Annotated in this window: 50 protein-coding genes and 2 pseudogenes (1 of these 52 only partly in view); 21 read left to right on the top strand and 31 right to left on the bottom strand. The window is 71.4% G+C overall.

Annotated features, from left to right (window positions below; translation table 11 throughout):
- Together D581_RS0130775 and D581_RS0130770 are read right to left on the bottom strand one after the other, a co-directional pair.
- Nucleotides 1-429, bottom strand: partial view of a sigma-70 family RNA polymerase sigma factor gene (locus D581_RS0130775; RefSeq protein ID WP_018960963.1) — the start only. The gene continues 510 nt to the left of window position 1, outside the view; only the first 429 of its 939 coding nucleotides appear in the window; it begins with the start codon at nucleotides 427-429; its stop codon lies beyond the left edge, outside the window.
- A gap of 10 nt (nucleotides 430-439) precedes the next feature.
- On the bottom strand, nucleotides 440-1,633 hold the full coding sequence (locus tag D581_RS0130770) for an FAD-dependent oxidoreductase (protein WP_018960962.1): 1,194 nt from the start codon (nucleotides 1,631-1,633) through the stop codon (nucleotides 440-442).
- A gap of 527 nt (nucleotides 1,634-2,160) precedes the next feature.
- Here D581_RS0130770 and D581_RS0130765 point away from each other — a divergent pair.
- Genes D581_RS0130765 through D581_RS0130745 form a run of 6 tightly spaced genes read left to right on the top strand, consistent with a single transcriptional unit; the run spans nucleotide 2,161 to nucleotide 6,696 of the window.
- The gene (locus tag D581_RS0130765) at nucleotides 2,161-2,463 is read left to right on the top strand and encodes an urease subunit gamma (RefSeq protein ID WP_026291061.1); all 303 of its coding nucleotides are present in this window, start codon (nucleotides 2,161-2,163) and stop codon (nucleotides 2,461-2,463) included.
- Nucleotides 2,460-2,831: an urease subunit beta gene (gene ureB, locus D581_RS1000000140235; RefSeq protein ID WP_078625968.1), complete on the top strand. Its 372-nt coding sequence runs from the start codon at nucleotides 2,460-2,462 to the stop codon at nucleotides 2,829-2,831. The genes D581_RS0130765 and ureB overlap by 4 nt, the downstream gene beginning before the upstream one ends.
- Nucleotides 2,819-4,522 (top strand): urease subunit alpha, encoded by a 1,704-nt coding sequence (locus D581_RS0130760; RefSeq protein WP_018960960.1) that lies wholly within the window; start codon nucleotides 2,819-2,821, stop codon nucleotides 4,520-4,522. The genes ureB and D581_RS0130760 overlap by 13 nt, the downstream gene beginning before the upstream one ends.
- Nucleotides 4,522-5,187, top strand: coding sequence for an urease accessory UreF family protein (locus D581_RS0130755; RefSeq protein WP_018960959.1), 666 nt, complete (start codon nucleotides 4,522-4,524; stop codon nucleotides 5,185-5,187). Before D581_RS0130760 ends, D581_RS0130755 begins: the two co-directional genes overlap by 1 nt.
- Nucleotides 5,180-5,932 (top strand): urease accessory protein UreG, encoded by a 753-nt coding sequence (ureG, locus tag D581_RS0130750; RefSeq protein WP_018960958.1) that lies wholly within the window; start codon nucleotides 5,180-5,182, stop codon nucleotides 5,930-5,932. Before D581_RS0130755 ends, ureG begins: the two co-directional genes overlap by 8 nt.
- Nucleotides 5,929-6,696 (top strand): urease accessory protein UreD, encoded by a 768-nt coding sequence (locus D581_RS0130745; RefSeq protein WP_018960957.1) that lies wholly within the window; start codon nucleotides 5,929-5,931, stop codon nucleotides 6,694-6,696. Before ureG ends, D581_RS0130745 begins: the two co-directional genes overlap by 4 nt.
- Before the next feature lie 59 nt (nucleotides 6,697-6,755).
- Here the strand turns inward: D581_RS0130745 and D581_RS0130740 are convergent, their stop codons facing one another.
- The 5 genes from D581_RS0130740 to D581_RS0130720 all read right to left on the bottom strand — a co-directional run bounded on the left by D581_RS0130740 (nucleotide 6,756) and on the right by D581_RS0130720 (nucleotide 12,815).
- Nucleotides 6,756-8,012 (bottom strand): ABC transporter permease subunit, encoded by a 1,257-nt coding sequence (locus D581_RS0130740; RefSeq protein WP_018960956.1) that lies wholly within the window; start codon nucleotides 8,010-8,012, stop codon nucleotides 6,756-6,758.
- Nucleotides 8,009-8,869, bottom strand: coding sequence for an ATP-binding cassette domain-containing protein (locus tag D581_RS0130735; protein WP_026291060.1), 861 nt, complete (start codon nucleotides 8,867-8,869; stop codon nucleotides 8,009-8,011). The genes D581_RS0130740 and D581_RS0130735 overlap by 4 nt, the downstream gene beginning before the upstream one ends.
- 104 nt (nucleotides 8,870-8,973) lie before the next feature.
- A complete protein-coding gene (locus D581_RS0130730; protein WP_018960954.1) occupies nucleotides 8,974-10,062 on the bottom strand; it encodes a substrate-binding domain-containing protein in 1,089 nt (362 codons plus the stop codon).
- A gap of 107 nt (nucleotides 10,063-10,169) precedes the next feature.
- A complete protein-coding gene (locus D581_RS0130725; RefSeq protein ID WP_018960953.1) occupies nucleotides 10,170-11,642 on the bottom strand; it encodes an FGGY-family carbohydrate kinase in 1,473 nt (490 codons plus the stop codon).
- 117 nt (nucleotides 11,643-11,759) lie between these two features.
- On the bottom strand, nucleotides 11,760-12,815 hold the full coding sequence (locus D581_RS0130720) for a 2-hydroxyacid dehydrogenase (RefSeq protein ID WP_026291059.1): 1,056 nt from the start codon (nucleotides 12,813-12,815) through the stop codon (nucleotides 11,760-11,762).
- 201 nt (nucleotides 12,816-13,016) lie between these two features.
- Here D581_RS0130720 and D581_RS0130715 point away from each other — a divergent pair, with 201 nt between their 5' ends.
- From D581_RS0130715 to D581_RS0130705, 3 genes are all read left to right on the top strand, one after another.
- Nucleotides 13,017-13,667: a histidine phosphatase family protein gene (locus D581_RS0130715; protein WP_018960951.1), complete on the top strand. Its 651-nt coding sequence runs from the start codon at nucleotides 13,017-13,019 to the stop codon at nucleotides 13,665-13,667.
- Between the two features lie 5 nt (nucleotides 13,668-13,672).
- Nucleotides 13,673-14,449, top strand: coding sequence for a DeoR/GlpR family DNA-binding transcription regulator (locus tag D581_RS0130710; RefSeq protein ID WP_018960950.1), 777 nt, complete (start codon nucleotides 13,673-13,675; stop codon nucleotides 14,447-14,449).
- A gap of 122 nt (nucleotides 14,450-14,571) precedes the next feature.
- On the top strand, nucleotides 14,572-16,044 hold the full coding sequence (locus D581_RS0130705; protein WP_018960949.1) for an FGGY family carbohydrate kinase: 1,473 nt from the start codon (nucleotides 14,572-14,574) through the stop codon (nucleotides 16,042-16,044).
- Nucleotides 16,045-16,173: 129 nt separating this feature from the next.
- Here D581_RS0130705 and D581_RS0130700 read toward each other — a convergent pair whose 3' ends face one another.
- The gene (locus D581_RS0130700; RefSeq protein WP_051114663.1) at nucleotides 16,174-17,079 is read right to left on the bottom strand and encodes an SDR family oxidoreductase; all 906 of its coding nucleotides are present in this window, start codon (nucleotides 17,077-17,079) and stop codon (nucleotides 16,174-16,176) included.
- 35 nt (nucleotides 17,080-17,114) lie between these two features.
- Here D581_RS0130700 and D581_RS0130695 point away from each other — a divergent pair, with 35 nt between their 5' ends.
- Entirely contained in the window at nucleotides 17,115-17,675 is a 561-nt protein-coding gene (locus tag D581_RS0130695; protein ID WP_018960947.1) for a TetR/AcrR family transcriptional regulator, read from the top strand.
- Between the two features lie 326 nt (nucleotides 17,676-18,001).
- On the top strand, nucleotides 18,002-19,600 hold the full coding sequence (locus tag D581_RS0130690; RefSeq protein ID WP_018960946.1) for a polysaccharide lyase family 1 protein: 1,599 nt from the start codon (nucleotides 18,002-18,004) through the stop codon (nucleotides 19,598-19,600).
- Here D581_RS0130690 and D581_RS0130685 read toward each other — a convergent pair.
- From D581_RS0130685 to D581_RS0130630, 12 genes are all read right to left on the bottom strand, one after another.
- On the bottom strand, nucleotides 19,588-20,808 hold the full coding sequence (locus D581_RS0130685; RefSeq protein WP_018960945.1) for a pectinesterase family protein: 1,221 nt from the start codon (nucleotides 20,806-20,808) through the stop codon (nucleotides 19,588-19,590). The genes D581_RS0130690 and D581_RS0130685 overlap by 13 nt on opposite strands.
- 220 nt (nucleotides 20,809-21,028) lie before the next feature.
- On the bottom strand, nucleotides 21,029-22,372 hold the full coding sequence (locus D581_RS0130680) for a pectate lyase family protein (protein WP_018960944.1): 1,344 nt from the start codon (nucleotides 22,370-22,372) through the stop codon (nucleotides 21,029-21,031).
- Nucleotides 22,373-22,448: 76 nt separating this feature from the next.
- Nucleotides 22,449-23,303: a rhamnogalacturonan acetylesterase gene (locus tag D581_RS0130675; RefSeq protein WP_018960943.1), complete on the bottom strand. Its 855-nt coding sequence runs from the start codon at nucleotides 23,301-23,303 to the stop codon at nucleotides 22,449-22,451.
- Nucleotides 23,304-23,416: 113 nt separating this feature from the next.
- Nucleotides 23,417-24,751, bottom strand: coding sequence for an ABC transporter substrate-binding protein (locus D581_RS0130670; protein ID WP_018960942.1), 1,335 nt, complete (start codon nucleotides 24,749-24,751; stop codon nucleotides 23,417-23,419).
- A complete protein-coding gene (locus D581_RS0130665) occupies nucleotides 24,748-26,352 on the bottom strand; it encodes a glycoside hydrolase family 43 protein (protein WP_018960941.1) in 1,605 nt (534 codons plus the stop codon). The genes D581_RS0130670 and D581_RS0130665 overlap by 4 nt, the downstream gene beginning before the upstream one ends.
- Nucleotides 26,349-27,203: a DUF6807 domain-containing protein gene (locus D581_RS0130660; protein WP_018960940.1), complete on the bottom strand. Its 855-nt coding sequence runs from the start codon at nucleotides 27,201-27,203 to the stop codon at nucleotides 26,349-26,351. The genes D581_RS0130665 and D581_RS0130660 overlap by 4 nt, the downstream gene beginning before the upstream one ends.
- Nucleotides 27,200-28,441 (bottom strand): Gfo/Idh/MocA family protein, encoded by a 1,242-nt coding sequence (locus tag D581_RS0130655; protein ID WP_026291057.1) that lies wholly within the window; start codon nucleotides 28,439-28,441, stop codon nucleotides 27,200-27,202. Before D581_RS0130655 ends, D581_RS0130660 begins: the two co-directional genes overlap by 4 nt.
- Nucleotides 28,438-29,349 carry a carbohydrate ABC transporter permease gene (locus D581_RS0130650; protein WP_018960938.1) on the bottom strand — a complete coding sequence of 304 codons (912 nt, stop codon included), beginning with the start codon at nucleotides 29,347-29,349 and terminating at the stop codon, nucleotides 28,438-28,440. The genes D581_RS0130655 and D581_RS0130650 overlap by 4 nt, the downstream gene beginning before the upstream one ends.
- Nucleotides 29,346-30,278 carry a carbohydrate ABC transporter permease gene (locus D581_RS0130645; protein ID WP_026291056.1) on the bottom strand — a complete coding sequence of 311 codons (933 nt, stop codon included), beginning with the start codon at nucleotides 30,276-30,278 and terminating at the stop codon, nucleotides 29,346-29,348. The genes D581_RS0130650 and D581_RS0130645 overlap by 4 nt, the downstream gene beginning before the upstream one ends.
- A 158-nt stretch (nucleotides 30,279-30,436) precedes the next feature.
- Nucleotides 30,437-32,191: an L-arabinonate dehydratase gene (gene araD, locus D581_RS0130640; RefSeq protein WP_018960936.1), complete on the bottom strand. Its 1,755-nt coding sequence runs from the start codon at nucleotides 32,189-32,191 to the stop codon at nucleotides 30,437-30,439.
- Nucleotides 32,188-33,090 carry a dihydrodipicolinate synthase family protein gene (locus tag D581_RS0130635; RefSeq protein WP_018960935.1) on the bottom strand — a complete coding sequence of 301 codons (903 nt, stop codon included), beginning with the start codon at nucleotides 33,088-33,090 and terminating at the stop codon, nucleotides 32,188-32,190. The genes araD and D581_RS0130635 overlap by 4 nt, the downstream gene beginning before the upstream one ends.
- A gap of 50 nt (nucleotides 33,091-33,140) precedes the next feature.
- Nucleotides 33,141-33,797 (bottom strand): GntR family transcriptional regulator, encoded by a 657-nt coding sequence (locus tag D581_RS0130630; protein WP_018960934.1) that lies wholly within the window; start codon nucleotides 33,795-33,797, stop codon nucleotides 33,141-33,143.
- Nucleotides 33,798-34,327: 530 nt separating this feature from the next.
- Here D581_RS0130630 and D581_RS0130625 point away from each other — a divergent pair.
- From D581_RS0130625 to D581_RS0130610, 4 genes are all read left to right on the top strand, one after another.
- Entirely contained in the window at nucleotides 34,328-34,516 is a 189-nt protein-coding gene (locus tag D581_RS0130625; protein ID WP_018960933.1) for a hypothetical protein, read from the top strand.
- A 334-nt stretch (nucleotides 34,517-34,850) separates the two neighbouring features.
- Complete coding sequence (locus tag D581_RS0130620; RefSeq protein ID WP_026291055.1) at nucleotides 34,851-37,103, top strand: MMPL family transporter; 2,253 nt, start codon at nucleotides 34,851-34,853, stop codon at nucleotides 37,101-37,103.
- 4 nt (nucleotides 37,104-37,107) lie between these two features.
- Nucleotides 37,108-38,292 carry a sensor histidine kinase gene (locus D581_RS0130615; protein WP_018960931.1) on the top strand — a complete coding sequence of 395 codons (1,185 nt, stop codon included), beginning with the start codon at nucleotides 37,108-37,110 and terminating at the stop codon, nucleotides 38,290-38,292.
- A 1-nt stretch (nucleotide 38,293) separates the two neighbouring features.
- On the top strand, nucleotides 38,294-38,968 hold the full coding sequence (locus tag D581_RS0130610; protein ID WP_018960930.1) for a response regulator: 675 nt from the start codon (nucleotides 38,294-38,296) through the stop codon (nucleotides 38,966-38,968).
- Between the two features lie 39 nt (nucleotides 38,969-39,007).
- On the opposite strand, the gene D581_RS0130605 is transcribed toward D581_RS0130610, so the two are convergent.
- Nucleotides 39,008-39,910 (bottom strand): LysR family transcriptional regulator, encoded by a 903-nt coding sequence (locus D581_RS0130605; RefSeq protein ID WP_018960929.1) that lies wholly within the window; start codon nucleotides 39,908-39,910, stop codon nucleotides 39,008-39,010.
- A 68-nt stretch (nucleotides 39,911-39,978) separates the two neighbouring features.
- On the opposite strand from D581_RS0130605, the gene D581_RS0130600 reads away from it, so the two are divergent.
- A complete protein-coding gene (locus tag D581_RS0130600; RefSeq protein ID WP_078625967.1) occupies nucleotides 39,979-40,893 on the top strand; it encodes an EamA family transporter in 915 nt (304 codons plus the stop codon).
- A gap of 37 nt (nucleotides 40,894-40,930) precedes the next feature.
- On the opposite strand, the gene D581_RS0130595 is transcribed toward D581_RS0130600, so the two are convergent.
- From D581_RS0130595 to D581_RS0130580, 4 genes are all read right to left on the bottom strand, one after another.
- A complete protein-coding gene (locus D581_RS0130595; RefSeq protein WP_018960927.1) occupies nucleotides 40,931-41,722 on the bottom strand; it encodes an alpha/beta fold hydrolase in 792 nt (263 codons plus the stop codon).
- A gap of 15 nt (nucleotides 41,723-41,737) precedes the next feature.
- Entirely contained in the window at nucleotides 41,738-42,154 is a 417-nt protein-coding gene (locus D581_RS0130590) for an ester cyclase (protein WP_018960926.1), read from the bottom strand.
- 216 nt (nucleotides 42,155-42,370) lie between these two features.
- Entirely contained in the window at nucleotides 42,371-43,408 is a 1,038-nt protein-coding gene (locus D581_RS0130585; RefSeq protein WP_018960925.1) for an endonuclease/exonuclease/phosphatase family protein, read from the bottom strand.
- 255 nt (nucleotides 43,409-43,663) lie between these two features.
- On the bottom strand, nucleotides 43,664-44,263 hold the full coding sequence (locus D581_RS0130580; protein ID WP_026291054.1) for a hypothetical protein: 600 nt from the start codon (nucleotides 44,261-44,263) through the stop codon (nucleotides 43,664-43,666).
- A 389-nt stretch (nucleotides 44,264-44,652) separates the two neighbouring features.
- Here D581_RS0130580 and D581_RS1000000141425 point away from each other — a divergent pair, with 389 nt between their 5' ends.
- Nucleotides 44,653-44,985 (top strand): alkaline phosphatase PhoX, encoded by a 333-nt coding sequence (locus tag D581_RS1000000141425; RefSeq protein ID WP_469226728.1) that lies wholly within the window; start codon nucleotides 44,653-44,655, stop codon nucleotides 44,983-44,985.
- Between the two features lie 186 nt (nucleotides 44,986-45,171).
- Here D581_RS1000000141425 and D581_RS1000000142335 read toward each other — a convergent pair whose 3' ends face one another.
- The gene (locus tag D581_RS1000000142335) at nucleotides 45,172-45,417 is read right to left on the bottom strand and encodes a hypothetical protein (protein WP_469226771.1); all 246 of its coding nucleotides are present in this window, start codon (nucleotides 45,415-45,417) and stop codon (nucleotides 45,172-45,174) included.
- A gap of 669 nt (nucleotides 45,418-46,086) precedes the next feature.
- Between D581_RS1000000142335 and D581_RS0130560 the strand changes: the two genes are divergently transcribed.
- Nucleotides 46,087-47,112 carry a hypothetical protein gene (locus D581_RS0130560; RefSeq protein WP_026290261.1) on the top strand — a complete coding sequence of 342 codons (1,026 nt, stop codon included), beginning with the start codon at nucleotides 46,087-46,089 and terminating at the stop codon, nucleotides 47,110-47,112.
- Nucleotides 47,113-47,272: 160 nt separating this feature from the next.
- Here the strand turns inward: D581_RS0130560 and D581_RS0130555 are convergent, their stop codons facing one another.
- From D581_RS0130555 to D581_RS0130540, 3 genes are all read right to left on the bottom strand, one after another.
- Nucleotides 47,273-47,929: a DUF5701 family protein gene (locus D581_RS0130555; protein ID WP_026290260.1), complete on the bottom strand. Its 657-nt coding sequence runs from the start codon at nucleotides 47,927-47,929 to the stop codon at nucleotides 47,273-47,275.
- Nucleotides 47,930-49,396: 1,467 nt separating this feature from the next.
- Nucleotides 49,397-49,522 (bottom strand): hypothetical protein, encoded by a 126-nt coding sequence (locus D581_RS1000000142330; protein ID WP_018956347.1) that lies wholly within the window; start codon nucleotides 49,520-49,522, stop codon nucleotides 49,397-49,399.
- 83 nt (nucleotides 49,523-49,605) lie between these two features.
- Complete coding sequence (locus D581_RS0130540; protein ID WP_018956346.1) at nucleotides 49,606-50,199, bottom strand: DinB family protein; 594 nt, start codon at nucleotides 50,197-50,199, stop codon at nucleotides 49,606-49,608.
- Between the two features lie 587 nt (nucleotides 50,200-50,786).
- Between D581_RS0130540 and rph the strand changes: the two genes are divergently transcribed.
- Nucleotides 50,787-53,438 (top strand): rifamycin-inactivating phosphotransferase, encoded by a 2,652-nt coding sequence (gene rph / locus D581_RS0130535; protein WP_018956345.1) that lies wholly within the window; start codon nucleotides 50,787-50,789, stop codon nucleotides 53,436-53,438.
- Between the two features lie 73 nt (nucleotides 53,439-53,511).
- Here the strand turns inward: rph and D581_RS0130530 are convergent, their stop codons facing one another.
- Entirely contained in the window at nucleotides 53,512-54,222 is a 711-nt protein-coding gene (locus tag D581_RS0130530) for an SDR family oxidoreductase (protein ID WP_063738195.1), read from the bottom strand.
- Nucleotides 54,222-54,527 (bottom strand): annotated as a pseudogene (locus D581_RS01000000137965) (restriction endonuclease); the annotation flags it as partial. The pseudogene D581_RS01000000137965 and the gene D581_RS0130530, both read right to left, overlap by 1 nt.
- A gap of 727 nt (nucleotides 54,528-55,254) precedes the next feature.
- On the opposite strand from D581_RS01000000137965, the gene D581_RS0130520 reads away from it, so the two are divergent.
- On the top strand, nucleotides 55,255-55,857 hold the full coding sequence (locus D581_RS0130520) for a helix-turn-helix domain-containing protein (protein ID WP_026290259.1): 603 nt from the start codon (nucleotides 55,255-55,257) through the stop codon (nucleotides 55,855-55,857).
- Nucleotides 55,858-55,879: 22 nt separating this feature from the next.
- Nucleotides 55,880-57,141: pseudogene (locus tag D581_RS1000000138730) on the top strand (hypothetical protein); the annotation flags it as partial.

Raw genomic sequence — 57,141 nt, 5'->3', positions numbered from 1 at the left:
GTCGAGGATCGCGGCGATCTCGGCGTGGCTGTACGAGAAGGCCTCACGCAGGACGTAGACGGCCCGCTCGGCCGGCGAGAGGCGCTCCAGGAGGGTCAGTACCGCCAGGGTCACCGATTCACGCTGCTCGAAGGTGTCGGCAGGGCCGAGCATCGGGTCACCGTCCAGGAGCGGCTCGGGCAGCCACGCGCCGGCCGTTCGCTCGTGACGTGCCTGTGCCGAGCGGAGCCGGTCGAGGCAGAGGTTGGTGGCGACCTTGGTCAGCCACGCCTCGGGTACCTCGATCCGCTCGCGGTCCGCGGCCTGCCAGCGCAGGAACGTGTCCTGCACGGCGTCCTCGGCGTCGTCCGCCGAGCCGAGCAGACGGTATGCGAGCGAGGCCAGCCTGCTCCGGCCGGCCTCGAACTGATCGACGGCTGCGCTGTCCATGCGCGACAGCCTAGGCGGCGACCCGCGTACCGGCCCGGCCGGGCGCGGGGGCAAGCCGGTGCCTGCGCTTCGGCAGGCCGAAGGTCGGATGGGCGATGCCCCACCAGGCGCCCTTGAGCACACCCGACTTGAGCCGTGCGGCGGTCCGGCCGCCCAGGTACCAGGCCTTCGACCGGACGTCTCCGTCCACCATCTGGAAGATGGCGTCCCGCCGTCCGAGGCTGATGTGGTTGCCGAAGTACTTCAGCCCGGTCGTCGGCGGGACCTCACGCCCCGTCAGGCGCGCGATGATCGCGGCGGTCGCCCGCATGTTGGTGAGACCGGCCGAGGCGCAGGACATCGGCAGCGGCCGGCCGTTCTCGCCGATCGCGTAGGCGCAGTCGCCCGCGGCGTAGACGTCCGGGTGGGAGACCGAACGCATGGTGCGGTCGACGACGATCTGGCCCGTCCCGGCGACCTCCAGGCCGGCGGCGGCGGCCATGGGGTGTACGGCGAACCCGGCCGACCACACGGTCACATCGGCCGGGATGGACCTGCCGTCGGCGGTGAGCACCCGGGTCGGCTCGACGGCGTCGACGGCGGTGTGTTCGTGCACGGTGACGCCGAGCCGGTCGAAGGCGCCGCGCAGATGACGACGCGCCTTCGGGGAGAGCCAGGCGCCCAGCTCGCCGCGGGCCGCGAGCGCGACCGAGAGCCCGGGTCGCGACTCGGCGAGCTCGGTCGCGGTCTCGATGCCGGTCAGCCCCTCGCCGACGACCACGACGGTGCCGCCCCCGCCCAGGCCGGCCAGGCGCTCGCGCAGACGCAGCGCCGAGGACCGGCCGGCCACATCGAAGGCGTACTCGGCCGCGCCGGGGACGTCATGGTGGGCGACGGAGCTGCCGAGCGCGTAGAGAAGGGTATCGTAGGCGAGTTCACCGGCGCCGTCCTCGCCGGCCACGGCGACGGTCCTGTGCCCGGGGTCGATACCGGTGACACGCGCCAGACGCAACCGCACCCCGGTGTCCGCGAACACGTCGGCGAGCCTGCGGGACGCGAGCTCCTGGCCACTGGCGAGCTGGTGCAGGCGCATCCGCTCGACGAAGTCGGGTACGGCGTTGACGACGGTGATCTCGGTGTCGGCGGGGGAGAGTCTGCGGGCCAGGCTGCCGGCGGCGAAAGCCCCGGCGTAGCCGGCGCCGAGTACGACGATGCGGTGCTGCATGATATGGCTCCTGTCTCGTTCGCGTACCCCTTGAACGGGACAGCGCTCCGATTGCTGACAGGGGTCGGATGTGAGGCGGGTCACCCGGCGGACCCATCCCTTCGGCGCCCGGCTCCGAATCACTGGTGAGGGCGGGCCCGGACTTCTTCCGAAGGAGCAGGTGGGATCGATGACCCGGACACGATCACTCCTCACCCCTGATCTTCCGCCCCGTTTCGAGACGCCGGACCTTCCGGGGGCGCGGACCGGCGACGCCGTTCGGTCACCACTGCCTCCCGCGCGGGACCAGGGCGGACGGGGCGAGGCACCACCACCGGAACCCTCCGGTCGGCCCGCTGCGACCCGCTGAACCCGGTAGTCACCCGACCGAATTTTGTACGTTTTGCCCGTATGTAGTGGGTCGTAACCGCAAAAAGGGACTTTTTGCCGTGCGCAGGAATTTGCCACGCCGCGAAGAGAAGAGCTATAAGAGGCATGTGGTTCAGGCGCCGCCGGGAATTCCGGGGAGGCCGCCATGGAGGTTTCCCATGTTTCTGACTCCGTCCGACACGGAGAAATTGCTACTGAGTGTTGCCGGAATGGTCGCCCGTGACCGGCGTGCCCGCGGCGTCCGCCTCAACTACCCGGAGACCGTCGCCCTGCTCGCGTGCTGGGCGATGGAGCGGGCCCGTGAGGGAGCCCCGGTCAGCGAGCTGATGACAGCGGGGAGGGCCGTGCTCACCCGTGCTGAAGTGCTGGAAGGCGTCCCCGAGATGCTGCACGACGTCCAGGTCGAGGCGACCTTCCCGGACGGGCGCAAGCTCGTCACGATCACCTCGCCGATCCCGTGATCCCGGGCGAGATCCGGACCGGTTCCGGAGTCGTGCACATCAATGCCGAAAGCACGGTATTGCCTCTCACCGTGGTGAACGACGGAGACCGGCCCATTCAGGTCGGATCCCATCTGCATTTCTCCGACGCGAATCCGGCACTTTCTTTTGACCGGGCCGCCGCCCGGGGATTTCGGCTCGATATTCCCTCGGGCACGTCGCTGCGCTTCGAGCCGGGGGTCGGCGTCGACGTCAGCCTCGTCGAACTCCGCGGCCGCCGCCGCGTTCCCGGCATCGTGCTGCCCGAGGCCCGGACACCCGCCCCCGCCCCCGCTCCCGCTCCCGCTCCCGCACCTCGAACGGAGGACCTTGTGACATGGCCCAGCTGACCCGTGCCGCCTACGCCTCGCTCTACGGCCCCACCACCGGGGACCGGATCCGCCTCGCCGACACCGATCTCTGGATCGAGGTCGAGGAGGACCGGTGCTTCGGCGGCGACGAGGCCGTCTTCGGGGGCGGCAAGTCCATCCGCGAGTCGATGGCCCAGGCCACCGCGTCCCGGGCCGAGGGCGCACCCGACCTGGTCATCACCAACGCGGTCGTCCTGGACCACTGGGGCGTCGTCAAGACCGACATCGGCGTCCGCGACGGGCGGATCGTCGCCCTCGGCCGCTCCGGCAACCCCGACATCAGCGACGGCGTCCATCCGGATCTGGTGATCGGCCCGGGCACCGACGTGATCTCCGGCGAGGGCCGCATCCTCACGGCCGGAGCCGTCGACACCCATGTCCACTTCCTGATGCCGGAGACCCTCCACGAGGCGCTCGCCACCGGCACCACCACCGTCATCGGGGGCGGCACCGGCGCCACCGAGGGCTCCAAGGCCACCACCGTCACCCCCGGCGCCTGGAACCTCGCCATGATGCACCGGTCCCTGGACCGCGTCCCGCTCAACGTCATGCTGTTCGGCAAGGGCTCCACCGTCGGCGAGGAGGCCCTGCGCGAGGCGGCCCTCAGCGGCGCCGGCGGCTACAAGGTCCACGAGGACTGGGGAGCCACCCCCGCCGCGATCGACGCCGCGCTGCGGGCGGCCGACGCGTACGGCCTCCAGGTGGCGCTGCACGCGGACAGCCTCAACGAGGTCGGCTACGTCGAAGGCACCCTCGACGCCATCGCCGGACGCGGTATCCACGTCTTCCACGCGGAGGGCGCGGGCGGCGGCCACGCTCCCGACATCATCACCGTGGCCTCCCACCCCAACATCCTCCCGGCGTCCACCAACCCGACGCTCCCGCACACCGTCAACACCGTCGCCGAGCACCTCGACATGCTGATGGTGTGTCACCACCTCAACCCCCGGGTCCCCGAGGACCTCGCCTTCGCCGAGTCCCGGATCCGGGCCACCACCATCGCCGCCGAGGACGTGCTGCACGACATCGGCGCACTGTCCATCACCTCCTCCGACGCCCAGGCGATGGGCCGCATCGGCGAGGTCGTCTGCCGCACCTGGCAGGTCGCCCACGTCATGAAGCAGCGCTTCGGCGACCGCGGCAGCGAACTGCCCGCCGACAACGAGCGGGCGCGCCGGTACGTCGCCAAGTACACGATCTGCCCGGCCGTCGCCCACGGCATCGACCACGTCGTCGGCTCCGTGGAGCCCGGAAAGCTCGCCGACCTGGTGCTCTGGGACCCCGCCTTCTTCGGGATCCGGCCCGCCGCCGTCATCAAGGGCGGCATGGCCGTGTACGCGCCGCTCGGCGACGCGGGCGCGGCGATCCCCACCACACAGCCCGTCCTCATGCGCGCCACCGCCGCCGCCGAGGCCGCGCCGCACCTGTCCGTCAGTTTCGTCTCCCCGTTGGCGCTGGCCGACGGACTGGCCGAACGGCTCGGCCTGGCCCGGGAGTTGGTCGCCGTACGGCCCACCCGCCACCTCACCAAGGCGGACCTGCCGAACAACACGGCGCTCCCGGCCATCGATGTCGACCCGGAGACCTTCGCCATCCGCATCGACGGGGAGCTCGTCGAGCCCGCCCCCGCCGCCGAACTGCCGCTGGCCCAGCGGTACAGCATGTTCTGATGGCGCTTCTCGCCCCCTACCTCCTCGCCGACGGGCGGCTCCCGGTCGGCGCCCACACCTACAGCGCGGGCCTCGAACCGGCCGTCGCGGCGGGCCTCACCCGCGCGCAGATCCCCGCCCTGCTCAGGGCCCGCCTGCACACCACCGTCGTCACGGAAGCCGCCGCCGCCGTACTCGCCCTGCGCGCTGCCCTGCGCGATCCGGTGGAGTACGCGCCCGTGCAGGAGACGCTCGCCGCCCGGACGCCGACGGCCCCGCTGCGCGAGGCCTCCGCCGCACTGGGCCGAGGCGTGCACCGCCTCGCCCGCCGGCTGGCCCCGGACCATCCCGCGGTCACCGCCCTGACCCGGCTCCACCCGCGCCCCCTGCGGCCGGTGACCCTCGGGGCGCTCGGGGCCGTCCTGGGGGTGGGGGAGGAGGCGTTGGCCCACGGCGTCGTGTACGACGAACTGCAGACCATCGCCTCCGCCGCGCTCAAGCTGCTGCCCGGCGACCCCCTCGACTCGGTCGTGTGGATCGTCGCCGCCGAGGCGGAAGCCGCGAGAGCCGTCACCGAAGCACTGGCCGTGCGCACCCCCGCCGAACTCCCCGCCCGTACACCACCGCTCACCGAGCAGTGGGCACTCGAACACGACCGACGCGAACGGAGACTCTTCCTTGCCTGACAACGCTTCCGCCCAGCAGCCCGGACAGCCCGCCCAGGGCCCCAACGAGCACTACCATCAGCCGCTCAACCAGCCGCGCGCCCTGCGCATCGGCGTCGCCGGCCCCGTCGGCACCGGCAAGAGCTCCATCCTCGCCACCCTCTGCCGCGAACTGGCCGGCGAGCTCTCCATGGCCGTCGTCACCAACGACATCTACACCGACGAGGACGCCCGCTTCCTCCGCTCGGCCGGCGTCCTGCCCACCGAGCGCATCCGCGCCGTCGAGACCGGAGCCTGCCCCCACACCGCGATCCGCGACGACGTCAGCGCCAACCTCGACGCGGTCGAGGACCTGGAGGAGGCCTACGGACCGTTGGACCTGGTGCTCATCGAGAGCGGGGGCGACAACCTCACCGCCACGTTCAGCCCCGCCCTCGCCGACGCCCAGCTCTTCAGCATCGACGTGGCGGGCGGCGGGGACGTCGCCCGCAAGGGCGGCCCGGGCATCACCGGCGCGGACCTCCTGGTCATCAACAAGACCGACCTGGCCCCGCATGTGGAGGTCGACGTGGCCGCGATGGTCGCCGACGCCGAACGGGCCCGCGACGGTCTGCCCGTCCTCGCGCTGTCCAAGCACGACCCCGAGTCGATCGCCCAACTGGCCGACTGGGTGCGGGCCGTGCTGGTACGCCACCGCTCCGGCACCCATGTGCCGACCGACCCCGGCCCGATGGCGCCCCACAGCCACAGCCACGACGGCTCGTGACCGGCCCGCCCGCGCCCGCAGCACGCCCGGCAGAGCCCGACGACCCCACGGTCGTCGCCGTCGAGCGTGACGCCTCCGGCCGGCACCTCGCCCGCGAGCTGTCTCCCGGGGCGTTCCTCGCCCCCCGCCCCCTGCTGCCCTGCGCGGACCGCCTGCGGATCGCCCTCGTCGGCACCCGGGCGGGACTGCTGGCCGGCGACGATCTCCGGCTGCACGTCTCGGTCGGCCCGGGGGCCCGCCTGGAACTGGTCGAACCCTCCGGCCTGGTGGCGTACGACCACCGGGGAGGCAGATCGGCGTGGCGGGCCAGGATCGACATCGCGGCGGGAGGCCGACTGGACTGGGACGGGAAGCCGTTCGTCGTCGCGCACGGGGCGTGGGTCGACCGCACCATGGAGGTGACGCTCGCGCCCGGCGCCCGGATGCTGTGGCGCGACACCCTCGTCCTGGGCCGCTCCGGGGAACGCGGCGGCCGCGTCCGGGCCAGGACCCGCGCCGTGCACGAGGACCGGGAACTGCTGGTCGAGGACCTCGACCTGACCGACCCAGACATTCGCGAACTGCCCGGCGTCCTCGGCCCGAACCGGATCATCGGCTCCGTCACCGCCCTCGGCGCCCGCCCGCCGGGACCGCCCCACCCCTACCGGACGGACCTCGCGGGCCCAGGGGCCCAGGTCCGGCTGCTGGACACCGAGGCCCCGGCGCTGGAAGCGGAGCTGTCGGCACTGTGGGACCACTGGCGGGCCGAGAACGAAAGCGAATGACGCTCGTCAGGGGCCTCCCAGCACCGTGAAGGGGGTGGGTACCGCATACGGGCGGTGCCTCAGGCCCTGCCGTGGGAGACCCGCGAACGCCGGGCCACGGCATCCAACGACACCGCCAGCAGCAGTACCCCGCCGGTCACCATGAAGCGGTACGCGGAGTCGAGATTCAGCAGCGTGAGCCCGCTGGAGATGGACTGGATCACGAGAACCCCGAGCAGCGCGGCGAACGCGGTGCCCCGGCCGCCGAACAGACTGGTGCCGCCGATGACGGCCGCCGCGATGGCGTTGAGGTTGACGTCACCGCCGCCGCTGCTCTGGTTGGCCGCCGCGAGCCGTGCGGCGGAGAGGACGCCGCCGACGCACGCGAGCGTCGCGCACAGCACGAACGCGGTGGTGAGGACGGCCCTCACGTTCACGCCCGCACGCCGGGCGGCCTCCATGTTGCCGCCGACCGCGTACATCGACTTGCCGAACGAGGTGCGGGACAGGACGTAGTGCAGCGCCAGCACCAGGGCGAGGAAGAACACGAACATCCACCCCACCCCCCGGTCCCGGTTGAGATACCAGACCGCCGCGCCGAGGCCGGCCAGCAGCGCCAGACTCCGTCCGGCGAGCAGGCGCCGGGAGGCGGCGGTGAGCCCCGCCCGGCGGCGCTCCGACGCGCGGGCGGCACCGGTCGCGTACAGCACCGCCGCGCCCGCGACGACCAGCGCGTACGCCAACCAGGGTGGCAGGAACTGGAGTTGGGCGAAGGCCACCAGGCCCGAGTCGTAGGGCAGGTTGATCGATCCCTTGGGCCCGAGTATCCACAGCTGCACGCCGAGGAAGCCGAGGAGACCGCCGAGGGTGATGACGAAGCTGGGTACCCCGATCCGGTTGTGGACCTGGGCGTACAACCAGCCGATCAGACCTGCGAGGGCCAGCGCGACGGCGACGGCGAGCCAGGCCGGCAGCCCCCGGTCCACGAAGAGGACCGCCAGTACGGCAGCGCCGAGGCCGCTGACCGAGCCGACCGACAGATCGATCTGGCCGACGAGGAGGACACAGACGACTCCCAGGGCGATGATGCCGACCGGCACGCTTTCGAGGGCGAGGTTCGTGAGATTCGCGCTCGACAGGAAGATGGGGTTGAGGATCTGCATCACGCCCCAGATCACGACCAGCCCGGCGAGGACGGGCAGGAGGCCGAGGTCGCCGCCGCGCAGCCGGACGAGAACCGCTCGCAGGCGGTCGCGCGCACCGGCGGACCGGGGCGCCTGCTCGACGCGCTCGCCGGGGGAGAGCTCCGGGCTCGTGACAGCGGCCGGTTCCGTCATGATGCTTCCCCCTGGTGCACCGCGCCGGGCCGGTACGCCGGCTCCGTGCTGTCGCCCGTGGCCCGGTCGCGGCCGGCGCGGCGGCTGACCACGTTGTCGGTGGCTCCGGTGATGGCCGCCACCAGTTCCGACGCCGTCGTCCCGGCCGCTTCGAAGACTCCGTTGTTGCGGCCGAGCCGCAGGACGGCCACGGTGTCGGCGACGGCCCGCACATCGGCCATGTTGTGGCTGACCATGATGACGCCCAGCCCACGCTCCCTCAGACGCTCGATCAGATTGAGGACTTCCGCCGTCTGCGCCACGCCCAGGGCGGCCGTCGGCTCGTCCAGGATGATCACCTTGGGGTCGCCCAGGAGCGTCCGCGCGATGGCCACCGTCTGCCGTTGGCCGCCGGACAGGGCCGCGACCGGGACGCGCACCGAGGGGATCTTCGCCGACAGCTCCCCGAGCAGAGCACGGGAGCGGACCTCCATGCCCACCTCGTCCAGGCGCAGCCCACGCGACTCGCGCCCGAGGAAGAGGTTCTCCACCACGTTCAGGTTCTCGCACAGGGCGAGGTCCTGGAACACGGTCGCGATGCCGAGCCGTTGTGCGGTGGCCGGGGAGGTGATCGCCACGGTCGCGGCACCGAAGCCGACGGTTCCGGCGTCCGGCTGGTGCACCCCGGAGAGGACCTTGACCAGGGTGGACTTCCCCGCGCCGTTGTCGCCCACCAGAGCCACGACCTGCCCCGCGGCGACGTCGAGGTCGACATCGGTGAGTGCGGCGACGGCGCCGAAGGATTTGCTGATTCCGCGCAGGGAGAGCAATGAGCCGCCCGGCGCCTCGTGAGGGGAGGGCAAGGAGTCAGCGGACATGGACCGGCCTTCCGGAGGCGGGCGGGCGGGGGCAGTGGTGGTCCGGGCGGGCGTCCCACCCCGCCGCGGACGGTCGTGGACGCCGCGCGGTCGGGCCGGTGGGACTACGTGAGGCCCGCCTCGGCACAGGCGGCGGCGTACGTCGTCGTGCACACCTCGGCGGTCTTCAGCGGCTTCCCGTCGCCCACCAGAACCTCCGCGATGTTCTCCCGGGTGACCACGGTGGGGGTGAAGAGTTCCGAGGGGGTGCCGAAGAGCGTGGTGTCGCCCCGGGGCCTCTCTCCCCGGGCGAAGGCGAACGCCGCGGTGGCGGCGGCTTCCGCGACGGTCTTGATGGGCTTGGAGATGGTGTTGTACTGGTCGCCCTTGACGATCCGCTGGGCGGCGGCGAGTTCGGCGTCGTTCCCGGTCACCGGCGGCACGGTCGCTCCGGCCGCTTTGAACGCGGCGATGGATCCGCCGCCCGTGCCGTCGTTGGCGGCGACCACTCCGGCGATCCTTCCCGGGAACTTGGCTATCTGGCCGCTGACCCAGCTCTGCGCCTTCCCCGGTTCCCAGGCAGGGGTGTCGTACTCGGCGAGGAGCTCGAATCCGCTGGAGTCGACCGCGCTGTGCATGCCCTTCTTGATCAGGCCCGCCGCCGCGTCGGTCGGTGATCCGTTGACCTGGAGGAGGCCGCCCTCGGCCGAGGTGGCCTTGAGGTGCTCCACCAGGGACGCGCCGATCATGGAGCCGATCTTCTCGTTGTCGAAGGAGACGTAGTAGTCGGCCTTGACCGCCGGGATCGGCCGGTCGTACGCGATGACCGGGACCCCTCGGCCCTGTGCCGTACGGACGGTGCTGGCCGCCGCGGCGGAGTCGACCGGATCGATCACGATGACGTCGGCGCCCTGCGCGAGCGCGGAGTCGGCCTGCTGTTGTTGCTTCGCGGCGTCGCCGCCCGCGTTCTGGTACAGGACCTCGCAACCACCGCAGAGATCCTTCACCTTGGCCCTGAAGAGGGGAGCGTCGTACAACTCGTACCGGGTGGAGGCGATATCGGGCATCAGGAACGCGATCTTCGCGTCCTCCGGTGACGTGCCGTCCGTGCCGTCCGTGCCGTCCGGCGCCTTCGTCGTACACGCGGCGGCGGAGACGATCACCGCCGTCGCGGACAGTGCAGCGGCGAACGATCTGACAGAGCGTTGCTTCACTGGAATCTCCTGGTCTTCAGGCGGAGAGCCCTCCTTCGCGTCAAATTAACAGCGCACGTGTTAGTAGTGTCAATGGGCATGTCATAAATAACAGGGCGGCCGGCCGTTCAGGGGTGTCCGGGCAACCGTGCGCGAGCCCCCCACTCCGCCCGGGCCGTCGCCAACTCCGCCCGGTACCGCTCGTATCCGTCCTCGTACAGCGCCCGTACGTCCTCGCGCGGATCGACGACCCGGTGGCGTCCCGGAGGGGCCTCGTACCCGGGGGACAGGGAGGCGCGGGCGACGGACACCACACCGAGCGCCCCGACCTGCTCCTCCAGCGGAACGCGGACGGGCCGGCCGAGGACGTCGGCGATCAGCCGGGCCCACATCACCGACCGGGTGCCACCGCCGCACAGGGCGAGGGTGCCGCGCAGCCCCGCCGTGTCCAGGCAGTGCCTGGCGGCGTAGCCGATGGCCTCGCAGACGGCCCGCACGGCGTCCTCCCGGCCCGACGCCAGGCTGAGCCCGTCGAGTCTGCCCTGGGCCGACGGCTCGACGAACGGGGCCCGTTCGCCCGCTTCGGACAGGAAGGGGAAGGCGTGGACGCCCCGGGCTCCGGGCGGGCTGTCGGTGAGGAGGGCGTCCACGTCGGCCGTGGTCGCGCCGACGAGGGCGAGCACCCACTCCAGCGCCGCAGTCCCGACCATGGCGGGCATGGCGCGCAGCCAGCGGCCGGGGGTGGGCGTGCACAGCCACATGCCGGCGGGCTCGGCGAGCGGATCGAGATCGACGCGGTCGGTCAGCACCTGGCTCGCGAGGGTCGTGCCGAGGATGAGAACGCCGTCCCCCACCTCGCGCACCCCGCTCCCGATGGCGCAGGCCGGCAGGTCGTACGGCCCCGCCACGACCGGCAGCCCCTCGGGCAGCCCCAGGAGTCCGGCGCCGCGACCGTCCAGCCCGAGCACCGTGCCCGGAGCGGCGGGAGGAGGCAGCAGCCCCGCCCGGTCCTCGACACCGCAGGCGGCCAGGGCCCGGGGCGCGTAGCGGCGGGTCCGCGGGTCGAGGAACGGCAGCGTGGCGTCGGACGCGTCGAGGCACACCCGGCCGGTGAGGCGCTGGGCGACCGCGTCGACGCAGTACCCCGCGACGGCGGCCCGGTCCAGCGAGTCCGGTTCGTGCTCCTGGAGCCAGTTCAGCAGCGGGCCTTGGCACCCGGGGAATATGCCGGACCCGGTGTGCGCGAAAGCGGTGCTGATCGTGCCGTCCACCAGCCAGCGCGTCACCAGTTCCGAGGCCCGCGCGTCCATCCAGGAGATGGCGGGCCGCACCGGGCGGCCCTCGGAGTCCCGCAGCCACAGACCGTCCCCCTGCCCGGTGAGCGCCACGGCGTCCGGCGGCCGGCCGACCGCGGCGGCGACCTCGCGCACGACGCTGCCGACACCGGCCACGACGTCGTCGAGATCCTGCTCGACCCGTCCGCCCGGCAGCATGGCCAGATGCGAGCGCCGGCTCGCGGAGGCCAGGGCGCCGCCCGTCCCGTCGAACGCCACGGCCTTGGTGACCGACGTCCCGATGTCCACACCGATGATGGTGCTCACGCGTGGTGCCTCCTGTACGAGCCGGTAGCAGCCGATACGAGCCGAGGGGTTGGCGGGCGACGGGTTACGGCGACGGCGGCCGTCAGCGCCGACCGGCCGTCGGCGTCAGACCGGCCGTCAGGGCCGACTGGCCGACAGGACATCGGGGTTCGCGAGGTGGGACAGCTTCTCCCCGCGCAGGAAACGGCCGACCTCGGCGGCGGTGATGGCCGCCGCCCGGTGCGCCGTCTGCCGTGTCGCGCCCGCGAGATGGGGCGTGGTGATCACGTTCGGCACGTCGCGCAGGGCCCAGTCTGCGGGGATCGGCTCGATGTCGTACACGTCGAGGGCGAGCGCCCCGAGAGCGCCGCCGCGCAGCAGCCCCGGCAGCGGAGCGTGGTCGAGCAGTCCGCCGCGGGCGGAGTTCACCAGGACCGCACCGCGCGGCAGCAGCCCGAGGCGGCGGGCGTCGATCAGGTGATGGGTCTCCTCCGTCAGGCGGGCGTGCAGGCTCACCACCTGACTACGGATCAGAAGAGTGTCCAGATTGACGAGTTCGACGCCCTCCGCCTCGGCCGTCGCGCGGTCGGCGTACGGGTCGGCCGCCAGCACCCGGGCCCCGAAGGCACGCAGCACCCGTGCCACGATGCGGCCGATGGCGCCGTAGCCCACGAGTCCGACCGTGGCACCGCCGAGCTCACCGCCGCTCTCCTCGTACGCGTACAGATCGCCCCGCCAGACGCCCCGCTTGAGCTCCGCGTCGGCGGCGGTGATCCGGCGCATCGCGGCGAGCATCAGCCCCACGGCGAACTCCGCGGCGGCCTGGGCGTTGCGGCCGGGGGCGAAGCTGACCCGCACTCCGTGACGGGTGGCCGCGGCCAGGTCCACATTGACCGGCCCGCCCCGGGAGACGGCGACGAGACGCAGTGCGGACGACGCGGCGAACACCTGCTCGGTGAACGGGGCCATCTGCGTCACACAAACCGAGGCCCCGGCCAGCGCCTCGACGAGCTCGCCCTCCGTACCGCTCGCCTCGCGGACCTCCGCGACCGGACCGAAGGGCTCGTGGGGCCAGGGGAGGATCAGCTCTGCGAACTCCGGCAGCTCCCGGCCCGTGCGGGACAACTCCTGGCTCACTGCCGCGCGGATCAACGAGGGGCGGACGAAGTGGTCGCCTGCGGCGAGGATGCGCATGACGTCGGATTCCTTCTGCGAGGAGAGCCGGTGGGGTTGCGGGGCGAGCAGGCCGGAGTGTGAACCGGCCGCCACAGGCCGCCCCTGGGCTGTGGAATTTCTGTTAAATTTAACAGCGCTCACGTGAACCGGCAATGCGCACGGCGCGCACGGCCTGTCGCTGATCCTTCGGACGCGCCTCGACCTCGAAAGGGCCTCTCCATGACCTCTCGTCTCCTGCTGGTACGCCACGGCGAGACCGAGTGGCACGCGGAGAACCGGTATGCCGGTGTCACCGACGTCGCCCTGACGCCCAAGGGTGTGGCCCAGGGAGCCGACCTCGGATCCTGGGCCGTCCGCAGCGGCGTGGACGCGGTCGCCTGCTCCCCCCTCGGCCGCGCCCGCCTGACCGCGGCGCCCGCGGCGGCGGCGCTGGGGCTGACGGCGGAGGTGCAGGAGAGGCTGCGGGAAGTGGACTTCGGATGGGGCGAGGGCAGGACCATCGAGGAGATGGCCTCGGAGGACCCCGAAGCCGTACGGCGGTTCCGCGAGGACGCCGGCTCCGGAGCCTTCCCCGGCTCCGAGCCGGTCGCCCTGGCCGCGGCGCGGGCGACCGGCTCCCTGCGCGACCTCGCACACCGTCACCAGGGGGGAAAGGTGCTCGTCGTCGCTCACAACACCCTGCTGCGCATCGCCCTGTGCGAACTCCTCGGACTTCCCCTCGGGCGCTACCGACGGATCTTTCCGCGACTGGACAACGGGGCCGTCACGGAGATCGAGATCCGCGGCACGGAGACGGCGCTGCGCTCGCTCAACGTGCCCACCGTCGTGCCCCCCGCCTCGGCGCCCGGCCCGGGCCCTGCGGGAGACTGATCCCCATGACCAAGAGATCCGCCGAAGAGCGGCGACGGCTCATCGCCGACCATGTCGTGGAGCAGGGCACCGCCACGGGCGCCGCCCTCGCCCAGCTCGCGGGCGTGAGCCTGATGACCGTCCACCGCGACCTCGACGACCTCGCGCGGCAGGGGGTGCTGCGCCGCTTCCGCGGCGGCGCGTCCGCCCTGCCGTCCACCGTGTTCGAGTCGAGCCTCGACTACCGGCTCGGCGTCAACACGGCGGAGAAGAACGCCGTCGCGCGCGCCGCCGCCGCGCTGGTGGAGCCCGGAATGTCGGTGATGCTCGACGACTCCACCACGGTCCTGGTCATGGCCGGCCTGCTGGTCGACCTCGCCCCCCTCACCGTCGTCACCAACGCCCGCCGGGTGCTCGACGTCTTCACCGGGTGCGAGGGCATCCGCCTGATCGCCCTGGGCGGCGAGTACTCGCGCACCCATGACTCCTTCCTCGGGATGCCCTGCGTCGAGGCGGTGGAGGCGCTCTCCGTCGACCTGGTCGCGGTCTCCACCTCGGCCCTCGACGCCAGGACGGCCTACCACCAGGAACAGGACGTGGTGCTGGTGAAACGGGCGATGCTCACGTCGGCGGCCACGAAGGTGATGCTCATGGACCACACCAAGCTCGCCCGGACCGCGCTGCACCGGGTGGGGCCCGTCGGCGACCTGGACCATCTCGTCGTGGACGACGGGGCGGACGCCGAACTGCTCGGCAAACTCCGCGAGCGGACCCGGGTGACGGTGGCGGCCGTCGCACCATGAAGCGGTTCCTCCCGCCATGATGGAACGCTTGTTGACTTCACACGCACGTGACCACGCGACGGACCGCCACCTGATCGGTGGACATCAAAGGCCCGCCCCGCAGGGGAAGGACGCTTTCCGCCATGAGCAGTGCATCCCGTCGCCCCCCTCCCCACGCCCCGGCCGTGATCGGCGTCGACGTGGCGACCGCGTCCGTCCGCACGGTGTGCGTGGACGGGCAGGGGCGCGTACTCGCCGAGGCGCGGGGCGAACTGCCGACCCCCGTACGGACCGCCGCCGGGACGAGCGAGCAGGACGCCCGGTCGTGGTGGCCCGCCGTACGCTCGGCGCTCCGCCGCACCACCGGCGCGCTGCCCCGGGGCGGCCGCGAGGTCGTCGCGGTGGCCGTGTCCGCCACGTCAGGAACCATCGTCCCCACCGGGACCGACGGTGTCCCGCTCGGCCCGGCCCTGATGTACGACGACCGGCGGGCCGCCGACGTCAACGCCGAGGCGCAGCGGGCGGGCAGCGCCCGGTGGGACGCGCTCGGCCTGTCCGTGGGGCCCACCGCTGCGCTGGGCCGGGCCGTCTGGTGCCTGCGGACGTACGGCTCGGGCCTGCGCCACGTCCTGCACACCCCCGACGTCATCGGGCGCGCGCTGACGGGTCATCCCGTCGCCACGGACTGGAGCCACGCACTCAAGTCGGGCTACGACGCCCGGGCTTCGGAGTGGGCGTACGAGGTCTTCGACGCCTTCGCCTTCCCGCTCGCGCTGCTCCCCGCCGTACGCGCCCCCGCCACGGAGGCCGGGGTCGTCGGCCCGGAGGCGGCCGAGGCCACGGGCCTGCCCGAAGGGTGCTCCGTACGCCTCGGGGTGACGGACGGCTGCGCGGGACAGATCGCCACGGGGGCGGTCGAGCCGGGCCGCTTCGTGGGCGTGCTGGGCACCACGTACGTCCTCAAAGGGGTCTCCGCGGACCTGGTCCGCGACGCGACCGGAGCGTTCTACAGTCACCGGCACCCCGACGGCTGGTGGCTCCCCGGCGGTGCGTCCAACACCGGAGGGGAGTGCCTGGCCGACATCGCCCCGGCCCGCCTGCCCGCGCTGGACGCCGCCGCGGCGGCCCGGGGTCCCGCCTCGTACGTGCGCTACCCGCTGCGCCGTGACGGCGAGCGGTTCCCCTTCGTCTCCGGCGCGGCGCGCGGATTCGAGCTGGGCGGCCCCTGCGACGAGGCGGACGCCCACCGGGCCGCACTCGAAGGAGTCGCCTTCGTCGAACGCCTGGCCCTGGACCGGGTCGAGCGACTCGGCGTTTCGGTGCTCGGCCCCCTGCACGCGGCCGGCGGGGGCAGCCGCAGCACCGTTTGGACGACGATCCGGGCCACCGTCCTGGGGCGCCCGGTCCGGGTCGCCGAGCGCGCGGAGACGGCCTTCGGCGCCGCACTCCTCGCCGCGACCGGCACGCTCCACGAGGACCTCGCGGCGAGCGCCGCGGCGATGGTGCGCGGCGGCGCCCTCGTCGAGCCGGTACCGGAGGAGCGTCCCGCCCTGGACGACGCCCATGGCCGCTTCGTCGCGGCGCTGCGCGAGCGGGGCTGGCTCCCGGCCGACTGACGCGTGGTGCTTCGCGCGTACGCGACGGCTCACCGCCGTCCCGAGCCGCACCGCCGGCCCGGGCGCCTTGGGCAGCGGCGGATCCGCCGACCGAGGCCCGTGCCCGGCGGGCGGACGCGGGAGATCGGCTCAGTCGACCGTTCCTGTGAAGTCGCAGGCGTGGTCGCGGGCCCACTGCACGTAGGAGCGTCCCGGTCGGCCGAGCACCTCGGCGAGGGTGAGGTAGGCGTCGTCGGAAGCGGGGTTCGCTTCCCGGGGTTCGTCGGTCACGCCCTCCACCCCGTCGTAACTGGTGAAGCCGTACAGCCAGGCGGCGTTGTCGGCCGCGAACCCGCCCTGCTCGCGGTAGAAGCGGAGCGCCTCTTCGGGCGTCACCTCGTCGAGGGCGATGTCCTCTCCCACCGCCTCGGCGATGAGGGCGACCTGTTCGCGCTTGGTGAGCGTATCGGGGCCGATGATCGTGTCGATGCGTCCGCGGCGGTCGTGATCGAGCAGGTCGGCGACGATGACGTCCGCGATGTCCTGCTCGTGGATCGGGTTGCCGGCCTGGTCGGGAAACGGCTCGACCGCCCGCCGGCCGGAGCGGATGGACGGGCCCCAGATGAGCAGGGCGTTGGTGGCGAACTCACCGGGCCGGACGATCGACCAGTCGAGCCCGGACGCCTGCACCGCGCGCTCGACGGGCAGGTTGTAGGTGGTGTCGTGGCCCGCGGTCACGGCGGCGGACGACACGACCACGATGTGCTCGATCCCTGCCTTCCGCGCGCATGCGACGACCTCGACGGCCGTGTCGGGCACCGCGATCAGCACCAGCGCCTTGGCCGCCTCGAAGGCGGTGCCGAGCGTCGCCGGCTCGTGGACGTCGCCGGCCACCACCTCCACGGCGGGAGGCAGAACGCCGTGGCGGGGCCGCCGGGACACGGCTCGCACCGGTCGGCCGCTGCTCAGCAGCCCGTCGACGACGCGCCTCCCGAGCACGCCGGTCGCACCGGTCACCACGGTAAGAGGCAATGAACTATCAGAATGAGACTTCATAGTCTCATAATGGCACTGTGCTTTATGATCCGGCAATGGAGTTGTCACCGCAGAAGCAGCGCACGCGCCGTGCCGTCCTCGACGCGGCGGCCGGTGAGTGGGCGCGGGATCCCGCCGCGAGCCTGGGGCGCATCGCCGAGGCGGCCGGTGTCGGCCGGGCGACCGTCCACCGCTACTTCCCCGACCGTGAACACCTCCGGTCGGCGCTCACCAGTGACTCCTGGGCTGCTCTTCACGCGGCGATCGTGGAGGCCGCTCCCGGCTCCGGCTCGGTGTCGGAGGTGATCGACCGGATCGTCAGCGCCATGGTCCACGTCGGTGACCGGGTACTGTTCCTGTTCGCCTCGGCGGGGGAGGACCCCTCCCGCGCGGACGCCGCGGTGGCGGGTGCGGTCGACGAGATCCTCGTCGCGGAGATCCGCAGGGGCCAGCGGGGTGGCGAGCTCGACTCCACCGTCCCGGCCGAGTGGATCCAGCGCATGGTGTGGAGCATCGTCTACACCGGCCTCCACGCGACCGGAGACGGGCTCGTCGCACGCCACGGCGTCGATGACCTGATCCGCTGGACCCTTCGCGGCGCCATCTGCGCGCGCTGAGGCGGGTGCCGACACCGGGGGGTGGCCCGAACGGGTCCGGGAGGCGTGGGCACTTCGGTGCGGCAGCGGTCTCGGGAAAAACCGCTGCCGCATGCACCTTGCCATGCTGGTCGGGCCCCTCTACTTTCACTTTAGAAAGCGCTTGCTGTCCTGTCGCTTCCGGGGCGTGGAGCCCGGGATGCAGGGGCGCTGCCGTATGCCACCTGGTGGATCGAGCCGCTTCTGTGCGGCTGCGTACGGGGGCGCTCCCGTATGTCATGCACACGTCATTCAGCATGTGCTCTGGCATCCATCACCGACCAACCGAAGACACCTGGGAGACGAACATGGGACGACCAGTCGCACGGCGGCTGCAGGCCGCCGTGGCAACCCTGGCCCTCGCGGCCGCGACCGGAGCGGTGCTGTCGGCGCCCGAGGCGGTGGCGGCGACCGGGAGCGCCACCGGCTACGCCACCCAGAACGGCGGGACCACCGGCGGTGCGGGCGGGCAGACCGTCCGAGCCACTACCGGGACCCAGATCCATGAGGCGCTGTGCGGGCGGGCCGACAGCAGCACCCCGATCGTGATCGAGGTCGAAGGCACCATCAACCACGGCAACACCACCAAGGTGTCCGGCGACAGCTGCAGCACCGCCGCCGGCGTGATCGAGCTCAAGCAGATCAGCAACGTCACGATCGTCGGCGTCGGCAGCGGGGCCGTCTTCGACCAGCTGGGCATCCACCTCCGCGAGGCCAGCAACATCATCATCCAGAACGTGACCGTCCGGAACGTCAAGAAGTCCGGGTCGCCCACCTCCAACGGCGGCGACGCCATCGGCATGGAGTCCGGCGTCCGCAACGTCTGGGTCGATCACACGACCCTGGAGGCGTCGGGCGGGGAGTCGGAGGGGTACGACGGCCTCTTCGACATGAAGGCCAACACGCAGTACGTGACCCTCTCGTACAGCATCCTGCGCAACTCCGGCCGCGGCGGCCTGGTGGGGTCCAGCGAGAGCGACCGCTCCAACGGCTTCGTCACCTACCACCACAACCTGTACGAGAACATCGACTCCCGCACGCCCCTGCTGCGCGGCGGCATCGCCCACATCTACAACAACCACTACGTGAAGCTCAACGAGTCCGGCATCAACTCCCGGGCCGGGGCCCGCGCCAAGGTGGAGAGCAACTACTTCGAGGACTCCAAGGACGTCCTCGGCACCTTCTACACCGACGAGGCCGGCTACTGGCAGGTCAGCGGCAACACCCTCGACAACGTCACCTGGTCCAGCCCCGGCGGCACGACCAACCCCGCCGGGCCCGACATGAAGTCCACCACCACGGTCGACATCCCCTACACCTACCGTGCCGACACGGCTGGTTGCGTGCCGGACGTCGTGAGCCGCACGGCGGGCGCCGACAAGGGCCTGAAGGTCTCGGACGGCAACTGCACACCGCAGACGCCCACTCCGACGCCCACCGACCCGACGCCGACACCCACCGATCCGACGCCGACACCCACCGATCCGACGCCGGGACCGACGGACCCGACTCCGGGGCCGACGGACCCCACCCCGCCCACCGGGACCAACCTCAGCATCGGAGCCGGCTCCGACGGATCCAGCAAGGCCGCCGGAACAAGCTACGGTGATCTGCGCGACGGCGACCTGAGCACCTACTGGTCGCCCGTGGGGCCCACCGGCTCCGCCTCGATCAAGTGGGCTTCCGACACGGCCGTCTCCTCAGTCCGGATCCGTGAGGCGGCGGGCTCCGCGGGCACGGTCACGACGTGGCGGCTCCTCAACGCGGACACCGGCGCCGTCCTGACCTCCGGCACCGGCGCCGGGGACATCGCCTTCCCCCGCACCTCCCTGCGCAAGATCACCTTCGAGATCACCAGCTCGACCGGTACCCCGAGGATCGCCGAGTTCGAGACCTACGCGGGCTGACCACGCAGTCCGTGCCGCGCATCGTCCGCGACCCGCATCTCCCACGTATCCGGGAGGTGCGGGTCCCGGGCGTCCAGCCAGCGGGTCGGAGTGTGGGCGCGGGCCTCGGCCGCGCTGAGCTGCGGACGGTTCGCGGGGACGGTGACGCGGGCGCCGGGGCCGGTGTTGCGGTGCTCGGCGAAGCGCTGGTCCTGCCACGGGAAGCCCGCGGACATGGTGGCGTACGGCGTCCTCGCGTCGATCCCCGGGCCGAGCCGGCTGTCGCGGACGGTCAGCATGGGGTGCGCGGTGAGGTCCGAAGAAGGCACCCAGGGGCGGGCGAGCTTGTAGTGCGCGTCGGGGGCGGTGCTCGTGATCCGGGAGCGCAGGACCAGGAAGCCGTACGGATTGGCCCCGGCGGTGCTCGGCGCGAAGACATAACCGTGCGGGGCCGAGGCCAGGTCGGTGCGGGTAAGCGCGCGGAAGTGGCAGCGGTCGAAGACGGCGGTGGCGCGGCCGAAGACGAAGTCGACGTCCCCCTCCGCGTAGCAGTCGCGGTAGTACTGACGGGCGAACGCGTCGACGGCGGGGGAGTCGGCGTACAGCGTGTCCTGGTGGCCGAGGAACCGGCAGCCATAGAACGCCGACCGGTCCCCCTGGACCTTGATGGCGACGGCCTGCGTGCCGGTGTACTCGGGGTTGTCGGAGCGCAGCCAGTCGTTGGCGAAGGTCAGGTCGCGGGCGGTGAATCCGGCCGCCCGGACGGTGACGGAGGCCGAGCCGCTGGTGCCCAGGGTTCCGGAGCCGTCGGGCTTGGGTGTGCCCGCCGCGTTGTCGTACACGAGCACGGTGTCCCGGGCCTCGCCGTTCGCGCCGATCAGGGTGAGCCCTTCGTGGGCGGGGCCGATGAGCACCGTCGCGCGGTACACACCGGGGGCGATCACGAGCGTGCGCCCGGTGCCGGTCGCCGCGTCGACGGCGGACTGTACGTCAATGTGGTCGCCGCGGCCGTACGCGTCGACGTACAGCGTGCGCGGGTCCAGGCGCCGTGCGGGTGAGCCGTAGCGGCCGAAGGGGCGGGGGGCCGCGGTCCCGGCGTGGGCGGCGGTCGCGCCGAGTGCGAGGGCGGCACTCGTTCCGGCGAGCAGGGAGAGGGCGGTACGTCTGCTGGGGAGGGAGGGGCCGCTGGGCAGGGAAAGTTCGCTGGGCAGGGAAGGTCCGCTGGGCATGAAGGGGCTCCTCGGGGTGAGCGGCGAAAGGCCGGAGCGGCGCTCTCCGGGATGGTGGAAAGCATGCGGTGCCGCTCCGGCCGGATCGGGGTAGTCGGGTCGAGGGGTGATGAGGCGCGGGGACGGTCGCGCCCGCGACGGCGAGGCCGGGGGCGGTTACGGCCGGGTGAGGCGCTCCGGGGGCGGTTGCCTCCGGGCGCGTGCGGTCGGGGACAAACTCTCAGCGACCGCTCACGCTCGCCCTGCCCGCTCCGGCCTTGAGCGCCACGAGCACCGGTACGACGAGCGGGTGGTGGACCGCCGTCCGCAGGCGGGGCGTCCAGCCGGCGCCCTCGGTGAGGTGCTCGCCCGGCACACCCGCGTTGTGCACGGCGACCAGGTCGGTCTTCCGCCCGTCGACGTAGTTGTTCCTCGCGGTGAGGGGCGACTCCGACCACTTCTTCAGGATCGTCGCCCGGTCCACGTCCCGCGTGAGGGTGAACGCGTTGTGTTCGGCGACCAGTCGGGATTCCGCGCCGATGCCGAACGTGTATCCGTAGGCGCTGCCCTTCGTCGCCACGAAGTGGTTGTTGTACGCGTCGACCTGGCCGAACCGCACGCGCGGGGCCCGCTCCTTGACGTCCTTGAAGAGGTTGTGATGGAGCGTGACGCGGAGCTTGCCCCGGTCCGTGGCGCCGGCGCCGTCACTGTTGCCGATGAGCATGGTCTTGTCGTGGTCCTTGAGGACGTTCCACGAGACGGTGACCAGGTCGGCGCCGCGAACGATGTCGAAGAGGCCGTCGTGCTGTTGGTAGACCTGGCCGAAGTAGTGGGGCTGGTCCGCGTCGGGGCGGTCGCCGTCGCTGAAGGTGTTGTGGTCGACCCAGACGCGGCGGGATCCGTACACGACGAGGTTGTCGTACTCGGAGTTCCAGGCGCCTTCGGCCCCGTCCGTGGGGTCCCACTGGGGGAAGCAGTCGTAGGTGTCCTCGAAGCCGATGTTGCGGATGATGACGTTGGAGACGTCCCGCACCTGGAGCGAGGCCCCGATGACCTTCGGGTTCTTCCCCACCCCGACCAGGGTGGTGTTGGAGGGGACCTTGATGGTGACGGCGGCCGCCTGCCGCTTCGCGGAGGCGACGCGGGCCTCCTCCAGCGGACCCGAGGGGACCGTGTCCCGGCCCCAGACCTCGGGATCGTAGGCGGCGAGGTACTTCTCCAGCGTGTAACCGCCGGTCTGATAGTGCTCGCAGCCGATCGGCGTGCCGTTGACGTCGGAGTTGCCGTGCACGGTCCCGGAAATTCTGATGATCTTCGGTGCGTCGCCCGCCTCCGCGAAGGCGGCGATGAGCTCGGCCCGGTCGGTCACCGTGTAGACGTGGTCGGGGGTGGCGTTCGCGCCACCCGTGGTGGAGCCCTCGGCTGCGGCCCAGCCGTCTCCGGCGGGCAGTACGGCGCGCTCGACGCCGGGGCCGGCGTGGCTCGGCTGCCCGGTGGCCAGGGCCGGGGTGCTGAGGGCGAGGGCCAGAGAGGTGCAGCCCAGGGTCACGGCGATGGCGCGGGTATGACGCTTGCGTGCGGGCATGGCGAATCCTTCTGTGTCGTCGGAAAGAGGAAGAAGGGATGAAGACCGAGGAGAGGAACGGGGGAGGGGAAGTGCGTCAGACCTGGCCGGGCCAGGTGATCCACTCCGCCGGGACCCGGTCGTCCAGGCGGCGGACGTCGCGCAGGGCGAGCACGTCCTCGCCCAGGAGCGCCCGTGCGGTGAGCCGGGCCACCTCGATGGCGCCCGCCGGTCTGAAGTGCGTGTTGTCCCGGGCGCCGTCGGGGTGGTTAAGCGAGTCACCGGGATCCAGCCACAGGAAGCACGCCTCGGTACCGTCCGGACCCAGCTCCTGCCAGCGGGCGAGGGAGAGCGCCTGGACGTCGACCAGGGGGACACCCTCCTCGGCGGCCAGGGTGCGCATCGCCGCCGGGTACTCGCCGAGCGAGGGCCGGGCGGTGCCGTCGGCGGCGAACCGGCGGCGCTCGACCGAGGTGACGAACACCGGCAGGGCCCGTCGTGTGCGGGCGCCCTTCACGTATCGGCGCAGGTACTCCTGATAGGTGGTGTACGGGTCTGTGCCGCGGGCCGGGTCCTCGGTCTTCTGGTCGTTGTGGCCGAACTGGACGAGGACGAGATCGCCGGGTTGGACACCGGCCAGGAGCGCGGTGAGGCGGCCCTCGTCGAAGAAGCTCTTCGAACTGCGGCCGTTCACCGCGTGGTTGGCGATCCGGAGCCGATCGGTGAGAAAGAAGGGGAGCGCCATGCCCCAGCCCGTCTCGGGCGCGGCGTCGGCGTGTTTCACGGCGGCCGTGGAGTCCCCGGCGATGTGGATCGTACGGGGCCGGGGTCTGCCGCCCTCGCCCCCGCCCCCTCCGCCGTGTGCGAGCGCGGGGGTGGCGGTGAGGGCGAGGGCCGGGCCCAGGGGCACGGTGAGCAGTGCGGCGGCGGTCTGTCGGCGGGTGAGTGACACGGAGGGCTGCCTCTCTTGTGTGCGCGCTTGCGCGGGAGAGGGACCGGCGGCGGAGCGCGACCCGGACCGCCGCCGGCCCCCGTCATGGGGGAGGGACAGGGGAGGAGACCGGATCAGCCGTTGCCGATCTCCTTCCACTCCTTGTTGGCGGCGTTCAACTGCTCGGCCATGTCGTCCAGGAACGCCTTGGCCGTGATCTTGCCGAGCAGCACCTTCTGGAACTCCGGCTCGTTGTCCGCCTTGCTGATGTTGTTCCAGTCGGGCAGGTAGTACGGCAGATCGACGACCTTCGTGGAGCCGTCGGTCAGGGTCTTCGCGGCCAGCGCGGTCGACTCGGTCTCGGTGATCCAGGGGTCCTTCGCCGCTTCGGTGTTGGCCGGGATGGCGCCCGCCGACTCGTTCCACTTGCTGTTGGACGCGTGGGAGGCCGCGAACTCGATGAACTTCCACGCCGCGGTCTTGTTCTGGCTCGATCGGAAGAGACCGAGGCCGTCGACGGGATTGGAGACCTGCACACGGGTGCCGCCGTCCCCGATGGGCGCGGGTATGCCCGCGAACTTGTCCTCGCCGAGAGCCTTCAGATGGTCCTGGTAGGAGCCCAGATTATGGCTCAGCATGCCGATCGTGCCGGTGTCCCACTGGGCCACCATCTTGGTGAAGTCATTATTGACGTCGGCGGCGGGCGTGGTCTTCTTGAAGAGCCCGGCGTACTTCTCCAGAGCGGCGACGTTCTTCGGGTCGTTGAGCGTCGTCCGGTCGCCGTCCCAGAACTCGGTGATGCCGGACTGCCCGTAGACGGCGTCCAGGGCCTGTGCGATGGAGCCGGCGCCGCCGCGGATCGTGTAGCCGAACTTGTTGTTCTTCGCGTCGGTCAGCTTCTCGGCCGCCGTGTAGAAATTCGCCCAGGTGTCGGGAGCTTTCAGACCGGCCTGGTCGAACAGGTCGGTGCGGTACCAGAGCACACCGTTGTTCGCGGAGGTCGGTACGGAGTAGACGTCGTCGCCCCGCCCGGCCGCCGCGCGGACGCTCTCGACCATGGACTCGACCAGCTTGCCCTTCAGCGTGGACTTCTCCAGCCGGTCGTTGACCGGCTCCAGAGCCTCCTGGGAGACCATGTTGGCCAGGTAGGCCGTGCCGACGCCGCCGACGTCGGGCAGCCCGCCGCCCGCGATCGCCGTGTCGTACTTGGACTGGACGTCGGCGATCGGGATCGGGACGTACTTGACCTTGATGTCCGGGTGCTGCTTCTCGAAGTCCTTGATGATCTCGGTCCAGACGGCGGTGCGCGGACCGCCGTTGTTGTCCCAGAAGGTGATCTCGCCCTTTCCGCTGCCCTCCGTGCCGGAGCCGCTGCCGTCGTCGCCGCACGCGGTGGCCGTCAGCGCGAGCACCGCCGTGAGGGAGATCGCGGCCGTGGCACGCCCCCGCTGTGTCTTCGAGATGTTCATCGTCGGCTCTTTTCTGTCTGCTGGTGATGTGGGTGTGATGGGTCATGACATGTGCGCTTCTGCGGGGGGTTGGGGCCGGTGACGCGGAAAGCGGTGAAGCGGGCCGTTCCGGCGGGGCCCGTCCCGGCCGGCGCGGTGGCGAAGAGCCCGAGGAGGGCCCCGACCCAGCGCCAGGGGGTGGCGGCGAAGACCTGGCCCGAGGGCCGGAACCCGTCGCCGGTGTCGGCAAAGAAGCGGCAGCGGGCCCCCGCCGTGACCTCGACGCGCAGCCTGGCCCGCCCGTCAGGGGAGGCGCGGGGCTCGGCCGCGTCCCGTTCGTGTGCGGCGACACCCTCGGCGAAGCGGTGGACGAGCCGCGGTGTGCCGTCGGCGGCGACCGCGAGGCCGATCCAGCCGAAGGCGTCGCCCACCACGGCGAGTCCGGCCTTGGCGCCCGGTTCGCCGCTGTCCAGCGCGAGTTCCACGTCGACGGTGAACTCTTCGGCGGGCAGCCGCTGGACCAGGACGTTGGGCAGCAGCCGCAGGTCGTGCTCGTACGCGGTCCGTACGCAGGTGAGCCGCACCCCGTCCCCGCTGTGCCGGGTGGTCCAGTCGGGGCGCGGGTTGGCCGTCCACTGCCACTGGGCCCCGGGGCGGCCGCCGGGGAAGTCGTCGTCGACGGCGGGTGCCGCCACCGGCTGGGCGGGGGCGAGAGGTTTGGTGTGCCGGGGCACCGGCTCGCCCCTGTCGCCGATGACGGGCCAGCCCTCGGCGTCCCAGCGCATCGGCTGGAGGTGGACGACCCGCCCGTACGCTCCCCGGGCCTGGAAGTGGAGGAACCAGTCCTCGCCCGCGGAGGTGTGCACCCAGCCGCCCTGATGGGGGCCGTTGACGCTGGTACGGCCCTGGGCGAGGACGACGCGTTCCTCGTACGGGCCGAAGAAGTCCCGGGAACGGAAGGCGCCCTGCCAGCCGGTCTCCACGCCGCCGGCCGGCGCGAAGATCCAGAAACAGCCGTCGCGCCGGTAGAGCTTGGGGCCTTCGAGGGTGAACCAGCCCGGCAGCCGGTCGGCGTCCACCAACGTCGATCCCCCGTCGAGGAGTTCGCGGCCGTCAGGGCTCATCCGGTGGCCGGTGAGCCGGTTCTTGACGCCGGAGCGGGACTTGGCCCACGCGTGGACGAGATAGGCCTCGCCGGTCTCCTCGTCCCACAGCGGGCAGGCGTCGATGAACCCCTTGCCCGCCTTGAGCAGATGCGGGGCGGTCCAAGGGCCCTCGACGCGGTCCGCGTTGATCTGCTGAATTCCGTGGTCGGGATCGCCCCAGAAGATCCAGAAACGTCCGCCGTGGTGGCGCAGCGAGGGGGCCCAGACCCCGCGGTCATGGCGAGGAGCGGCGAACTCCGCTTCGGGTTGGAGGCGGTCCAGCGCGTGCCCGACGGCGGTCCAGTTGACCAGGTCGCGGGAGTGCAGGAGCGGCAGCCCGGGGGAGCGGCCGAAGCTGGAAGCGGTGAGGTAGTAGTCGTCACCGACACGGACGACGTCGGGGTCGGACCAGTCGGCGTTCAGGACCGGGTTGCGGTACGTCCCGTCACCGAGGTCGGAGATCCAGGGCCGGCTCACCGGGCCACCGCCTCGCGCGCGTACCGGGCGGCGGTCTCCCGGTCCGGCCTGCCGTCCACGACGACGGTGATGATCCGGCGCACGACCGAGGCCCCGGCGGGTACGGGCAGCCGCTCGTGCGCCGCGAGGCTGGAGCCGACGCCCGGGTACTCGGAGGTCCTCACGAACCACGGGTCGCGCCGGGTCTCCTCGGTCGCCCCCACGAACACGAGCGTCCAGCCGTCCCCGGCCAGGGCCAGCCAGTCGGCGGTGCGGCCGTGGACCTCGCTCTCACCCTCGTGCGCGGCGCTGAACACGGTGGGCGGTACGGCCTCCTTGGGGGCGCGCCAGAAGAAGCCGCCGTACCCGGCGCCCAGCCGGCCGTTGGTCGCCGGGCTGCCGATGGAGAGGCCCGTGTCCCCGGGGTTGGTGAGCACGAAGGAGAAGTCCAGCTCCCAGGTGGTGCCGGAGGTCCGGGTGGCCGACAGGGTGCGGTGCTCGCGCAGGAGCTCGGCGCCGGCGGCTTCCCAGCCGAGCTCCTGGGTGAAGCCGTTCGGGCTGCGCTGGGGCCGGGCCAGGTGGCGCTGGACGCCGTGGTTGTCGAGTGCGGTGGGCCCCCGGCCCCGTACGAAGGTGCGCCCGCCCCAGAAGTTGTACCCGGCGACATCGGGGACGGCGACGGAGACGCCCAGGTGGTGGAGGTGGTCGGCGGGGCGCTCCTCGGTGACGGTGACCCCGCCGAGGGTGGTGACGGGGTGGAGGCGGGGGCGGCCGTCCGCGCCCGGCGCGTAGCCGTAGTGGGCGACGGTGTCGGAGCCGCAGGCAAGGGTGGCCGGCAGGTCGGGGAACGGGTCGGTGGCGTGCTGGGTCATGAGGCGGCCGCCTCGCCCACCCGGGCCCAGGGGGCGCCCAGTTCGGAGAAGAGGCGGAGGGACTCGGCCCCGGCGGCGACCAGGGAGTCGATGCCCGGCACGACCCGCCGCGCCCCGCCGTCCGGCCCGTCGTACCGGGTCTCCCAGGCACGGTCGGGCAGTGGGCCGGGCTCGGGGGCGGTGCGCACGGCCTCGACGACGCGCATGAAAGCCCCCGTGGAGGAGGGGGGAACCAGCAGCGGTGTGCCGTGCTCCAGGTGGTCGAGGAGGTTCTCCAGGAGATCGGTCCGCCCGTGGACGGTCTCCTCCGGGCCCCGTCCGGCGCGCTGCACCAGGACGCGGTCCTGCTTGTACCAGAAGGTGATCCGGCCCCTCTCGCCGTGCACGATGACGTACGGCTCCCCGGCCCGTTCGGCGCACAGGGTGACGGCGGCGGTGACACACGGCCCCTCGGCGGTGGTGACGCGGATGCTGCTGGTGTCGTCCGCCTCGATGGCGTGCGCGCGGTACAGCTCCGTCTCGATGGCGGTGACCTCCTCGGACCGGCCCCGGCAGGCCAGTTCGAGCGCGGTGGCCACGGCGTGCGCCAGGGGATTGGTGAGGACGCCGTCGACCACGTCGGTCGTGCCGATCCTGCGCCGCCCGGCCCAGGGCGCCCGCCGGAAGTAGGCGTCGTCCCGGACCCACGCCCCGGCGGCCCCGAAACCGGTGACGGTCCCGATGGCTCCGGTGGCCACCAGCTCGCGGATGGCGGGCAGGGCGTGCGACCCGAAGGACTGGAACCCCACCTGGCAGGCGATGCCCGCTCGTTCGACGCCTTCGGCCATCCGCGTGTAGTCGGCCCAGCCAGCGGCGGGGGGCTTCTCCAGCAGCAGGTGGACGCCCCGGGCGGCGGCGGTGAGAGCCAGCTCGGTGTGGGTCTGGATCGGGGTGCAGACGATGGCCGCCCGGGCTCCGGTGCCGTCCAGGAGCGCCCCGAAGTCGTCGGACTGCTCGGGCGACTCGTCGGGGCCGAAGCCGGAGGCCGCGAGTTCGCCGGCGGTCAGGGGCTCCAGCTCGCAGATGCCGGCCAGCCTGACCCGGCCCTGGTGCTGGAGCCGGCGCACATTGGCGAGGTGCCACCGGCCGTGGCCCCGGGCGCCGGCCAGGACGACGGGCACGGGCGCGGCCGGGACGGCGGGCACGCGGGCGGCCGGGGTCGCCGAGGGGGTCGCGGAGGGGGCGGTCACTTTCCTCATCCCTTCACCGCGCCGGCGCTGAAGCCCGTGATGAGCCACTTCTGGATGAAGGCGAAGACGATCACCACGGGAACGGCCGCGATGACACCGCCCGCCGCGAGCGCGCCCAGATCGACGCTGTCCGCGCCGATCAGCGTGTTGAGACCGACCGGGATCGTCTGCTTGTCCTGCTCGCTCAGGAACATCAGGGCGAAGAGGAAGTGGTTCCAGCTGTGCACGAACGCGAAGGAGCCGACGGCGATCAGCCCGGGGCGCAGGAGCGGCAGGACGACGGTGCGGAAGGCGGTGAAGCGCGAGCAGCCGTCGACCCAGGCGGCCTCCTCCAGGGAGACGGGGACGTTCTTGATGAAGCCGCTGATCAGGATGATCGACAGCGGGAGCTGGAACACCGTCTCCGCGATGACGACGCTCCCCAGCGAGTTGATCATCTGGAGGTTCCGGAAGATCTCGAAGAGCGGTACGAGCATCAGGGCGCCCGGGATGAACTGCGAGCAGAGCAGCGCGAGCATGAACGCGCCCTTGATCTTGAAGTCGAACCGGGCCAGGGCGTAGCCGCCTGCCAGGGCGACCAGGGTCGTGGCGACGAGCGTCGCGACGCCGACGATCATGCTGTTCTGGAAGAAGACGGCGAAGCTCCGCTCGTTCCAGACCTTGGAGAAGTGCGCTCCGGTCATCGGCCAGGGCACCAGCGACGTGGAACCGGCGGGCCGTACGGCGAAGAGCAGCATCCAGTAGAACGGGATGAGCGTGAAGAGCAGGTAGAGGCCGAGCGGCAGATAGATCTGCCAGCGTGGCACGTCGTCGAAGGCGCGCTCCCGCCCGGGGCGGCGGCGCGGGGAGAACGGCGGGGAGCCGGGAGCGGAGGACCGCCGAGCGGTTCCGTTCTTCTCGGTGAGCAGGGCGGTCACGTGCGGTCGCCTCCGAACTTGCTCAGGCGCAGATAGACGATCGAACAGAAGAGGAGGATCACGAAGGCGACGGTGGTGAGCGCGGAGGCGTACCCGAAGTCGTGACCCTCGATGCCGGTGTTGGCCACGTAGAGCGGCAGGGTGGTGGTCTCGCCCGCGGGCCCGCCGCCGGTGAGGGTGTAGAGCAGGTCGACGTTGTTGAACTCCCAGACCCCGCGCAGCAGGGTGGCGAGGATGATCGCGTCCCGCAGGTGGGGCAGCGTGATGTGGAAGAACTGCCGCAGCCGGCCCGCGCCGTCGACCGAAGCCGCCTCGTACAACTCCTTCGAGACGGACTGGAGGTCGGCGAGGATGAGAATCGCGAAGAAGGGGACACCGCGCCAGAGTTCGGTGACGGTGGCCGCCCAGAAGACGGTTCCGGTGTCCGAGAGCACCGACGTGCCGTACTCGCCGATCCCGGCGTCCGCGAGGTAGCGGCTGAACCCCGTCGAGGAGTTGTAGAGCAGGATCCAGATCGTGCTGGTCAGCACACCGGAGACGGCCCAGGGGGAGAAGACCATGGCCCGGGAGATGCCGCGCCCGATGAACGTCTGGTTGACGATCAGCGCGAGTGCCAGGCCGAGGAGCAGCTGGAGCGTGACCTGGGTGAAGACCCACTGGGCACTGAACCCGAGCGTCGGCCAGAACTGGTCGTCCTCGGTGAAGACGCGCCGGAAGTTGTCGAGCCCGGCGAAGCCGTTCCGCCACGGCTTGGTGACGTTGTAGTTCTGCAGGCTGTAGTAGAAGACGCTGAGCACCGGGTAGGCGATGAAGCCCAGCATCAGGAGGCCCGCCGGCGCGATCAGCAGATAGGGCAGGCGGCGAGGGGTCGCCCGGCGGCGCCGGGACTCTTTGGGCGGCGGTGTGGCCACGGCTGCGGTTGGGGCCATGACGCGTCTCCGATCTCTGGGAGGTGCTGGATGCGCTGGACGTTCGGGCCTGTCGGCCGCTGGTTGTGAAAGCGCTTGCCATGAAGGGCTGGAGCGACCCGGGGGATCGAGGTACAGAAGGGGGGCCGGTCGGCCCGCGTACGGTCACGGGACCCGGTTCATCCCGCGTACGGGTCGGGCACCTCTCCCTGCCGGGCCAGGAACGCGAAGTCGCATCCGGTGTCGGCCTGGGTGATCTGGTCCTGGTACAGCGCCCCGTAGCCCCGTCCGTAGCGGGCGGGCGGTGGGGACCAGGCGGCCCTGCGTCGCTCCAGTTCCTCGTCGTCGACATCGAGCCGCAGGAGCCGGGCCTCGACGTCCAGCGTGATGAGGTCGCCGGTGCGGACCAGGGCGAGCGGACCGCCGACGAAGGACTCGGGCGCGATGTGCAGCACACACGCTCCGTAACTGGTGCCGCTCATCCGCGCGTCGGAGATCCGCACCATGTCCCGCACACCTTGCTTCAGCAGGTAGTCGGGGATCGGCAGCATGCCGTACTCGGGCATGCCGGGGCCGCCCTGGGGCCCGGCGTTGCGCAGCACGAGCACATGGTCCGGAGTGAGAGCGAGGGCCGGGTCGTTGATCGTGCGCTGGAGCTCGCGGTAGTCGTCGAAGACGACGGCGGGCCCGGTGTGGCGCAGCAGGCGCGGCTCGGCGGCGATGTGCTTGATGACGGCCCCGTCGGGACAGAGGTTGCCGCGCAGCACCGCCACCCCGCCCTCCCCGGCAAGCGGGTCGGAGCGTTCGCGGATGACGTCGCTGTTGTGGACGGGGGCCCCGTCGAGCTGCTCGCGCAGGGTGGCGTGCGCGACCGTGGGCCGGTCCAGGTGCAGTACGTCGGTGAGCCGCCCCAGAAAGCCGGGCAGACCGCCGGCGAAGTGGAAGTCCTCCATCAGGTACCGCCCGCCGGGACGGAGGTCGGCGAGGACGGGCACCGTACGGGCGATCCGGTCGAAGTCGTCCAGGGTGAGCTTCACGCCGGACCGGCCCGCCATCGCGATCAGATGGATCACGGCGTTGGTGGAGCCGCCGAGCGCGAGAACCGTGGCGACGGCGTCCTCGTACGCCTCCGGCGTCAGGATCCGCGACAACGTCACCTGCCGCGTGACGAGGTCGACGATGCGCAGCCCCGAGGCCGCGGCCATCCGCTCGTGCCCCGAGTCGACGGCGGGTATGGACGAGGCGCCCGGCAGGGTGACCCCCAGCACCTCGGCGGCGGCGGTCAGGGTGGAGGCGGTGCCCATCGTCATGCAGTGGCCGGGGGAGCGGGCCAGACCGTTCTCCAGCTCGGCCATCTCGCAGTCGCCGATGTTCCCGGCCCGCCGCTCGTCCCAGTACTTCCACATGTCCGTGCCGGAGCCGAGGACCTCGTTGCGCCAGTGCCCGGGCAGCATCGGCCCGGCGGGCACGAAGACGGTCGGCAGGTCCACGGAGGCGGCGCCCATCAGCAGCGCGGGCGTCGACTTGTCGCAGCCGCCCAGCAGTACGGCCCCGTCGACGGGGTAGGAGCGCAGCAGCTCCTCGGTCTCCATCGCCAGCAGGTTGCGGTAGAGCATCGGGGTCGGCTTCTGGAAGGTCTCCGAGAGGGTGGAGACCGGGAACTCCAGCGGGAACCCGCCCGCCTGCCACACCCCCCGCTTGACCGCCTGTGCCCGTTCGCGCAGATGCGTGTGGCACGGGTTGATGTCGGACCAGGTGTTGAGCACCGCGATGACCGGCTTGCCGAGGTGTTCCTCGGGGAGGTAGCCGAGCTGACGGGTGCGGGCCCGGTGGCTGAAGGACCGCAGCCCGTCGGTGCCGTACCACCGGTGGCTGCGCAGCTCCTCGGGCGCGATACGGCCGGTTCCCGGGTCCCGGGTGGACGTGTCGGTCACAGGGACCACTCGGCTGTCAGTCCGGCGACCTCGGCGCGCCGGTCCTCGGGCAGGACCCGGCTCGGAGCGCGTACGTCGCGGCGGCAGAGCCCGAGTGCGGACAGGGCTTCCTTCACGACGGTGACGTTGTCGGCGGACTGCTCCGCGGCGCGGAGCTCCTCGAAGCGGCGGATACGCTCCCAGACCTTCATCGCCGCCACGTAGTCCCCGGCCCGCAGCGCCTCCAGCATGTCGAGGGAGACGGCCGGGGCGACGTTGACGAGACCGGAGGTGAAGCCGGTGGCGCCGGTGGCGAAGTAGGAGGGGGCGTACAGCTCCGCGAGGCCGGCGATCCAGACGAACCGTTCCAGACCGGCGTCCCGGGCGAAGGCGCCGAAGCGGGCCGCGTCGGGGACCGCGTACTTCACGCCGACGACGTTGGGGCAGGCGTCGGCGAGTTCGGCGAGCCGCTCGCCGGCCAGCAGCGGGCTGCGGACGTAGGGGACGACGCCGAGCTGCGGCACGGCCTCGGCGATCGACCGGTGGTAGTCGACCCACCCCTCCTGCGCGATGTACGGGTGCACCGGCTGGTGCACCATCACCATGGCCGCACCGGCCTCGGCGGCGTGCTCGGCCGCGGCCACTGCGGTCGGCACGTCGTGACCGACGCCCACCAGGACGGTGGCGCGCCCCGCGGCCTCCTCGACGGTCAGCTCGGTGACGAGGCGCCGCTCGTCGGGGGTGAGGGCGTAGAACTCCCCGGTGTTGCCGTTCGGGGTGATGGTGCGGACGCCGCCGTCGAGCAGCCTGCGCATCAGGAGGCGGTGGGTCGCGACGTCGATGGTCCCGTCCTCGGCGAACGGCGTCACCGGGATCGCCACAACGTCTGCGAGGGCCGCCTTGAGCGGTGAGTGGTCCATGCGGACTGGCCTTTCTTCGAGGTGCTGGTGGAGCGCCCCCAGCGGGCGGTTCACGCGGCGTCGCCCCCGTCTTCGTCGTCGGGGAAGGCGCGGCGCACGAACGACGCGATGTGGTGGTGCAGAGCCCCGGCAGCGGCCTCCGCGTCATCGGCGAGGGCGAGCCGCAGGATCTCGCGGTGCTCGGCCGCTTCGCGCTCCCAGGACGGGACGGCCGACCAGGCCACGGTCGACACGAGCGCCGCCTGGTCGCGGACCTCGTCGAGCATCCGGGAGAGCAGCGGGTTGCCGCAGGGCAGGTACAGGGCCCGGTGGAAGTCCCGGTTGGCCAGCGACCTGTCCGCCGTGTCGGCCGCCGAGTCGGCCCGTTCCAGGGCCTCCTGGGCCGCCTCCAACGAGGCGCCCCGGGTGATGGAGCGGCGCAGCGCCTCCGGTTCCAGCAGAAGGCGCACGTCGTACACCTCCCTGGCCATGGTCGCGTCGACGAGCCGCACGGTGACGCCCTTGTACTGGCTCATCACCACGAGTCCGGTGCCCGCGAGCGTCTTGAGCGCCTCGCGGACGGGGGTCTTCGACACCCCGAACTGCGCGGCGAGTTCGGTCTCCACCAGCGCCTGTCCCGGTCTCAACTGCGCGGTGAGGATGGCGTGCTTGATGGCCTCCAGCACGTACTGGGTCCGGGACGGGATCGGGGCAGGGGCGAAGGTCATGGGTGACGGGCTCTCACATCTCGCGTATCGCGTCTCATATATGACGTACGAAGTACGACGCGATGAAGCTAGGGCCACGTGGAATGTTTCGTCAACGCTTCCGACCGAAGAACTTCTGCGGCCCGGGAGCCACTTGGCGACGCCGGTGGGCGTGCCGACCCGCCCGGGCGGCCCCATCGGCTGAGCAGGGCTCTCCCGTGCGGCGGAGGCCCGGCTCGCCCGGCCTCCCGCCGCACGGACGTGCGCGACCTCCTCTTCGTCGAACTGTTCCGGAACGTCACGGGTTTCGCCGGGAATCGACGAGACACCCCCCTGGGATATCCAAGCCCCGGGGTCGGTCGACGGAAACGGGACGACATGGGGAACGGGATCGCATGCGAATTTCAGAGCGGTCCTGAACCGACCTCCCAGGAAAAGACCATGACTTTCCCGGACGGTGAACGCAGCGCTCCCCAGGAGCCCGCCGCACCCGTCCCATCCGCGCCGGTTCCGGACCCGGAGCCCGACCACGCTACGAGCGCTCCGTCCCGGTGGTCGGCGGGCCCGCCTGTGGCGTTCCCCGGGGCATCGCCGCGCTGACCGGGCCGGCCAGGGACTTCTTCCTGCTCGGGATCCGGGCGGCCCTCGCCGGATGCAGCGCCGCTTTCGGGTCGCTCCGGGCCGCCGACCGGGCCGCCTGGAACCTCCTCCCCAGCGGCAAGCACACCCCCAACGGCTGATCCGCGGACCCTGACCGGCCGGCCCAGGTACGCGCGGCGACACCATTCGGCAAGGGCGGGAAAGCGGCGATCGGCATCAGCCGGGGAACGGCATTGCGCGTGCCCGACGCATTCCGGAAGACCGTCGATCTCCATACGCGCAGAAACCCTGTCCCCTTCCCATCAGGTCGACGTGTTGCGCCGCCCCAGGACCCTTCTCGCGCAGCCGGAGGGAAGCACGACCGCCCGACCCTGTCGGCGGCCCCGGCGGCCTCCTTGTCCACCGGTCGGTGGACAACAGGTTCAGTCGGCAGGACGTGCCGGGCGCCCCACCCCTGCGGCCAGGATTTCCGGCATGAGACACCTACCTGTACGTATGGCCCGATGGAGCGCCCGGCACGCCGGGCGGGCGATCGCCGGCTGGTTCGCGTTCGTCGTCCTGTGCCTCGTGGCCGGCATCGCGCTGGGCACCAACGAGGCCACCACCAAGGACTTCTGGGTCGGCGAGGCGGGACGCGCCGAGGCGACGGCGACCGAGGGCGGCCTGGAGCGTTCCCCCACCGAGCGGATCATGATCCGGGCCAGGACGGGGGAGCTGGACATGGCGGCGGCCGGTGCGGCGGCCCGGGACGTGACCGTGCGGATGCGGTCCCTGCCCGAGGTGGAGAGCGTGGCCGCTCCCGTCCGCTCGAAGGACGGCGAGGTCCTGCTGGTCTCGGTGGTCCTGAACGGCCCGGAGCTGGAAGGCAGGAAGAACGTCGTGCCGCTCCTGGAGCAGACGGCTGCCGTCGGCGCCGACCACCCGGACCTGGTGGTGGAGGAGACCGGATCCCCCGCCATCAGCAAGGGCGTCAACGACCAGCGCGACGAGGATCTCGCGCTTTCCGAACGCATCAGCCTGCCCGTCACCGTCATCACCCTGCTGATCGTGTTCGGCTCGGTGATCATGGCGGGTGTGCCGCTGCTGCTGGCGCTCTCCTCGATCGCCGCGGCGATCGGACTGTCCATGGTCGCCTCGCACGTCATGCCCGACGCGGGGGTCGGGACGAACCTCATCCTGCTCATCGGTCTGGCGGTCGGCGTCGACTACACGCTCTTCTACCTGAAACGCGAACGGGAGGAGCGGGCGCGCGCCGAGGGGCGGCTCGGCCCGGAGGCCCTCGTGGAGCTGGCCGCGGCGACAGCGGGCCGGGCCATCGTGGTCTCGGGTCTGGCCGTGATCGTCTCCACCGCCACCCTGTACCTGGCCACGGACGTCATCTTCTCCTCACTGGCGACCGGGACCATTCTCGTCGTGGCCGTCGCCGTGGCCAGCTCGCTCACCGTGCTCCCCGCGCTGCTGGTCGTCATCGGCCGCCGTACCGACCGCCTCGCCCCCCGCAGGACCGCCCGCCGGGCCGCCCGCGGCAAGCCGGCCCGGGCCGGGAAGCCGGAGACGGGACGGGTGTTCGCCGCTCTGCTGCGCCCGGCCCGGACCCGCCCCGCCCTCACCCTGAGCCTGTCGGTCCTCGTCATGCTCGGCCTGGCCGTCCCCGCGCTCGGCCTGAAACTGATCGACCCGGGAAGGGACACCTTCTCCCGCGACATCCCGGCCATGCGGGTCTACGACCGGCTGACCGAGAGCTTCCCCGAACTCCTCGTCACCCACGAGGTCGTCACCCGCTCCACGCCGGAGCAGGCGGCACAGGTGAAGCAGGCCCTGGAGGACCTCGGCCGACGAGCCCAGGGGGACCCCCTGTTCGCGCAGCACCCGAAGGGCGCGGAGGGCCTCACGAACCCGAAGACCCCGGCGATATCCGAGGCGACGGTTCGTACGTCGGCCGACGGCCGGATCAGCGTGCTGGAACTCTCGGTCCCCCATCCCGCGCCCTCCGCCGAGGCGATCGCGTCGCTCACCCACCTCCGCCAGGACCACATCCCCGCGACCGTCGGCCGACTGTCCGGCGTGGAGACTGCGGTGAGCGGCGACGTCGCTCGCGGCCGCGACTACGTGAGTCACGAGAGCGACAAGCTGCCGCTGGTCCTCGGCTTCCTGCTGCTGATGACCTTCCTGATGACCGTGTGGGCGTTCCGCTCCGTGATCATCGGCGTCATCGGCGTCGTACTGAATCTGCTCTCCGCCGGCGCCTCGCTCGGCATGCTGGTCCTGGTCTTCCAGGGGACGTGGGCGGAGGTACCGCTGGACTTCGACTCCCTCGGGGCGATCGCGTCCAGGGTTCCGTTGTTCCTCGTGGTGATCCTCTTCGGCCTGTCGATGGACTACCAGGTGTTCGTGGTCAGCCGGATCCAGGAGGCCAGGCAGAACGGCATGTCCGCCCGTGAGGCCGTCCTGGAGGGCATCAACAAGTCGGCCAAGGTGGTGACCAGCGCGGCGATCGTCATGGTGACGGTGTTCGGCGCGTTCGTGGCCCTGCACCTCACCGAGATGAAGCAGATGGGGTTCTGCCTGGCCGTGGCGGTCCTCCTGGACGCCGTGGTCATCCGGCTCATGGTCCTGCCGTCGGTGCTGTTGCTCCTCGGCGAGCGTGCCTGGTGGCAGGCCCGGCGCCCCGGCCGGTTCGGGCGGGCGCAGGAACCCGCCGCCGAGCCCCTGGCGGAAGTAGGCTGACGCGGTGAATCAACGGCCGCAGCCCGCCACCGCGTTGACCGTACCGTCGCTGCACCGGTGGAACGCCGTCTTCTGGGTGTTGCTGGGCGTGGTCCCGCCGGCCCTCGCGGTCGCCGACGCACCCGGGACGACGCGCTTCCCGGTGCTGGGACTGCTGGCCGTGCTCGCCCTGTCGTACGGCGCGGTGGGGCTGTTCCCCGGCAACCCCGCCCTGCGCCCCCGCCCCTACCTGTACGTACTCGTCGTGGGCCTCGGAGCCATGTCGTACCTGCTCGACGGCAGCGCGGCGCTCTTCGTGGTGACACTGCCGCACTTCTGGATCTACACCGCGGGCGCGCGTGCCGCGATCGTCCTGAGCGGTCTCGCCGCGGCGGGCGTCGTGGCCGGCAACGCGGTACGGCAGGGCTGGGGCGGGGAGTTCTTCACCGGCAACGTGATCTTCACGATCATCGGGTACGCGGCAGGCGTGCTCATCGGGCTGGGGGTGCGCCACATCACCGAGGACGCCGACCAGCGGGCCCGCCGACTGAGCGCCGAACTGGAGGAGACACGGCTCCGGCTCATCGAAGCACACCACCGCCAGGGGGCGGCGGACGAGCGCGAACGGCTCGCGCGGGAGATCCACGACACGCTCGCCCAGGGATTCGCGTCCATCATCGTGCTCGCGGAGGCGGCCAGATCCGGTCTGGCGACCGACCCGGGCCGGAGCGGGAAACACCTGCTCGCCATCGAGAACACCGCGCGCGAGAACCTCGCCGAGGCGCGCGTCCTCGTCGGCTCGGCCCCGGAGAGCGGTGTCGCCGCCGGCTCGGTGGCGGACACCCTGCGACGGACCCTGCGGCGGTTCACCGAGGACACCGGGACCCGCGTCACCTCCGAACTGCCGGACGTCACCTGCGACCAGCAGACCCGCATCGCTCTCCTGCGCTGCACCCAGGAGTCCCTCGCCAACATTCGCAAGCACGCGGCGGCCTCCACCGTGGAGGTGGTCCTCACCGCGCAGCCGTACGGGATCGAGCTGGAGATCACCGACGACGGCGCGGGCTTCGTGACGGAGGACTCCCACGGCTTCGGGCTGCACGGAATGCGCAAGCGCCTGGCCGAGTTGGGCGGCGAGCTCACCGTCACCAGTTCGGTCGGCGACGGTACCCGCGTCCTGGCCATGATTCCCACCGACGGGCAGGACTGAGATGACACACGGGCCGACAGCGGAGAAGAAGCTCCGGATCCTCGTGGCGGACGACCACACCGTGATGCGTGCCGGGGTTGTCGCCCTGCTGGCGAACGAACCCACCATCGACATCGTCGGCGAGGCCGAGGACGGCCGGGCGGCCGTCGGTCTCGTCGAACGGCTGGAGCCCGACGTGGTGCTGATGGACCTGCGGATGCCCGTCCTCGACGGGACGAGCGCCACGACGGAGATCGTCGCCGGGCCCACCCGGACCCGCGTGCTGATCCTGACCACGTACGAGACCGACGCGGAGATCGAGCGCGCCGTCGAGGCAGGCGCCATCGGCTACCTGCTGAAGGACGCCACCCGCGAGCAGTTGGTGCAGGCCGTCCACTCCGCGTCCCGGGGCGAGACCGTGCTGGCTCCGCGTGTCGCGGCGCGGCTGGTGGCCCGGATGCGGCGGCCGACGCCGGTGACGCTGACGCCACGGGAGGTGGATGTGCTGGGCGCGGTGGCGGACGGGCTGTCCAACGTGGAGATCGGCCGTCGGCTGGTCATCGCGGAGGCGACCGTGAAGACGCATCTGCTGAGGGTCTTCGCCAAACTCGACGTCGCCGACCGTACGCACGCGGTGGTCAAGGCACTGGAGCTCGGTCTGCTGGAAGGACCCCGGGGGAGAGCGGAAGGCGCCTGAACTCCCTCCCGGTCGGTGCGTACACCTGCTCGTAGCGCGTCATCCGCGCGGGCCCGCGCCGGGGCGGCCCTCGCGGTAGAGGCCGGCGGCGAGGGCGATCGCGGGATGCGTGGCGGGGTGGGTGGCGTGGGCGTGCCAGATGAGGTGGACGGTGACCGGGTCGGCCCCCCGGAGAGGACGGTAGGTGATGCCGTCACGGCGGTACTGGGCCGCGGTGGCCTGAGGCGTGAGCCCGACACAGCGGCCGGTGGCGATGGCGGCCAGCCAGTCGTCGATGTCCTGCGTGAACTCGACCCTCGGCCGGTCCTGCTCCGGCCACAGATCCAGAGCGGTGGTGCCTGTGCGGCGGTCGATGGCCAGGGCACGGGTCGGGATCTCGTCCAGGCGGACACCGCGGCGGCGGGCCCAGGGGTCGTCGGACGCCATGGCCACGTAGCGGGCCTCGGTGCCGATCCGGGCGTGGGACCACGGCTTGAGGTCGATCGGAGCACGGATGACGGCGAGGTCGCACAGCCCTTCCGCGAGGCCGCCGGTGGGGGAGTTGTGACGGATGAGGCGCAGGTCGGTCCCGGGGTGCTGTTCGTGCCAGCGGCGCTGGAACTCGGTGGTGTGCCGGCCGAAGGCGGACCAGGCGTGACCGATGTGCACACGGGTGTGCCCGGTGGTGGCCTCGCGGACGAATTCCTCGGTGCCGGCGAGCACGATGCGGGCGCGGGCCAGCGCCCGGACTCCCGCGGCGGTGAGGGCGACGCTGCGACTGGTGCGGATCAGCAGCCGTACCCCGAGGAGGCTTTCGAGGCCGGCGAGGGTGCGGGAGACGGCGGCCTGCGACATACCGAGTGCGCGGCCGGCGTCGGTGAAACTGCCGGTGTCCACGATGGCGACCAGACACCGGAGCTGCTTCAGCTCCAGCGCACGCGCCGTGTTCCCCGACTCATCCATACGCCCATCGTATAGATGCGTGCGCGGATGCATTTTGCGCGGGGCGGTGGCTCTCCCATCGTCGGGGCATGAAGACCGATACTTCTCCGACCTCGACGCCCCGCCCGACCGGGGCCGACGGGGTGGCGCCACCACGGGGCACGGGGCGTGGAGCCGGTGTGGCCCTGATGCTGGGCAGCGGCCTGTCCAACCAGGCGGGTGCCTCCGTCGCGGCGCTCGCCTTCCCGGTGATCGGGCCCGTTGGGGTGGTGGCGGTACGCCAGTGGGTGGCCGCCGTGATCCTCGGCGCCGTCGGCCGGCCACGGCTGCGGCACTTCACCGCCGCCCAGTGGCGTCCCGTCCTGGGCCTCGCCCTGGTGTTCGCCGGGATGAACCTCTCCCTGTACATGGCGATCGACAGGATCGGCCTCGGTCTTGCCGTCACGCTGGAGTTCCTCGGCCCGCTGACCGTCGCCCTGGCCGGCTCCCGCCGCCGGATCGACCTGGTCGCCGCCGGGGCAGCCGCGGGCGCGGTGGCCGTTCTCATGCGGCCCACGCCCTCCACCGACTACCCGGGTATCGGCCTGGCCCTCCTGGCGGCGGCCTGCTGGGCCTGCTACATCCTGCTCAACCGGACGGTCGGGACCCGCCTGCCCGGCCTGGAGGGCTCGGCCGCCGCGGCGATCGTCTCCGCCGTGCTCTACCTGCCCGTCGGCGCCTGGGTGCTGTGGCATCACCCGCCCACGCCCACCGCGCTGGGCTGTGCCCTCGTCGCCGGGGTGCTCTCCTCGGCGGTGCCGTTCCTGGCCGACCTGCTCGCGCTGCGCCGTGTCCCGGCCCACTTCTTCGGCGTGTTCATGAGCGTCAACCCGGTCTTCGCCGCCCTGGTCGGCCTCGCCGTTCTCGGGCAGCGGCTCGATGCCCTCGCCTGGCTGGCCATCGCGGTGATCGTCGCCGCGAACACCGCTGCCGTGTCCACCGCACGCCGGAAGGGATCCCCATGAGGATCGCGTCGACGTCCACCGCGCGTCCGGCCCGCTCCTACCGCTGCGTGACGGTGGTGAGGAAGTCCAGGACGAGCGGTCTCGCGACGGCGCGGAACTCCTCGAAGTAGGCGTGCCGCGCTCCGGGGACCAGGTGCAGACGGGCGCCGGGGATACGCTCCGCGAGCAGCGGAGAGTTGGCGGTCGGGTTGAGCAGGTCATCGGTGCCGTGAACGACGAGAGTGGGCGCGCCGATACGCGGCAGGAGCTGCCACGCGTCGTGCTGGTTGCCGGCCGCGAGGTGACGCCGTTGGGCGTGGGCGGGCATGCCCGGGTCGCCGAGCGTCCGGTACGGTCCGGGGTTCGCCGCCAGCCAGGCCGGGGTGTACATCAGCTCCAGCAGGGCCTGCCGTGCCGCACCCGGTCGCGTCTGCACCAGGGACCTGCGCACGTTGTTGGTGCGTTCGACGGCGTGCTGGCCGCCGGGCGATGTGCACCCGAGCACCAGGGCGCGTACGCGTTCGGGATGGCGCGCCGCGAGCTGCTGGGCCACCCGCCCGCCCATGGACGTCCCGTAGACATCGGCCCGCTCGATACCGAGGGCGTCGAGCACCGCGATCACGTCCAGGGCGAACAGCTCGGTGCTGTAGGGCAGATCGGGTTTACCGCTCTCCCCCGTGCCCCGGTAGTCGAACGTGATGGTGCTGCGGGCGTCGTGGAAGTCGCCGCGCACCGAGTCCCACCAGTGGTGGTTGTTGGCCTGCCCCGCCAGGAGGAGCAGGGGAGCAGCCCCGTCGCCCTGGACCTGATAGGCGATACCGACCCCGTCGGGCGTCGTCGTGTGCGGCATACGCGTCCTCACTCCTCATAGGCCGGTGGCCGGGGGAGCACCGACCTGTTCGAGCGCGCCGGCCAGGTCGTAGTTGAACCAGCTCTCGGCGATCCTGCCCTGCTGGAACCGCAAGGTGACGTGGCCGGTCGTCTCGAACGCTCTGCCGCTGGGCGGGTTTCCCCGGTAGTCGCCGGTGTGGCGGCCGTGGATGATGAATCGTGAGCAGACGAGATCGCCTTCGGCCACCAAGCTCTGCGCGGTGTGGGTGACTTCGAAGGCCTCGCGGACCTCTCGGTACGAACGCGTGGCCTCCGCGAGACCCACGGTCTCCTGCTCCATGTTGGGGTCGTGCTCGGCGTAGTCGGCTGTGCAGTGGTGTGCGTAGACGGACTCGCGGTCGTCGTCTGCTGACTCTTCCAGGAACCGGCGGGCAAGCGTTTTGGTGTCCATGACCCCGTTCTTACCTCCCGTCACCGGTCCGGCCGCGCCTCTTCACCCTCTGCCCGGCGGTTTCCTGGGCTGCCCGGTCGAATCGGAGCGGAGCTCCGCGCAGGGTGCCGGCCACTGTGTCCGCACCCTTCACCGGCCTCTCGACGGCGCGCTCCAGCATGGGAGGGCGCGTCGCACCGGTCAGCGCACCGACGGCACACGCTGCGGAACCGGGGTTCACGACGATCGACTCCGTTCCCCGTCCTTCTCCGGCAGCAGCGCGAGCACCGCGACGACGGCGCGGTGATCTGTTCCGGGCACGGTTCGCTCGCCCACCGAGACCCCTGCCAGACCGGGACCGTGCAGGACGTGATCCAGCTGGACCACGGGTGGGAGGAGGGCACGGCCGACGGGCCACGTGGGAGCCCACCCGTGGCCGAGTTCGGCATGCGTGTCCGTGAGGCCGGCCGAGAGCAGGTCCCGCATCGGAGTGTGGTCGAGGGAAGCGTTGAAGTCACCCAGGAACACGGTGTCCGGGCCCGCGCGCCGCGCCAGGGAGGTGAGCGCGGCCATGTCCCGGGTCCACCGCTCCGGGCTCCCGAGGGGGTAGTAGGTGTGCACCGCCACGAACCGCACGCTACGTCCGCCGACCGCGACCTCGGCGACGGTCTGGGGCCAGGCGGTGTCGGCACGAGTGGTACCGGCTTCGCCGATCGGGAGCCGTGAGTAGACCGAGGAGTCGTACTCGGGGTGGAGTTCCTGGTGCGGCAGCAACGCGCCCAGGCCCGCCCTGTCGAGGGCTTCCACGCCGCCCGGCGGCATCTGCTGCACCGCCAGAACATCGATCCGCTCCGTACGGACCAGCCGCACCACTGCCTGGGCGTCGGCGGCGCCTCGGTCGGTGTTGAGGGTGGCCACACGCAGCTCAACCGCGCGTTCCGGCACCTGCGGGCCATCAGGTAGGAACCGCGGGGCCAGCAGCACCGCGTGAGCGACCACCAGGGCCGCGGTGCCGGCCAGGGCCCATCGGGACCGCAGCGCGGGAACGGCGGCCATCAGCAACAGCACCAGTACACCGATGACGGTCGTCCAGGGAAAGAACACCATCGGCATCGCCAGCGGTGTTCCGGCGTCGAGTCCCGTCAGCCGGACGACGAGCAGAGCGGCCGGCGGGACGAGCGCGACCCCGCAGCCCAGCAGCCCCCATCGCCGTCCGCCACCACCGGCCCGCCGCCGTCTCTCGGCGGGCGGGGCTTCTGTAGCCGTGTGCGTCACTTGTTCCCATCCTGGAGTCGTGCCCGGTGGACTGAAGGTGATGGCCGGATCCCGGACGGAGACGTCTGTGCATGCTGCATGGTTCCGCGGGTTCCGGTTCTGTCCTGGCCGCCGGGGAGCTGTTCGACGGCCTCGCAGGCGGGCCAACTCTCAAGAAGCCCGGAGAGCCGGGAGCAGGGGGCGCTCGCTCCACGAGGAAGAGCCCGTCAGCGTACTGACGGGCTCCCACGGCATTGCAGCTAACCTGCCATCAGGTCAGATCGTCGGCGTCTCGTCGATGATCTCCTTGTGCGGTTCGACGACGAACTTCCAGCCCTCGCTGGGCTCGAGGAACCGCACTCGAGTCGGGAAAATGTCCAGGGCGCGGCGGTCGCGATTCTGGCTGTTCGCGTTCTTGCGTCCCCGGGCCGGCTCCTCGTACAGGTCGACCTTGACGTTCGGTACTTCGACGACTTCCTCGCTCCAACGCTGGACGACCCCCGCGCCGAATGCTTCCCGGGCCGCGGAATAGAGAGACTCCAGGGACTCCTTGCTTCCGCCGGGAACGAAGAGGGCCAGGTTCAGAAGAACGCCGGCACTCTGGAGAACCTCAATTACCTCTCCTGCCTTGTCTGCAATCCAGATGCCGCCCTCTTCGGCACTGTCGGGGAGGACGTGAACCTCCTCGCCGAATGCCGTCCGTACCGTGAAGGACCCACCCTCGAAACTCTTTCCCGATTTCGTAAGGAAAGCCGGTGCGTAACAGTCGGGGGAAACGCCATCCATGCTTGCCGGGACGAAGACACCGTCCTGGGGGCTCAAACCTGAAGTCTCCTCGGCCGTAAGACGCCGAGCCGTAAGCTTCTCGGTATTCACGCCATTCCCCTTTTATCGCGTCGTTCTGATAAATCATCAAGACTCTATCATGGAAAGGGCCGAAGGCTGCCCTTAGGTGCCCCACGCAGGCAATGAAGCCAGTCATGGAGAAATCGGTCGGCATACGGGCCGTCCGCAGTCTAAGGTGTACGCCCGGACAAAATGGGGACCTGTGTTGCGGCAAGCTCCGCTACGCCGTCGAGCAGACCTTCTCCCTACCCCACCCGTGCAAGTACTTGATTGCCACTGGCTCCGTTCTCATGCATGTTGACGTCGGTTCACGCATGTAACCCGAAGGGCGGTTGATGTATCGGAGCGGCGATTACCATTAATCCTGAGCGGTCAGCATTCCGGCCGCTCACCGGAGACCTGCTTATTCCGATGTGGTAATGCCTGCGCCGGACACGCACCCCATACCTCGGGAAACCGCTACTTCGGCAGCGTGCTGCGCGAGTCCATCTCCCGCAGAATCCTGCTCGGTGCCGGGGCCGTCGCTCTCGCCGCTCCGGTCATCCCCTCCACCGCGCCGACCGCCGCTGCCAGGAGCACCGCCGCGGGAGCCCTCTCCGGATCGCGGGGACCGCGTCACCGTCCTCGAGGGTTTCGCGTACGACGTGCTCCTACGCTGGGGAGGCCCGGTGCTCGCCGGGGCCCCGCCCTTCGACTTCGGCAACCAGACCGAAATGGCGCAGTCCGGCCAGTTCGGCCCGAACAACGAGTAATCGCTGCCAAGAGGCCGCCTGGCTCTGTCGATGACGAAGAGCAGCGCTTCTCGGGCGGTTCGGGAGGCGCTGCCCGCGTCGGATATCGATGGCTTCGGACAGCAGCTTGGTGCCGACGCACTGACGGCGGCAGCACCAACCCCACCGGGTGAGGACCGCTACTCATCTTCCGCACATCGCGTCGGCCTATGCCATGAACTCGTAGCCGAAGATGCCTCGGCCGCCAGCGAAGAGTGCGCGACTGCCGGGATGCCAGATCACGGATTCAAGGTCGCTGTCAGTTCGCATGCTGGTGAGGCGTTTGCCTGTCGTGGAGTCCCAGACGGAGATGGTGTTGTCGGCCGCTCTGGCGAGGTACTTGCCATCTGGGCTGAAGACCGCGGCCCTGGCCCTGGCTCCGCGAAACCTGTGAACGACGGCTTCTGTCGCGATGTCGATTGCTCGGAAGCCGGTGGCCTCGGGGCCGCGGGGTGCCGGGGTGCCGGGGCCGCGGGGGTGCCGGGGGTTCGTTGACGCGGAGGGGATGTGTTTGTGTGCCGTCTGTCACGCGCCGCGGTCAGGCGTCGGGAGCCGTGTAGTCGTTGTCCGCTCGTTCTTGCGGTGGCCTGCCCGGTGGGGCAGGCCCGGGGTGGGGTGGTGTGCGGGGGACCCAGGTCTGATCGGTGTCCGTGGTCTCGTCGTCGTCCCGGGCGAACGGATGTCCGGCTGCCGGGTGTGGTGCCCTACCGGCAGGCGGTGCCGGACGGTCCGTACGAGGCGTTCGCCGCTCGCCTGGACGATGGACGGGTCATCGTCGTTACGCAGCCCACGGGCAGGCCGGTGCCCGGCGTCGTGTCTGCGTCCCCGGTGTCCCCGGTGTCCCCGCTTCTCGGGAACAGCCCGGCTTGCCGTTTCGCCGGGGGCACCAGGGCTGTCTGCGTGTTTTCCTTCGGTGAGATGCTCAACTTCACGGGGTCGGTCCACGGCTTGCCGGGGGGGATCGGGAGGGGCCTGCCGGTAACGGATCGGCGGTGGCGTTCCCCCGGGGTGGCGTTTGTGCCGGGACTCTTCGTGGGGCGGTTACGAGGGCTGTTGTCAGAGGTGATGGGCAAGATTGCGGCCATGAATGTCACTCCTGTCACTCCGCCGCGTCCGGTCGACGTTGCCGCGGTCTTTCCTCAACTGGTGCCGCTGGCGCGCACGGCGACCCGTCTGCACCCCCGCCCCGGGGGGCCGACGCGGCACGACAGCTCGGTCGGCGGGCCGCTGCTGTGGCCTGCTGAGGAGCCGTGGCCGCACTGCGAGGAACCGCATGTGGTGGATGGCGTCAACCGGGCCCGGCCCCCGGCGGATCTGCGGCTGGAACGGCGGATCCTCGCGGCCTCGCACGGCCGGGAGCTGACTTTGGAGGAACGGGAGACTCTCGAGCGGATCCGGCCCCCTCTGACGTATCCGGTGAGGCCGGCGGTCCAGGCGTACGACGGCCCCATAGCGATGCTGCCCGTGGCGCAGCTGTACGCACGGGATGTCCCCGATCTGAGCCCGCCGGAGGGCAAGGACCTGCTGCAGGTTCTGTGGTGCCCCTTCGATCATCCGGTCATGCCCAGGACCCTGCTCTTGTGGCGTGCGGCAGCCGCCGTCGCCGACGTCCTCGACACGCCCCCCGAGCCGCCCGCAGTGCAGTTCGACGGCTATCTACCGCAACCGTGCGTCCTCGAACCGGAGCAGATCACCGAGTACCCCGACCATCTGGAGCTGAGCGGAGAACTGCGGGAGCAGCTCAGGCAATGGAGTGTGCCGCAGGCAGCAGAGGAGGACATGGACCCGGAAACGTACTACGACTGTGTGCTGTCCAACGCACCCGGCTGGAAAGTCGGCGGCTGGCCCGCTTGGAACTCCACCGACCCCAGCTCGCAGCCCTGCTCCGAGTGCGGCACCGGCATGGAGGTCCTGATGACCGTCGCCACGTTCGAGGAAGGGGACGACGCCGGGAACAGCTGGTCTCCGCACCCCCACCCAGGTGCTGGACCGTACCCCGGCCACCGCGGCTACAACGCGACCGGGGTCCAGATAGGCAGTGGCTACCGACAGCACCTGTTCGTCTGCCCGGCGGAGCCCGAGCATCCGCACATCGAGTTGATGACGTAGCCCGTCCGCGGGGTGCAGCCGGGGCGTCACGGTGAGGGCGTGCCGTGACGCCGGGTGGCTCAGGGGGCCTGCCTGCGGCCCGATATCCGAGCAGGGAAGCAGGCCGTCCCTGACCGACCGCGACGCATCGCAGATGGGTCAACAGCAGGGCGAGCGGGCGCTACTGGCCCTCGCGGCCCGTGGCGGAGGCGAATCCCAGCCACGTATGGCGGTTGCCCCACCAGCACCAGCCGACCTTGGGGGCGTTACGCCGCTCCTTGCCGTCCCGTCCGGTGCCGTTGCTGATCCAGAGTGCCGGGGTACGTGCGTCCAGGACGCCGTTCGCCTTGCGCAGCCGGGACCCGATGGTCATGAAGCAGAGGTTCCGCTCAAGTACTGCCGGCTGCTGCAGGACCCAGTGGATGCCCTCGGTGAGTACCAGGGGGGTGCGGCCCTCCTCGGTGAGGGCGGGCAACGCCTCTTCGGGGCTCCAGTTGGCCATGTGGTCGCCGCGGTCGGGTCCGGCGACGAAATAGAGAGGCGCGTGGGGAAGTTCGACCGTGTCGGGGGCGAACAGGTCGACGTCGGGCATGTCGACGACGACGAAGCCGGGCTTGCCGTCGCGCAGGAGCAGTGGCGCGAGGGCGGAGGCGGGGGCGCGCTCCGGATGGACGGCGAGCAGGACGTCACGGCCCTGCCCGGCCGTCCGGGCGAACGCGCGGATGTCCTCGGCGGGAATCTCCGCGATCTCGTGCACCCCGAGCTGGATCAGGCGCTCCGCCTGGGCGGAGGGCGACGGGAGCGGGTGCACGGTGTCGGCAGTGGAAGTATCGGGCAAGGCGGTTCCTCGGGTTCACGGTTCACGGTAGGGGCCGGAGGTCGAACGAGGGAGTTCGCCGAAGTGTTCCCTGCGCGGCCGCCTCCCCTCCGGGCGGGCCCGTTTCCGTGCTGCCGCCCCGTCGTCGGCGGGTATGCGGGCGATCCGCCGTTCACCCGGGGCCCCGGGACGCCCTGCCGGCTTTCCCTGCCGGCCGTCCGCCGGCCCGCCGATGGGTTCCTTCCGGGGCCCTCTCCACCGCGCCCGCCGCACTCGCACCTCGTCGCCCCCGCCGCTGCGCGCACACCGTTTTGCCACGCCTGCTGGCCCGGTTCCGCCGGGCAGGGCAGATCCCGTGCAGGGTGCTGCCCGGTGGTGAGCCCGTGCCTGTTCGTCTCCAGCGGGGTCGTACGGGTTCGTGGGCTCGCGGGATGGCGGAGATCAACGGGGTGGCCGAACGTGTTGCGGCGCGGGGCGGAGCCTCGACGAGGAGCGGAAGCCCCTGGCCGAGCGGCTCGACGCGGTCCGTGCCGAGCGCGAGGAACTCGTGGTGGCGATAGCGTGCGGGAACGGATGCACGCCCGACTGGAGGCCGGGAGACCGTCGGCGCAGGCAGCGACGGTGGGCGGGCGCGGTGTGCTGCTGGTCCCGCACCGGGAGGCGGGCGCGGGCGAGGAGGTCCTGCCGCCGGACTGCCAGCGGCTCACGAAGACCGAGCGGAACTCTCTCCGGTGGCCTCATCCGGGTCAAGGGCGTCGGGGCGTCGGGCTTGGCGTCGAGGCCGAGGCGAAGAGCCGGCTGGAGCCGCTGTGCGGCAGGTTGAGCAAGCTCGCCGGGCGGGGGCCGGCTGCGTGAACTGCCTGGCGCACGCTTCCAGATCGCACCGTAGGTACGAGAACCGCGCCCGTAACCGGCGTGCCCCCGGCTGCCGTTGGCTCGGCGTGTGTGTGAAGAGGGTCAACGAGCCCGCCGGGACCACCGGCTTCCCTGTCTACCGGCGTCGCCTGCCGGTGTCCCGAAGAACCGACGAGTACAGCACCGATCTGCTGAGCCGTCACCTGAAGGGGATCGGATCGCGCCGGCGAGCCCTGCCGCCCGGCCGGATCGTGATCATCGTGCTTGCCGTGCTCCGCCACGACCAGCGCACCGCGGACATGTCTGGCCACACCACCGTCGGCGGCGCCACCGTCGGCCACACCACCGTCGGCCACACCACCGTCGGCGGCACCACCGTGCGCCGCTGGCGCGACGAGCTGGTACCCGTGCTCGCCGCCCGCGCACCTCGTTCGGACCGCATGCAAGGAGATCGCGAAGGGTGGCGAGATCGTCCTCATCGACGGCACCCTGATCCCCACCGCCCGTCGCACCGGTGCCGCGAACCGGCCCAACTACTACGGCAAACACCGCCGTCACGGCCTGTATTCTCTCGCCCTCACCGACGAGAAGGGCCCGCCCGACCGGGATCTCCGCGGCCCGTCCCGGCCGCACTCACGACATCACCGCCGCCCGCCGCCCGCCGCCCGCCGCGATCACGTCCTCACCCACCTGCGCGCGGCCGGCTTCTCCGCCCTGGCCGGCCTCGGCTTCCTCAGTCTCACCGAAGACAGCGGCCACCCGGTGATCGTCACCGGCTGCACGGCCGCCCGCGCGACCGGCCTTGTGCGCGCGATGTCCTGGTCCTCTCGAACCTCGAGCTCTCACGTTTCCGGATGGCCGGTCATATTTCGGCGCGGTACGGCTCCGTCCTGCCAACGGTAGAGGTCGCGCAGCAGGGAAACCTCGGCGCCGTGATGGATCAGCTCCCTGTTGACGTGCAGGACCCTGTTCTCCATGGGAAACCGCTCGGGGCCCGCCGTAGGCGGATTGTCCAGGTCAGCGTCCGAGAGTCCGCGGACCCCCGCGTCCCATCTCCCGTACATCTCATCGAGTTGTTTCAGCGCCTTGTCAGCGGTCCCCGCGTAGACGACTGCCCGGGACTCGAGGTCCTGGCCGCCGAAGTACCACCCGGCCCGACAGCCCAGGCAGGAGACGATGATGTGCGCCAGCCGCCAGGCGATCGTGGTCACCGGCGCAGGCACCGGGGCAGGGGACGCGAGGTCCGTCGTCCATTCCCCCGGACCTTCCGGCATCGGTGCGGCCGACGTGCCGCGGGGGCGGATGCTCCAGCAACCGCGCACCGGCTCCCAGAAGTACTCCTCGTCGGTAAGGCCTTCCAGCCGTGGCCGCAGGTTCCTGCTCCAGTACCAGTCCAACTGGTCCGCGAGTCGCTCGCTTCTGTCATTTCCGCACATTACCTACAACGGAGACCTGGCTGTGCTCCTCGCGGACGCCGTCGCGGGCCGTGGGCCGCGAGACGTACCGCACCGGGAGGTGACTGCGGGTTCTGCAGTGTCCTTCCGGCCGTGTCGCCGCGAGCGGTTCGGCCTCGACCGATGACACGGCGGGTGACCATGACCGCAGAGGCCCGCCGGGATCGGCATGACCATCCCGGTCGAGCGCCACGCCGGAGCTTCCGATCTGCGTGTTCGAAGATGGCGAGGACACCGTGAACGCGGAGGAATGGCCCGGCGCTCGGGGAGCCCAACAGCGAAGGCAAGGAGAGAGACCTCTCCTTGCCACTCTCAACGTATAGCTCACCGGGGGGCTTGCGGCAAGACCCCGGTGACGGCGCAGAATCCTCGGGTCGATGCCACCACCGGCGGGAACGGTGACACGACGTGCGCCGGCCGGCCGGGAGGATCCGCCGGTCCATTCGTCGGAGGGAAGACAACCAGGAATGAGTACGTGCCCGGCACGGGGTTCGACAGAGGGCGAGGCCCGGGTGATCCGGCCGGCCGCCGCAGTGCAACGGAATACGACCGCTCCGAAAGGTGTCGCGATGACGGACCCGTACGTGCTGGACCTCGGCGAGGTCGACGAGACGCGTGTCGCGGCCGTCGGCGGCAAGGGCGCACACCTGGGCGGGTTGTCGCGGATCGAAGGCATCCGCGTGCCGGACGGCTTCTGCGTGACGACGGACGCCTTCCGGCGGGCCATGGCGCAAGTCCCGTCGATCGACGAACGGCTCGATGAGCTGTCGCGGCTGAACCCGGAGGACCTGGAGGCGATCCGCACGCTCAGCGCACGGATCCGCCGCATGATCGGGGAGATCGCCGTCCCGGGTGACATCGCGGCGGCGATCACCGGCTCGATCGCCCGGTTCGGCGGGCAAGCCGCGTACGCCGTCCGGTCCAGCGCGACGGCGGAGGACCTGCCGACGGCCTCCTTCGCCGGCCAGCAGGACACGTATCTCAACGTCCTGGGGCCGATCGCGGTCCTCCACCACATCAGCCGGTGCTGGGCCTCGATGTTCACCGAGCGGGCCGTCGTCTACCGACAGCAAAACGGCATCGACCACCGTACGGTCCACATGGCCGTGGTCGTGCAGCGGATGGTCTTCCCGCACGCGTCCGGCATCCTGTTCACGGCCGACCCCGTCACCGGAAACCGGAAGGCCGCCACCGTGGACGCCGGCTTCGGCCTCGGCGAGGCCCTGGTCTGCGGCCTGGTGAACCCGGACGTCTTCACGGTCCGGGACGGCGAAGTCGTCACCAGGACCATCGCCGCCAAGGAGCGCGCCATCCACGCCCTGCCCACCGGCGGTACGCGTAAAGCGCCGGTCGACGCACGACAGCGGGAGCGGCCGGCGCTGACGGACGAGCAGGCCGTCCGCCTGGTGGGGTTCGGCCGCAGTATCGAAGCGCACTTCGGCCGCCCGCAGGACATCGAATGGTGCTTGGTCGACGACGGCTTCCGGTTCGTGCAGAGCAGGCCGATCACCACCCTCTTCCCCCTCCCCGCCATCGAGAACGGCGACAAGGGCGACGGCGGGGAGAACGCCGACGGGGACGACGGGGCCAATCGCGTCTACGTCTCCGTCGGCCACCAGCAGATGATGACCGACCCCATGAAGCCCCTCGGGTACTCCATGTGGCAGCTGACGGCCCTGGTGCCGATGCACGAGGCCGGCGGGCGGCTGTTCGTCGACGTCACCCCGCGCCTGGCGTCGCCCACGAGCCGCGACGGCCTCCTGGACGCCATGGGGAAGGGCGATCCGCTGGTCAGGGACGCGCTGGAGACCGTCCTGGAGCGCGACGGCTTCGTCCCCCCGCTCCCGGACGCGGCGGCCCCCGCCGGTGCGCCGTCCACCGGTGCGCCCGCTCCGATCGAGACCGATCCATCCGTCGTCACCGAGCTGATCGAGCGCAGCCGGACGTCCATCGCCGCCCTGGAACGTGACATCCGGACGAAGGAGGGTCCGGCGCTGTTCGACTTCCTGCTGGAGGCCTTCGAGGAGCACAAGCGGGTTCTGGCCGATCCGCTGAGCATGCGGGCGCTCATGGCGGGGACGGACGCCACCTGGTGGCTCAACGACAGGCTGCGGGAGTGGCTGGGCGAGAGGAACGCCGCGGACACCCTGACGCTGTCGGCCCCCGGCAACGTCACGTCGGAGATGGGACTGGCGCTGCTCGACGTCGCGGACGTGATCCGCCCGCTGCCCAAGGTGCTGGCCTTCCTGCGGGACGCCGAGCACCTTGAGGACGCCACCTTCCTGGACGAACTGGCGAAGATTGAGGGCGGAGGCGCGGCACGGGAGGCCATCGAGGCGTACCTCGACCGGTACGGCATGCGCTGCGGCGGCGAGATCGACATCACCCGGCCGCGATGGCGCGAGCGCCCCACCACGCTCGTTCCCGTGATCCTCGACCACGTGCGGAACTTCGGGCCGGGCGCCGCCGAGCAGCGCTTCGAACAGGGCCGGCGCAAGGCCCGGCACAAGGAACAGGACGTGCTGTCACGGCTGCGGGCCCTGCCGGACGGGGACCGGAAGGCCGACGAGACCCAGCGGATGATCGACCGGGTCAGGACCTTCATCGGATACCGGGAGTACCCGAAGTACGGCATCGTCAGCCGCTACTTCGTCTACAAACGGGCCCTGCTGGCGGAGGCCGGGCGACTCGTGCGGGACAAGGTGCTCAACCAGAAGGAGGACGCCTTCTACCTGACGTTCCGGGAACTCCACGAGGCCGTGCGGTCCCACCGGGCGGACGCGCGGCTCATCCAGCGGCGCAAGGAGGCGTTCCGTTCGTACCACGCGCTCACCCCGCCCCGGGTCCTCACGTCGGACGGTGAGGCCGTCACCGGCGCGTACCGGCGCGACGACGTGCCGGCCGGCGCGCTGACCGGACTGCCGGTGTCCGCGGGGACCGTCGAGGGAAGAGCCCGCGTCATCCTCGACATGGCGCAGGCCGACCTCGAAGCGGGCGACATCCTGGTCACGACCTTCACGGACCCCAGCTGGTCGCCGCTGTTCGTCGGGATCGCGGGCCTGGTGACGGAGGTCGGCGGTCTGATGACCCACGGCGCGGTGATCGCCCGGGAGTACGGCCTGCCGGCCGTCGTGGGCGTGGAGCGGGCGACCCGGCTGATCCGGGACGGGCAGCGGATCCGTGTCCACGCAACCGACGGGTACGTGGAGCTCCTGCCCTGACCGCCCGCACCGAGGTCCCGGTCTCCGACGCGGCCCGTCCGTGACGCGCCGCGTGTACCTCGGCCCGGCCGTGTCAGACGGCTGACCAGCCGTCGTCCACGGGCAGGACGGCGCCGTTGACGAAGGAAGCCGCATCGGACGCCAGCCAGACGATGGCGGCGGCCTGTTCGTCCGCCGAGCCGATGCGGCCGATGCTCGCGCCGATGAGGCTCCTGAGGACGGCGGGGCCGTGCGCTTCGGGGCGGCTGTCGACACCGATGCCCGTCGCGGTGGGTCCGGGCGCGATCACATTGGCCCGGATGCCCTGCCCGCGGTACATCACCGCCAGGTTCCTCACCGGCCCGGTGATCCCGTGCCTGGCGGCGGTGTACGCGGCCCCGGCGGCGCCGCCGCGCAGGCCGGCCTCGGAGCCGGTGAAGACCAGGCAGCCGGCGCCGGCGGTCAGCATGGGGGGGAGTACAGCGCGGGTGAGGAGGAAGGGAGCCGTCAGGTCGGCGCGCAACACCCGCTCCCACTCGGCGTCGTCGGTCTCGTGCGCCGCCGACATGCGGTCCATGATTCCCGCGTTGTTGACCAGGACATCGACCCCGCCGAACTCCGCCACCGCACGGGCCACCACGCAGTCCACCACCCGCTGCTCGGCCAGGTCCCCGACGGCCGCCAGGGCGATGCCCCCGGCGGCCGTGACCCTCCCTACGGTCTCCTCGACGCCCTCCGCGTCGCGGTCGGCCGCGAGGACCCGGTCGCCCTGCGCGGCGAAGGCCAGAGCGGCGGCCCGGCCGATGCTTTGCGTACCGGACCGGCGGTGCCCTTGACCGCGTACATGACCGAGGAGCCCACCTTCCCGCCGACGCGGGTGTGTTTGGCCTGTACCACGATCCGGCCGAGCCGCAGGTGGTCCCCTATGACATCGGCGGCCTGGTCCCCGGCACCTCCGACCCTGCGGGCCGTACAACCGTCGCGGACCAGCAGGTCCCGCAGGGCATGCTCGCAGTGCCGGTCGTCCATCGCGTCGAACTCGACGAGGGTGATCCGAAGCGCTGCCACCCGCTCTGCCTCACGGCGCCGCCGTGTGCTCGTCTGCCGCAGACCCGCGATCATCCAGCCGCTCATCCGCTTCGCGGCTTCGGGTTGCGGCGGATGTGCCCGCGTACGCGATGGAACCCGTCCGGCACCTTCGACATGCTGTTCCCCTCCCGCCGGCGGGCCGCGGAATGCGGCCCGTCCTATAAGGAATTGGTGCAGCAGAGGGCACGGACAAAAACTGGTGGATCCTTACGAGGCACAGTCCGGCAAAGCTTCGATCAAGCCACCACAGGGTTCCCAACCCTGCCGTCCCGGCTCTCCATGCTCCAGGCGGCTTCACTTCGGGCGACCTGCGTCCCGGCTCCCTGCCACCCCTGCCCTCACCCCACAGGTGGTCCGGCACCCGGCACCCCAGTGAAGCCCTCCCACCTGCACACTTGATGGTCGGTGATGCCGACGGTCCAGCCATGGCGCATTGGCGAAACGCAGCAGGCGCGTACTCGCAGCCTCAGCGCGCCGGGGCCGCCTGCTCCTGACCGCCACCCCGGCGTCCGGAGGTGATGGGGTGCCGTCCCGGAAGCCACGGTCGGCCGGCCCTGTCCAGCGTCCGGGCCGGGCGGGCACTTCCAGCCGCTCAGCGACGGACTGTACGACCAGCCGGGCCAAGGAACTTGCGGTCCCGTCCAAGGGCTACACCAACTAAAATCAGATATCTGATCAGACTTGCATGGATAGTGGGTCTGCCGATAGCGTCCAAGCGCGGCAACGCCCGGATCCGAGGAGGCAGGCCATGCTGCTGACCACCGGACAGGCCGCAGAAGAACTCGGCTGTGCGATTACCACATACCGGCGTCTCATCAGAGCAGGCGTACTGCCCGGTCTTTCCCGGCGCGGTGTTCGCGTGATGACGCCGCTTTGGGTCGTCCAGGCCCTGCACAAACGCGCCCCTGCGCCCGTGGACCGCCTGGACGCCGATCTGCTCGGGGTGCTGCGTGTCGACGCGGCACAACAAGTCCATGACACCCAGCGGAAACGGGCAGGCTACGCGCCAGACCTTGGCCCCGACGACCTCCTCAAGGGCTTGAGAGGCTGGTGGCGCTGTGATGCCGCGAGCGTGGCGGCCGGGGGAGTATTGCCGGTGACGGTGTCGGGCTACGTGGTGGCGGTCCTGACCGGCCTGGACAGGTGGGAGAAAGGCGAAGGCGGGCGGCACGCATTCCCCGATGCAGTCCTCACTGGATATGTCAGCGACCTGGCCACCCCGATAAAGCATCTGACCGCACCACGCCAGACCGACCGGGACGTCGCGGATCTCCTCCTAGGAACCCGCTTGCCCTCGCAGTCGAGCGGCGCGATCGCGTACGTCTCAACCCGTAGCAGTACCGCCAACTGACCTGCAGGCCCAAGGGATCGTGATGGACCCAAAGACCTACAACGCACAGCTGGCCGAGCTGCGGGCCCTGCGCGACGACATCAAGAAGACCCAGGCCACCCTCGCCAAACTCGAGACGGACCGCGCCCGGCAGATCACCGCGCTGGCCGGATACGAGAAGGCGAAGGCGGAGCGCATCGCGCCCGCAGCCGGACTCAGCCTCGCCGACATCGTGGCGATCGCTCCCATCCTCGCCCCCGACCAGCTCACCACCCCCGCACCAGCAGCCCCGACCGGCGCAGCCGTCGCACCCCCTGAGCCTGCCAGAGAGACAGCACCGCCCAGCGGTCCCGAACCTGCACAGGAGCAGGTCCCGTCCCGGGCGGGCACGGTCGCCCCGGCCATGACCCGCCCCGCCCCTGAACCGGTAGCGGAACCCGAACTGCCCGCAGCCGCCTCTGTGCCGGCGCCGGTCGCCGCCGCTCCTCTCGCGGCCCAGGGAGCACAGCGCGCCCTGCCCGGCATCCCCGAAGGCCCTGATGGGGACCGTTGGTTCGCCCACACCGCGAACCTCGCCTCCACCCACCCGAACTTCACCCAGCAGGCCCGCAGCACTGTCTTCCTCGACACGCATACCGGTGTGCTGGTCCACCGCGACCAGACGTTCCGCATCGACCTGCCGACCGCCAGCGCCGCGGAAATCCTGAACACCGTCTTCCACGTCCTGCCCGGCGGCGTCGAGCGGATCTACATCACCGCAGGAGCCCCCTGGCACCGGCAGGCCGACCAGCACCCCTTCCTCAAGGACACCGTCGGAGCCTGGCTGAACGCCCCGACACCCGGCTGGCGCACGGACACCGGCCGCGGCCGGGACCGGATGGCCGGCCACTTCGTCCACCCCCGCAACCCCGTCGGCCGCTACCAGCGCGAACACGGCGAGCAGCACGTCGAGATCCGGTCGGCGGGGGAGTGGTTCGATACCGAAGGCACCGAGCCCGCCGTCATCCGTGACGCGTTCGTCCTGCTGTGGAAAGCCCTGCGCCGCCACTGGCCCGACGCCGTCCTGATGGGCTCACCGTCTCAGACCGGCCGTGACCTGTGGACCCGCACCATCCCGACCAAGGGCCAGTACGCGGACGGCTACCCCGTCCTGTCGGAAGAACTCCGCGGCCTCTTCCACGCCACCGCGGGGCAAGGACGCACCGAACTCATCACCCGCCCCGCATTCCCGCCCAGCTCCCCGCCCTGGTCGAGTACGACCGCACCTTCGCCTACGCCAAACACACCTGGAAGTCCGGGGTCGGC

Source organism: Streptomyces sp. CNB091 (assembly GCF_000377965.1).
This window is presented reverse-complemented; position numbering and strand designations above follow the sequence as displayed.

Bases quoted from the DNA above. Each gene is read 5' to 3' on its own strand.
- D581_RS0130770 (WP_018960962.1), bottom strand. From the start codon at position 1,633: ATGCAGCACCGCATCGTCGTACTCGGCGCCGGCTACGCCGGGGCTTTC.
- D581_RS0130765 (WP_026291061.1), top strand. From the start codon at position 2,161: ATGTTTCTGACTCCGTCCGACACGGAGAAATTGCTACTGAGTGTTGCC.
- D581_RS0130760 (WP_018960960.1), top strand. From the start codon at position 2,819: ATGGCCCAGCTGACCCGTGCCGCCTACGCCTCGCTCTACGGCCCCACC.
- D581_RS0130755 (WP_018960959.1), top strand. From the start codon at position 4,522: ATGGCGCTTCTCGCCCCCTACCTCCTCGCCGACGGGCGGCTCCCGGTC.
- D581_RS0130740 (WP_018960956.1), bottom strand. From the start codon at position 8,012: ATGACGGAACCGGCCGCTGTCACGAGCCCGGAGCTCTCCCCCGGCGAG.
- D581_RS0130735 (WP_026291060.1), bottom strand. From the start codon at position 8,869: ATGTCCGCTGACTCCTTGCCCTCCCCTCACGAGGCGCCGGGCGGCTCA.
- D581_RS0130720 (WP_026291059.1), bottom strand. From the start codon at position 12,815: ATGCGCATCCTCGCCGCAGGCGACCACTTCGTCCGCCCCTCGTTGATC.
- D581_RS0130715 (WP_018960951.1), top strand. From the start codon at position 13,017: ATGACCTCTCGTCTCCTGCTGGTACGCCACGGCGAGACCGAGTGGCAC.
- D581_RS0130710 (WP_018960950.1), top strand. From the start codon at position 13,673: ATGACCAAGAGATCCGCCGAAGAGCGGCGACGGCTCATCGCCGACCAT.
- D581_RS0130705 (WP_018960949.1), top strand. From the start codon at position 14,572: ATGAGCAGTGCATCCCGTCGCCCCCCTCCCCACGCCCCGGCCGTGATC.
- D581_RS0130700 (WP_051114663.1), bottom strand. From the start codon at position 17,079: ATGAAGTCTCATTCTGATAGTTCATTGCCTCTTACCGTGGTGACCGGT.
- D581_RS0130695 (WP_018960947.1), top strand. From the start codon at position 17,115: ATGGAGTTGTCACCGCAGAAGCAGCGCACGCGCCGTGCCGTCCTCGAC.
- D581_RS0130690 (WP_018960946.1), top strand. From the start codon at position 18,002: ATGGGACGACCAGTCGCACGGCGGCTGCAGGCCGCCGTGGCAACCCTG.
- D581_RS0130685 (WP_018960945.1), bottom strand. From the start codon at position 20,808: ATGCCCAGCGGACCTTCCCTGCCCAGCGAACTTTCCCTGCCCAGCGGC.
- D581_RS0130680 (WP_018960944.1), bottom strand. From the start codon at position 22,372: ATGCCCGCACGCAAGCGTCATACCCGCGCCATCGCCGTGACCCTGGGC.
- D581_RS0130670 (WP_018960942.1), bottom strand. From the start codon at position 24,751: ATGAACATCTCGAAGACACAGCGGGGGCGTGCCACGGCCGCGATCTCC.
- D581_RS0130660 (WP_018960940.1), bottom strand. From the start codon at position 27,203: ATGACCCAGCACGCCACCGACCCGTTCCCCGACCTGCCGGCCACCCTT.
- D581_RS0130655 (WP_026291057.1), bottom strand. From the start codon at position 28,441: ATGAGGAAAGTGACCGCCCCCTCCGCGACCCCCTCGGCGACCCCGGCC.
- D581_RS0130645 (WP_026291056.1), bottom strand. From the start codon at position 30,278: ATGGCCCCAACCGCAGCCGTGGCCACACCGCCGCCCAAAGAGTCCCGG.
- D581_RS0130635 (WP_018960935.1), bottom strand. From the start codon at position 33,090: ATGGACCACTCACCGCTCAAGGCGGCCCTCGCAGACGTTGTGGCGATC.
- D581_RS0130630 (WP_018960934.1), bottom strand. From the start codon at position 33,797: ATGACCTTCGCCCCTGCCCCGATCCCGTCCCGGACCCAGTACGTGCTG.
- D581_RS0130620 (WP_026291055.1), top strand. From the start codon at position 34,851: ATGAGACACCTACCTGTACGTATGGCCCGATGGAGCGCCCGGCACGCC.
- D581_RS0130610 (WP_018960930.1), top strand. From the start codon at position 38,294: ATGACACACGGGCCGACAGCGGAGAAGAAGCTCCGGATCCTCGTGGCG.
- D581_RS0130605 (WP_018960929.1), bottom strand. From the start codon at position 39,910: ATGGATGAGTCGGGGAACACGGCGCGTGCGCTGGAGCTGAAGCAGCTC.
- D581_RS0130600 (WP_078625967.1), top strand. From the start codon at position 39,979: ATGAAGACCGATACTTCTCCGACCTCGACGCCCCGCCCGACCGGGGCC.
- D581_RS0130595 (WP_018960927.1), bottom strand. From the start codon at position 41,722: ATGCCGCACACGACGACGCCCGACGGGGTCGGTATCGCCTATCAGGTC.
- D581_RS0130590 (WP_018960926.1), bottom strand. From the start codon at position 42,154: ATGGACACCAAAACGCTTGCCCGCCGGTTCCTGGAAGAGTCAGCAGAC.
- D581_RS1000000141425 (WP_469226728.1), top strand. From the start codon at position 44,653: ATGCCTGCGCCGGACACGCACCCCATACCTCGGGAAACCGCTACTTCG.
- D581_RS0130560 (WP_026290261.1), top strand. From the start codon at position 46,087: ATGAATGTCACTCCTGTCACTCCGCCGCGTCCGGTCGACGTTGCCGCG.
- D581_RS0130540 (WP_018956346.1), bottom strand. From the start codon at position 50,199: ATGTGCGGAAATGACAGAAGCGAGCGACTCGCGGACCAGTTGGACTGG.
- rph (WP_018956345.1), top strand. From the start codon at position 50,787: ATGACGGACCCGTACGTGCTGGACCTCGGCGAGGTCGACGAGACGCGT.
- D581_RS0130520 (WP_026290259.1), top strand. From the start codon at position 55,255: ATGCTGCTGACCACCGGACAGGCCGCAGAAGAACTCGGCTGTGCGATT.